At 71.2% G+C, this 56169-nt stretch carries 56 protein-coding genes (1 of these 56 running past the window's edge); 17 read left to right on the top strand and 39 right to left on the bottom strand.

Annotated elements, in window-relative coordinates:
* From pyk to ACIRSS_RS01660, 3 genes are all read right to left on the bottom strand, one after another.
* Positions 1-1306: the 5' portion of a pyruvate kinase gene (gene pyk / locus ACIRSS_RS01670; RefSeq protein ID WP_400889445.1), read on the bottom strand. 119 nt of this gene lie to the left of the window's left edge; the window shows 1306 of its 1425 coding nt (coding positions 1-1306); it begins with the start codon at positions 1304-1306; its stop codon lies off the left edge, out of view.
* A gap of 263 nt (positions 1307-1569) precedes the next feature.
* Positions 1570-2235: a DUF2461 domain-containing protein gene (locus ACIRSS_RS01665; RefSeq protein ID WP_400889443.1), complete on the bottom strand. Its 666-nt coding sequence runs from the start codon at positions 2233-2235 to the stop codon at positions 1570-1572.
* Positions 2236-2291: 56 nt separating this feature from the next.
* Positions 2292-3515 (bottom strand): glycoside hydrolase family 18 protein, encoded by a 1224-nt coding sequence (locus ACIRSS_RS01660; RefSeq protein WP_400889441.1) that lies wholly within the window; start codon positions 3513-3515, stop codon positions 2292-2294.
* Between the two features lie 168 nt (positions 3516-3683).
* Here ACIRSS_RS01660 and ACIRSS_RS01655 point away from each other — a divergent pair, with 168 nt between their 5' ends.
* Positions 3684-3992, top strand: a complete 309-nt coding sequence (locus ACIRSS_RS01655; RefSeq protein ID WP_364385916.1) for a metalloregulator ArsR/SmtB family transcription factor — start codon at positions 3684-3686, stop codon at positions 3990-3992.
* Between the two features lie 10 nt (positions 3993-4002).
* Here the strand turns inward: ACIRSS_RS01655 and ACIRSS_RS01650 are convergent, their stop codons facing one another.
* Entirely contained in the window at positions 4003-4344 is a 342-nt protein-coding gene (locus tag ACIRSS_RS01650) for a winged helix-turn-helix transcriptional regulator (protein ID WP_400889439.1), read from the bottom strand.
* A 67-nt stretch (positions 4345-4411) separates the two neighbouring features.
* Here ACIRSS_RS01650 and ACIRSS_RS01645 point away from each other — a divergent pair, with 67 nt between their 5' ends.
* A complete protein-coding gene (locus tag ACIRSS_RS01645; protein ID WP_400889437.1) occupies positions 4412-4894 on the top strand; it encodes a group II truncated hemoglobin in 483 nt (160 codons plus the stop codon).
* Between the two features lie 35 nt (positions 4895-4929).
* A complete protein-coding gene (locus tag ACIRSS_RS01640; protein ID WP_400889435.1) occupies positions 4930-6366 on the top strand; it encodes an aromatic amino acid ammonia-lyase in 1437 nt (478 codons plus the stop codon).
* Positions 6367-6412: 46 nt separating this feature from the next.
* Here ACIRSS_RS01640 and ACIRSS_RS01635 read toward each other — a convergent pair whose 3' ends face one another.
* Positions 6413-7438 (bottom strand): 6-phosphofructokinase, encoded by a 1026-nt coding sequence (locus ACIRSS_RS01635; RefSeq protein ID WP_400889433.1) that lies wholly within the window; start codon positions 7436-7438, stop codon positions 6413-6415.
* 283 nt (positions 7439-7721) lie between these two features.
* On the opposite strand from ACIRSS_RS01635, the gene ACIRSS_RS01630 reads away from it, so the two are divergent.
* Entirely contained in the window at positions 7722-8804 is a 1083-nt protein-coding gene (locus tag ACIRSS_RS01630; RefSeq protein WP_400889431.1) for a 3-deoxy-7-phosphoheptulonate synthase, read from the top strand.
* An 84-nt stretch (positions 8805-8888) separates the two neighbouring features.
* Here ACIRSS_RS01630 and ACIRSS_RS01625 read toward each other — a convergent pair whose 3' ends face one another.
* Together ACIRSS_RS01625 and ACIRSS_RS01620 are read right to left on the bottom strand one after the other, a co-directional pair.
* Positions 8889-9377, bottom strand: coding sequence for a polyadenylate-specific 3'-exoribonuclease AS (locus ACIRSS_RS01625; protein WP_364276234.1), 489 nt, complete (start codon positions 9375-9377; stop codon positions 8889-8891).
* 17 nt (positions 9378-9394) lie between these two features.
* A complete protein-coding gene (locus ACIRSS_RS01620) occupies positions 9395-10156 on the bottom strand; it encodes a lysophospholipid acyltransferase family protein (RefSeq protein ID WP_400889429.1) in 762 nt (253 codons plus the stop codon).
* Between the two features lie 209 nt (positions 10157-10365).
* On the opposite strand from ACIRSS_RS01620, the gene ACIRSS_RS01615 reads away from it, so the two are divergent.
* Genes ACIRSS_RS01615 through ACIRSS_RS01605 form a run of 3 tightly spaced genes read left to right on the top strand, consistent with a single transcriptional unit; the run spans position 10366 to position 12785 of the window.
* Complete coding sequence (locus ACIRSS_RS01615) at positions 10366-11133, top strand: alpha/beta hydrolase (RefSeq protein WP_400889427.1); 768 nt, start codon at positions 10366-10368, stop codon at positions 11131-11133.
* Entirely contained in the window at positions 11130-11633 is a 504-nt protein-coding gene (locus ACIRSS_RS01610; RefSeq protein ID WP_400889425.1) for a hypothetical protein, read from the top strand. The genes ACIRSS_RS01615 and ACIRSS_RS01610 overlap by 4 nt, the downstream gene beginning before the upstream one ends.
* Positions 11634-11645: 12 nt before the next feature.
* Complete coding sequence (locus ACIRSS_RS01605; protein ID WP_400889423.1) at positions 11646-12785, top strand: glutamate--cysteine ligase; 1140 nt, start codon at positions 11646-11648, stop codon at positions 12783-12785.
* On the opposite strand, the gene ACIRSS_RS01600 is transcribed toward ACIRSS_RS01605, so the two are convergent.
* The gene (locus ACIRSS_RS01600; protein WP_400889421.1) at positions 12782-13624 is read right to left on the bottom strand and encodes an NUDIX domain-containing protein; all 843 of its coding nucleotides are present in this window, start codon (positions 13622-13624) and stop codon (positions 12782-12784) included. The two genes, ACIRSS_RS01605 and ACIRSS_RS01600, sit on opposite strands and share 4 nt — an antisense overlap.
* A gap of 26 nt (positions 13625-13650) precedes the next feature.
* Between ACIRSS_RS01600 and ACIRSS_RS01595 the strand changes: the two genes are divergently transcribed.
* Complete coding sequence (locus ACIRSS_RS01595; RefSeq protein WP_400889419.1) at positions 13651-14127, top strand: SMI1/KNR4 family protein; 477 nt, start codon at positions 13651-13653, stop codon at positions 14125-14127.
* Between the two features lie 303 nt (positions 14128-14430).
* Here ACIRSS_RS01595 and ACIRSS_RS01590 read toward each other — a convergent pair whose 3' ends face one another.
* The 6 genes from ACIRSS_RS01590 to ACIRSS_RS01565 are packed head-to-tail and all read right to left on the bottom strand — an operon-like array spanning position 14431 to position 18595.
* Positions 14431-15369, bottom strand: coding sequence for an ROK family protein (locus ACIRSS_RS01590; protein ID WP_400893338.1), 939 nt, complete (start codon positions 15367-15369; stop codon positions 14431-14433).
* Between the two features lie 15 nt (positions 15370-15384).
* The gene (locus ACIRSS_RS01585) at positions 15385-15726 is read right to left on the bottom strand and encodes a hypothetical protein (protein WP_400893336.1); all 342 of its coding nucleotides are present in this window, start codon (positions 15724-15726) and stop codon (positions 15385-15387) included.
* Between the two features lie 59 nt (positions 15727-15785).
* Entirely contained in the window at positions 15786-16913 is a 1128-nt protein-coding gene (locus ACIRSS_RS01580; protein ID WP_400889417.1) for an ArsA family ATPase, read from the bottom strand.
* Positions 16914-16917: 4 nt separating this feature from the next.
* A complete protein-coding gene (locus ACIRSS_RS01575; protein ID WP_395924406.1) occupies positions 16918-17352 on the bottom strand; it encodes an SRPBCC family protein in 435 nt (144 codons plus the stop codon).
* Positions 17353-17379: 27 nt separating this feature from the next.
* Complete coding sequence (locus ACIRSS_RS01570) at positions 17380-18174, bottom strand: metallophosphoesterase (RefSeq protein ID WP_400889415.1); 795 nt, start codon at positions 18172-18174, stop codon at positions 17380-17382.
* Positions 18175-18184: 10 nt separating this feature from the next.
* Positions 18185-18595 carry a polyketide cyclase / dehydrase and lipid transport gene (locus ACIRSS_RS01565; RefSeq protein ID WP_400889413.1) on the bottom strand — a complete coding sequence of 137 codons (411 nt, stop codon included), beginning with the start codon at positions 18593-18595 and terminating at the stop codon, positions 18185-18187.
* A gap of 127 nt (positions 18596-18722) precedes the next feature.
* On the opposite strand from ACIRSS_RS01565, the gene ACIRSS_RS01560 reads away from it, so the two are divergent.
* Positions 18723-20519: an AMP-dependent synthetase/ligase gene (locus ACIRSS_RS01560; RefSeq protein ID WP_400889411.1), complete on the top strand. Its 1797-nt coding sequence runs from the start codon at positions 18723-18725 to the stop codon at positions 20517-20519.
* A 358-nt stretch (positions 20520-20877) separates the two neighbouring features.
* Here the strand turns inward: ACIRSS_RS01560 and ACIRSS_RS01555 are convergent, their stop codons facing one another.
* From ACIRSS_RS01555 to ACIRSS_RS01540, 4 genes are read right to left on the bottom strand one after another with little or no spacing between them, the layout of a single operon-like run.
* Positions 20878-22239: a GH1 family beta-glucosidase gene (locus tag ACIRSS_RS01555; protein WP_400889409.1), complete on the bottom strand. Its 1362-nt coding sequence runs from the start codon at positions 22237-22239 to the stop codon at positions 20878-20880.
* Between the two features lie 16 nt (positions 22240-22255).
* Positions 22256-23140: a carbohydrate ABC transporter permease gene (locus tag ACIRSS_RS01550; protein WP_400889407.1), complete on the bottom strand. Its 885-nt coding sequence runs from the start codon at positions 23138-23140 to the stop codon at positions 22256-22258.
* A gap of 9 nt (positions 23141-23149) precedes the next feature.
* On the bottom strand, positions 23150-24070 hold the full coding sequence (locus ACIRSS_RS01545; RefSeq protein WP_400889405.1) for a carbohydrate ABC transporter permease: 921 nt from the start codon (positions 24068-24070) through the stop codon (positions 23150-23152).
* Positions 24070-25353 carry an extracellular solute-binding protein gene (locus tag ACIRSS_RS01540; protein ID WP_400889403.1) on the bottom strand — a complete coding sequence of 428 codons (1284 nt, stop codon included), beginning with the start codon at positions 25351-25353 and terminating at the stop codon, positions 24070-24072. The genes ACIRSS_RS01545 and ACIRSS_RS01540 overlap by 1 nt, the downstream gene beginning before the upstream one ends.
* Before the next feature lie 160 nt (positions 25354-25513).
* On the opposite strand from ACIRSS_RS01540, the gene ACIRSS_RS01535 reads away from it, so the two are divergent.
* The gene (locus ACIRSS_RS01535; RefSeq protein ID WP_400889401.1) at positions 25514-26551 is read left to right on the top strand and encodes a LacI family DNA-binding transcriptional regulator; all 1038 of its coding nucleotides are present in this window, start codon (positions 25514-25516) and stop codon (positions 26549-26551) included.
* A 1-nt stretch (position 26552) separates the two neighbouring features.
* Here ACIRSS_RS01535 and ACIRSS_RS01530 read toward each other — a convergent pair whose 3' ends face one another.
* The 4 genes from ACIRSS_RS01530 to ACIRSS_RS01515 form a co-directional block, all read right to left on the bottom strand.
* Positions 26553-27440 carry an aminoglycoside phosphotransferase family protein gene (locus ACIRSS_RS01530; RefSeq protein WP_400889399.1) on the bottom strand — a complete coding sequence of 296 codons (888 nt, stop codon included), beginning with the start codon at positions 27438-27440 and terminating at the stop codon, positions 26553-26555.
* Positions 27437-28540 (bottom strand): FAD-dependent oxidoreductase, encoded by a 1104-nt coding sequence (locus ACIRSS_RS01525; RefSeq protein WP_400889397.1) that lies wholly within the window; start codon positions 28538-28540, stop codon positions 27437-27439. Before ACIRSS_RS01525 ends, ACIRSS_RS01530 begins: the two co-directional genes overlap by 4 nt.
* Positions 28541-28607: 67 nt before the next feature.
* A complete protein-coding gene (locus ACIRSS_RS01520) occupies positions 28608-29579 on the bottom strand; it encodes a ferritin-like domain-containing protein (protein WP_400889395.1) in 972 nt (323 codons plus the stop codon).
* Between the two features lie 116 nt (positions 29580-29695).
* Positions 29696-30937 carry an aminotransferase class I/II-fold pyridoxal phosphate-dependent enzyme gene (locus ACIRSS_RS01515; RefSeq protein WP_400889393.1) on the bottom strand — a complete coding sequence of 414 codons (1242 nt, stop codon included), beginning with the start codon at positions 30935-30937 and terminating at the stop codon, positions 29696-29698.
* 63 nt (positions 30938-31000) lie between these two features.
* Here ACIRSS_RS01515 and ACIRSS_RS01510 point away from each other — a divergent pair, with 63 nt between their 5' ends.
* Positions 31001-31480 carry a hypothetical protein gene (locus ACIRSS_RS01510; RefSeq protein ID WP_400889391.1) on the top strand — a complete coding sequence of 160 codons (480 nt, stop codon included), beginning with the start codon at positions 31001-31003 and terminating at the stop codon, positions 31478-31480.
* A 194-nt stretch (positions 31481-31674) separates the two neighbouring features.
* Here the strand turns inward: ACIRSS_RS01510 and ACIRSS_RS01505 are convergent, their stop codons facing one another.
* The 13 genes from ACIRSS_RS01505 to ACIRSS_RS01445 form a co-directional block, all read right to left on the bottom strand.
* Positions 31675-32157: a hypothetical protein gene (locus ACIRSS_RS01505; protein ID WP_400889389.1), complete on the bottom strand. Its 483-nt coding sequence runs from the start codon at positions 32155-32157 to the stop codon at positions 31675-31677.
* Positions 32154-32624, bottom strand: a complete 471-nt coding sequence (locus ACIRSS_RS01500; RefSeq protein ID WP_400893334.1) for a hypothetical protein — start codon at positions 32622-32624, stop codon at positions 32154-32156. Before ACIRSS_RS01500 ends, ACIRSS_RS01505 begins: the two co-directional genes overlap by 4 nt.
* An 8-nt stretch (positions 32625-32632) precedes the next feature.
* A complete protein-coding gene (locus tag ACIRSS_RS01495; protein ID WP_400889388.1) occupies positions 32633-33868 on the bottom strand; it encodes an MCE family protein in 1236 nt (411 codons plus the stop codon).
* Positions 33865-35010, bottom strand: coding sequence for an MCE family protein (locus ACIRSS_RS01490; protein WP_400889386.1), 1146 nt, complete (start codon positions 35008-35010; stop codon positions 33865-33867). The genes ACIRSS_RS01495 and ACIRSS_RS01490 overlap by 4 nt, the downstream gene beginning before the upstream one ends.
* Entirely contained in the window at positions 35007-36200 is a 1194-nt protein-coding gene (locus tag ACIRSS_RS01485) for an MCE family protein (protein WP_400889384.1), read from the bottom strand. Before ACIRSS_RS01485 ends, ACIRSS_RS01490 begins: the two co-directional genes overlap by 4 nt.
* On the bottom strand, positions 36197-37228 hold the full coding sequence (locus tag ACIRSS_RS01480) for an MlaD family protein (RefSeq protein ID WP_400889382.1): 1032 nt from the start codon (positions 37226-37228) through the stop codon (positions 36197-36199). The genes ACIRSS_RS01485 and ACIRSS_RS01480 overlap by 4 nt, the downstream gene beginning before the upstream one ends.
* Complete coding sequence (locus tag ACIRSS_RS01475; protein ID WP_400889380.1) at positions 37225-38262, bottom strand: MCE family protein; 1038 nt, start codon at positions 38260-38262, stop codon at positions 37225-37227. The genes ACIRSS_RS01480 and ACIRSS_RS01475 overlap by 4 nt, the downstream gene beginning before the upstream one ends.
* Positions 38259-39581 (bottom strand): MCE family protein, encoded by a 1323-nt coding sequence (locus ACIRSS_RS01470; protein WP_400889378.1) that lies wholly within the window; start codon positions 39579-39581, stop codon positions 38259-38261. Before ACIRSS_RS01470 ends, ACIRSS_RS01475 begins: the two co-directional genes overlap by 4 nt.
* On the bottom strand, positions 39578-40429 hold the full coding sequence (locus ACIRSS_RS01465) for an MlaE family ABC transporter permease (protein ID WP_400889376.1): 852 nt from the start codon (positions 40427-40429) through the stop codon (positions 39578-39580). The genes ACIRSS_RS01470 and ACIRSS_RS01465 overlap by 4 nt, the downstream gene beginning before the upstream one ends.
* On the bottom strand, positions 40429-41217 hold the full coding sequence (locus ACIRSS_RS01460; RefSeq protein ID WP_400880932.1) for an MlaE family ABC transporter permease: 789 nt from the start codon (positions 41215-41217) through the stop codon (positions 40429-40431). Before ACIRSS_RS01460 ends, ACIRSS_RS01465 begins: the two co-directional genes overlap by 1 nt.
* A gap of 85 nt (positions 41218-41302) precedes the next feature.
* Positions 41303-42067: a glucose 1-dehydrogenase gene (locus ACIRSS_RS01455; RefSeq protein WP_400889374.1), complete on the bottom strand. Its 765-nt coding sequence runs from the start codon at positions 42065-42067 to the stop codon at positions 41303-41305.
* Positions 42064-42921, bottom strand: coding sequence for a 3-oxoacyl-ACP reductase (locus ACIRSS_RS01450; protein ID WP_400889372.1), 858 nt, complete (start codon positions 42919-42921; stop codon positions 42064-42066). Before ACIRSS_RS01450 ends, ACIRSS_RS01455 begins: the two co-directional genes overlap by 4 nt.
* Positions 42922-43003: 82 nt before the next feature.
* Positions 43004-43195 (bottom strand): ferredoxin, encoded by a 192-nt coding sequence (locus tag ACIRSS_RS01445; RefSeq protein WP_400889370.1) that lies wholly within the window; start codon positions 43193-43195, stop codon positions 43004-43006.
* Positions 43196-43265: 70 nt separating this feature from the next.
* On the opposite strand from ACIRSS_RS01445, the gene ACIRSS_RS01440 reads away from it, so the two are divergent.
* The 3 genes from ACIRSS_RS01440 (at position 43266) to ACIRSS_RS01430 (ending at position 46570) form a co-directional block, all read left to right on the top strand.
* Complete coding sequence (locus ACIRSS_RS01440; protein ID WP_400889368.1) at positions 43266-44429, top strand: acyl-CoA dehydrogenase family protein; 1164 nt, start codon at positions 43266-43268, stop codon at positions 44427-44429.
* A gap of 9 nt (positions 44430-44438) precedes the next feature.
* Positions 44439-45455: an acyl-CoA dehydrogenase family protein gene (locus ACIRSS_RS01435; protein WP_400889366.1), complete on the top strand. Its 1017-nt coding sequence runs from the start codon at positions 44439-44441 to the stop codon at positions 45453-45455.
* Positions 45456-45520: 65 nt separating this feature from the next.
* The gene (locus tag ACIRSS_RS01430) at positions 45521-46570 is read left to right on the top strand and encodes an LLM class F420-dependent oxidoreductase (RefSeq protein ID WP_400889364.1); all 1050 of its coding nucleotides are present in this window, start codon (positions 45521-45523) and stop codon (positions 46568-46570) included.
* 94 nt (positions 46571-46664) lie between these two features.
* Here the strand turns inward: ACIRSS_RS01430 and ACIRSS_RS01425 are convergent, their stop codons facing one another.
* The 4 genes from ACIRSS_RS01425 to ACIRSS_RS01410 form a co-directional block, all read right to left on the bottom strand.
* Positions 46665-47801, bottom strand: a complete 1137-nt coding sequence (locus ACIRSS_RS01425; RefSeq protein ID WP_400889362.1) for a serine hydrolase domain-containing protein — start codon at positions 47799-47801, stop codon at positions 46665-46667.
* A gap of 2 nt (positions 47802-47803) precedes the next feature.
* On the bottom strand, positions 47804-50485 hold the full coding sequence (locus ACIRSS_RS01420; protein WP_400889360.1) for a GNAT family N-acetyltransferase: 2682 nt from the start codon (positions 50483-50485) through the stop codon (positions 47804-47806).
* Between the two features lie 2 nt (positions 50486-50487).
* Positions 50488-51657, bottom strand: a complete 1170-nt coding sequence (locus tag ACIRSS_RS01415; RefSeq protein ID WP_400889358.1) for an acetoin utilization protein AcuC — start codon at positions 51655-51657, stop codon at positions 50488-50490.
* 513 nt (positions 51658-52170) lie between these two features.
* Positions 52171-53016 carry a sulfurtransferase gene (locus ACIRSS_RS01410; protein ID WP_400889356.1) on the bottom strand — a complete coding sequence of 282 codons (846 nt, stop codon included), beginning with the start codon at positions 53014-53016 and terminating at the stop codon, positions 52171-52173.
* 113 nt (positions 53017-53129) lie between these two features.
* On the opposite strand from ACIRSS_RS01410, the gene ACIRSS_RS01405 reads away from it, so the two are divergent.
* The 3 genes from ACIRSS_RS01405 (at position 53130) to galE (ending at position 56095) form a co-directional block, all read left to right on the top strand.
* Complete coding sequence (locus ACIRSS_RS01405; protein WP_400889354.1) at positions 53130-53846, top strand: metal-dependent transcriptional regulator; 717 nt, start codon at positions 53130-53132, stop codon at positions 53844-53846.
* A complete protein-coding gene (gene galK, locus ACIRSS_RS01400) occupies positions 53843-55027 on the top strand; it encodes a galactokinase (RefSeq protein WP_400889352.1) in 1185 nt (394 codons plus the stop codon). The genes ACIRSS_RS01405 and galK overlap by 4 nt, the downstream gene beginning before the upstream one ends.
* Positions 55028-55105: 78 nt before the next feature.
* Entirely contained in the window at positions 55106-56095 is a 990-nt protein-coding gene (galE, locus tag ACIRSS_RS01395; RefSeq protein ID WP_400889351.1) for a UDP-glucose 4-epimerase GalE, read from the top strand.
* Positions 56096-56169: the final 74 nt, after the last annotated feature.

Here is a 56169-nt window from a genome sequence, read left to right as displayed (position 1 = left end):
CGAGCATGGCGTGGTCGACCTGCTGGATCATCTGGTCGGTGGACTCCACGCGCGGCACGATGTGGGTGTTGGTGCCCCAGGTCATCGACAGCTGGCTGCGCACGCAGTCCTCCGGCGTGAAAGCCAGCAGCGGCAGCCGCGTGTGCAGCCGCGCGAGGCGGCGCACGGTGTCGCCGGACTGCGTGAAGGCGACCAGCGCCTTGGCGTTGAGGCGCTCGCCGATGTCGCGGGCGGCGTAGGAGATCACGCCGCGCTTCGTGCGCGGGACGTGCGTCAGCGGCGGCACGATCGGCGAGTCGGTCTCGACCGCTTCGACGATCCGGGCCATGGTCTGCACGGTCTCGATCGGGTACCGGCCGACGCTGGTCTCGCCGGACAGCATCACCGCGTCGGTGCCGTCGAGCACCGCGTTCGCGACGTCGGAGGCCTCGGCGCGGGTCGGCCGGGAGTTGTTGATCATCGACTCGAGCATCTGCGTCGCGACGATGACCGGCTTCGCGTTCTCGCGGCAGATCTGGATGGCGCGCTTCTGCACCAGCGGGACCTGCTCCAGCGGCAGCTCGACGCCGAGGTCGCCGCGGGCGACCATCACCGCGTCGAAGGCCAGCACGATGGCCTCGAGGTTGTAGACGGCCTCGGGCTTCTCGATCTTGGCGACGACCGGCAGCCGGCCCTTGCCGACCCGGTCCATCACCTGGTGGACGAGGTCGATGTCGGCGGGCGAGCGGACGAACGAGAGGGCGATGAAGTCGACGCCCAGCTCGAGCGCGAACTCGAGGTCCTCGATGTCCTTCTCGGACAGTGCCGGCACGGAGACGTCCATGCCGGGCAGCGAAACGCCCTTGTTGTTGCTGACCGGGCCGCCTTCGGTGACCTCGCAGACCACGTCGGGGCCCTCGACGCCCTTGACCACCAGGCCGACCTTGCCGTCGTCGACGAGCAGGCGGTCACCGGGCTTGGCGTCCTTCGCCAGGCCCTTGTAGGTGGTCGAGACGCGGTCGTGGGTGCCGGCGACGTCCTCGACGGTGATCCGGACGACATCGCCGTTGTGCCACTCGACCGGCCCGCCGGCGAACGTGCCCAGGCGGATCTTCGGGCCCTGCAGGTCGGCGAGGATGCCGACCGCCCGGCCGCTCTCGGCGGCGGCGGCCCGGATGAGGTCGTAGACCTCCTTGTGGTCGCCGTGGCTGCCGTGGCTGAAGTTCATCCTGGCCACGTCCATGCCAGCGTCGACGAGGGCCCGCATCTTCTCCGGCGTAGCGGTGGCGGGGCCCATGGTACAAACGATCTTCGCGCGTCGGCTCACGTTCGCACAGCGTAGTCCCTCTTCGCGCGTTCGTCTGTACCGATCCCGAAAAGTTCAGAGAAACTGTTCAGAAACCGGTCCCGTCCAGGGGGCATCTCCTGCATTGCGCATTCGGGGTCGACAGCTGGCTGTATTGGTCAGCCGGGTGACCGGCGGCTTGCCGCCGGTGGAGCTGTGGGGTCGACGCAGGTCAGGGTGGGGACATGGAGGCCTCCGGCGGGTGAAGCGGTTCCCAGACAGCTCCACTTCCCTGGACATCACGGCTAGCGGCGCGGCAGCTCGCTGGGGCCGACCCGGTCGCGGGCCCATTCGTTGAATTCGCGGACCTGCCGCCACGCCTTCTTCACCCGCTCGAGGGCGCCCCGCTCGTGCAGGACGTCGTCCGGCTCCCAGACGCGGACGGCGTAGACCGAGCGGTAGCGCAGCAGGTCGAGGCGGGGGTGGTCGGCGTCGAACCCGCGAGGCTTCGACTTCAGCCGGTCGCCGCGGATCTCCCAGCCGGCCTTCTCGAGCTTCTTCAGGATCTTCTCGAGCGCCTCGCCGTGCAGCTCGGTGTCGACGGCCTTACGGAACCGTGCGATCTGGTCGGACGCGAGGTGGAAGCAGCCACCGCCGACGCGCAGGCCCTCGGGCCCGACCTCGACGTAGTAGGCGCCGCCGCCACGGCCCTGTTCGATCACCGCGCCGCAGTGGGTCTTGTAGGGCGTCTTGTCCTTGGCGAACCGGACGTCCCGGTAGGGGCGGAACACCTTGGGCTCGCCGAAGCCGTCGGAGAACTCCGGGGCCAGCTCGGCGAGCAGCGCCTCCATCGGGGCCCGGACGTCGGACTTGTAGGTCTCGACGTGGTCGTCCCAGTAGGGCTTCGAGTTGTCCTCCACGAGGCCGTCGTAGAAGTCGACGGCGTACTCGCCGAATCCGCTGAACTTCACGGGGAGGAACGATAATCGGGGGCACCGACGGTTCCCGCGCCGGTGCCCCCGGGGTCCTACTTGGCGACCGCCGTGATCAGCTCGCCGTTCGTGGTGTCGCCGGACAGCTCCCAGAACATCGCGCCGCCGAGGCCCTGCGTCTTCGCGTAGGAGATCTTGCCCGCGATCGTCGACGGGGTGTCGTAGCTCCACCAGTTGCTGCCGCACTTGGCGTACGCCGTGCCGGCGACCGTGCCGGTCGACGGGCACGAGGTCTTGAGCACCTTGTAGTCCTCGATGCCCTGCTCGTACTTGCCCGGCGCCGGGCCGGTCGCCGTGCCGCCCGGGGCGCTCTGCGTGACGCCCGTCCAGCCGCGGCCGTAGAACCCGATGCCCAGCAACAGCTTGCCGGCCGGGACGCCCTTGCCCTTCAGCTTCTGGATCGCCGCGTCGGAGTAGAAGCCGGCGGTCGGGATGCCGGAGTACGACGTCAGCGGCGAGTGCGGGGCCGTCGGGCCCTGCGCCGCCCAGGCGCCGAAGTAGTCGTACGTCATCACGTTGTACCAGTCGACGTACTGGGCCGCGCCGCCGTAGTCGGCCGCGTCGATCTTGCCGCCGCTCGTGCCGTCCGCGGTGATCGCCGAGGTGACGAGCTTCGAACCGAACTTGGCGCGCAGCGCGGCCATCAGGTTCTTGTACGCCGCCGCGCCGCTGGTGTCGCACGACAGGCCGCAGGAGTTGGGGTACTCCCAGTCGATGTCGATGCCGTCGAAGACGCCGGCCCAGCGCGGGTCGTTGACGAGGTTGTAGCAGGAGTTCGCGAACGCCGTCGGGTTCTGCGCGGCCTGTCCGAAGCCACCGGACCAGGTCCAGCCGCCGAACGACCACAGGACCTTAAGGCCGGGGTGCTTGGCCTTGAGCTTCTTGAGCTGGTTGAAGCTGCCGGCGAGGGGCTGGTCCCAGGTGTCGGCGACGCCGTCGACGCTGCCCGCGGCGTCGTAGGTCTTCTGGTAGTCGGCGTAGGCGTCGCCGATCGCGCAGCCGCCGTTCGTCACGTTGCCGAACGCGTAGTTGATGTGGGTCAGCTTGCTCGCCGAACCCGACGTCTCGATGTTCTTGACGTGGTAGTTGCGGTCGTAGACACCCCACTCGGTGAAGTAGCCGACCACCTTGCCGACGGACGCCTCGGTCGCCGCGGTGGCGGCCGTGGCCTCCGGGACGGTCGCGGCGCCCGCGACCAGGCCCGCGGCGGCCGCCACGGTCAGCAGCGCCGAATAGCTCTTCCTGCGGAAACGGGACATGCGTTCTCCCTCCGGAGAATTACTCACGGCGACGGTGCCGGAGTGGTGGGGACCACACCACCGTAAGTGGACTAGACCACTAGGTCAATGGTTCAGACCAAGCAGCCCGGTGGTCGGCCCGTGCATTCCTTGACAGGAATATGCCCGGCGGAGCACATTTCGGGGGTGATGCAGACGTTCGAGGTGCTGGCCGAGCCCCGCCGCCGCACGATCCTGGACCTGCTCCGCGACGGCGAGCGGTCGGTCGGCGAGCTGGTCGACGAGCTTTCCCTCAGCCAGCCGGCGGTGTCCAAGCACCTGCGGGTGCTGCGCGAAGCCGGGCTCGTGACGGTGCGAGTGGCGGCCCAGCGAAGGTGCTACGCGCTGCGCCCGGAGCCCCTGGCCGAGGTCGACGCGTGGCTGGCGCCCTACCGCGCGTTCTGGTCGGACCGGCTCGACGCCCTGGAACGCCGGCTGGACGAGACCGATCCCCGCTGACCGGGACGGGCTAGGCCTCCGGAGCCGGGTCGAAGGCGATCCCGCGGTCCGCCGCCCGGCGCTCGCCCCACTCGTACAGCGCCGTCAGCGCCGGGCGGAGCTCCTCCCCCACCTCCGTCAGGTGGTACTCCACGCGCGGCACTCGGCCGTCGAACTCCACCCGGCGGACGATCCCGTCCGCCGCCAGCTCGCGCAGCTGCTGGGTCAGCATCTTCTCGCTCACCCCCGGCATCAGCCGGCGCAGTTCGCCGTACCGGTGCGCGCCCTCCTTCAGGTGCGCGAGGATCACCGGCTTCCACTTGCCGCCGATCAGGTCGACCGCCAGCTCCACCGCGCAGTGGTACCGCTTCATCCGCTCTCCCCTACGCACCGGAAAGTACGTGGTTGCCCGGCCGGGCCGCCCCTGGTTGCCTGACCGGGTGATCGTGCCAGAAACCCCGCCGACCCCCACTCTCTACGACTGGGCGGGCGGCCACGAGGCCCTCGTCAAGCTGCTGACGATCTTCTACGGCCACGTCCTGGAAGACCCGCTGCTCGAGCCCGTCTTCCGCGGCATGGACCCGGACCACCCCAAGCACGTCGCGGTGTGGCTCGGCGAGGTCTTCGGCGGACCGGCCGAGTACTCCGCGAGCCGCGGCGGCCACGCCCACATGGTCGGGCGCCACCTCGGGCGCGGCATCACCGAAGAGCAGCGCCGCCGGTGGGTGAACCTGCTGCTCGACGCCGCCGACGAGGCCGGCCTGCCCGCCGACCCCGAGTTCCGCGCCGCCTTCGCCGGCTACCTGGAGTGGGGCAGCCGCCTGGCGGTCATCTTCTCGGCGCCGGGTGCCGAACCGAACCCGCACGAACCCGTCCCGCACTGGGAGTGGCCGATGCCTCCCTGGCAGCCACCCGCGTCCTAGCCGCATAGTGAGGGCAGCCGGAAAGGAGGCTGCCCTTGATCCGGGTGGACGGCCGGACCCTCAGGTGCGCCGACGTCGTGACCGCGGCGCGCACCGACGGGCCGCTGGGTATCGACGTCTCGATCGCCGCGCTGCGCGCCGCCGAGCACGCGTGGAAGCTCGCCGAGGACCTGAGCACGCGGCGGGTGGTCTACGGCCGCACGACCGGTGTCGGGGCCAACAAGGACGACACCGTCGAAAGCTCGCGCGAGCACGGCCTGCGCCTGCTGCGCAGCCACGCGGGCGGCAGCGGCGACGAGATGCCGCCCGGCCAGGTGCGCGCGATGATGCTGATCCGCCTCAACCAGCTCCTCACCGGGCGCTCGGGGATCAGTCCCGAGCTGATCGGCGCGCTGGCCGACGCCGTCCGCACCGGCGCCCTGCCGCTGGTGCACCGGCTGGGCGCGATCGGCACCGGCGACCTCGCGCCGCTGGCCGAGACCGCGCTGGCGCTCACCGGGGAACGCGGCTGGGTCGACGGGCACGTCCCGCCGGTGCCGGTGCACGCGGGCGACGCGCTGGCGTTCATGAGCAGCAACGCCTCGACCCTCGCCGAAGCGACCCTCGCCGCGATGCGGCTGGACACGCTGACGCGCGCGAGCCACGCCATCGCGGCGCTGACGTACGTCGCGCTCGACGGCAACCCCGAGGCGTACGCGACACCGGTGCACGAAGCGCGGCCGCACGCCGGGCAGGTCGCGTGCGCCGCGGAGATGCGGCGGCTGCTGGGCATGCACCAGACGCCGAAACCGGGACGGCGGATCCAGGACCCGTTCGGGCTGCGGGCGTTCCCGCAGGTGCAGGGCCCGGCACTGGACGCGATCCACTACCTGCGGGACGTCCTCGCCGTGGAAATCAACGCCAGCACCGAAAACCCGATGATCTCGACCGTCCACGGCGACGCCTACCACCACGCGCACTTCCACACGGCGTACGTGTCGACGGCCCTGGACCAGGCGCGCGCGACCGTGCACCAGGTGGCGGAGCTGTCGGTGGCGCGGCTCGGCGACCTCGTCGAGCCGGAGTTCACCGGGCTGCGGCCGTTCCTCGCGGCCGGGCCGCCGGGCAGCTCCGGCGTGATGATCCTGGAGTACGTGGCGCACGACGCGCTCACGGAGCTGCGGCAGGCGGCGCTCCCGGCGACGCTCGGCACGGCGGTGGTTTCGCGCGGGATCGAGGACCACGCGAGCTTCTCGACGCAGGCGGCCCGCGCGGCGACGGCGGCTTGCGGGGCCTACCAGCAGGTGCTTGCGTGCGAGCTGGTGGCGGCGGTCCGCGCGCTGCGGATGCGCGACGCCGACCTGGTGGACTTGCCGGTGCGGGACGCGTTCGAAGCGGCGTCGGCGGTGTTGGACGAGAGCGTCGACGACCGGCCGCTGACCGACGACATCGCCGCCGCGGTCGGCGTCCTGGAGACCCTCGCCCGGATCTAGCGAAGGGCCGCCCCGGAACCCCGGAGCGGCCCTTCGCGGCAGAACCTCAGCCGAAGAAGACTTCGGCTTCCTGGTAGCGCTCGGCCGGGACCGTCTTCAGCTCGGCCGTCGCCTCGGACAGCTTCACGCGGACGATGTCCGTGCCCTTCAGCGCCACCATCACGCCGAAGTCGCCGTCGGCCACCGCGTCGACCGCGTTCAGGCCGAAGCGGGTCGCCAGGACGCGGTCGTACGCCGTCGGGGTGCCGCCGCGCTGGACGTGGCCCAGGACCACCGCGCGGGACTCCTTGCCGGTGCGGTGGGCGATCTCGTCGGCCAGCCAGGTGCCGATGCCGCCGAGGCGGACGTGCCCGAAGGCGTCCTTCTCGCCGGTCAGCAGCTTCTCCTCGCCGCCCTCGGGCAGCGCGCCCTCGGCGACGACGATGATCGGCGCGAACTCCTTCTCGAACCGGCGCTCGACCCACGAGACGACCTGGTCGACGTTGAAGTGCCGCTCCGGCACCAGGATCACGCTGGCGCCGCCGGCGAGGCCGGAGTGCAGCGCGATCCAGCCGGCGTGCCGGCCCATGACCTCGACGACCAGCGCGCGGTGGTGCGACTCGGCCGTGGTGTGCAGCCGGTCGATCGCCTCGGTCGCGATGGAGACCGCGGTGTCGAAGCCGAAGGTGTAGTCGGTGGCGCCGAGGTCGTTGTCGATCGTCTTGGGGACGCCCACGACGCCGATGCCGTCGTCGGTGAGCCGCTTCGCGACGCCGAGGGTGTCCTCGCCGCCGATCGCGATCAGCGCGTCGACGCCCTGGTCGGCCAGGACCTGCTTGATCTTGTCGACACCGCCGTCGACCTTGTACGGGTTGGTGCGCGACGAGCGCAGGATGGTCCCGCCGCGGGTCAGGATGTCCTCGACGTCGTTGAGGCCGAGCGGACGGCTGTCCCCGGTGAGCGGGCCGTTCCAGCCGTTGCGGAAGCCCACGAAGTCCCAGCCGTGCACCTCGATGCCCTTACGCACCACCGCGCGGATCACCGCGTTGAGCCCCGGGCAGTCGCCGCCGCCGGTCAGCACACCGACACGCATGAGAAGCCTCCGTCTGTTCTCTGGAGATGACAGTCACATTTCGTCGAGAGCCAGCGTAGCGGCAAACGTCTTGATCGGTGCAGCCCGGACCACCTGGAGAATCGGTCCGGCTCCGCTGTGTGCTACGTTGGCCACGTGCAGCGCTATTTCTGGTTTACGAAGCCGGCCCCGGGTGGGCACGGCGGCGTGAACCTGCGCTGACTCCCCACCCCGAGCCGGATCTCCGAACCGGCTCGGCGAATCCTCCGCGGGTCGGTGTCCACCAGGAAGGAACACCCCCGCGATGACGCTCTCCGCCGGACCCGCCGCCATCGGCGACCTCGACGCCGCGCGCACCACGTCGATCAGTCCGCTCATTTCGCCCGCGCTGCTGCGTGAGGACCATCCCGTCGGCGCCGCCGTCGCCAAAGTCGTGCGGCAGGGCCGCGCCGAGACGGTCGACATCCTCGACGGCCGGGACGACCGGCTCCTCGTGGTCGTCGGCCCGTGCTCGGTGCACGACCCGGAAGCCGCGCTCGACTACGCCCGCCGGCTGGCCGCCAAGGCCGACGAACTCCGCGACGACCTGCACATCGTGATGCGCGTGTACTTCGAGAAGCCGCGCACCACGCTGGGCTGGAAGGGCCTGATCAACGACCCGGACCTCGACGGCACGTTCGCCGTCAACAAGGGCCTGCGGCTGGCGCGCAAGCTGCTGCTCGACGTCTCCGAGCTGGGCCTGCCGGTCGGGTGCGAGTTCCTCGACCCGATCACGCCGCAGTTCATCGCCGACATCGTGACGTGGGGCTCGATCGGCGCGCGGACGGCGGCGAGCCAGGTGCACCGCCAGCTGTGCAGCGCGCTGTCGATGCCGGTGGGCATCAAGAACTCGACCGAGGGCGACGTCCAGGTGGCGGTCGACGCGACCCGCGCGGCGGCGGCGAGCCACGTGTTCCCGGGCATCAACACCGACGGCCTCGCGGCGCTGCTGACGACGGCGGGCAACCCGGACTGCCACGTGATCCTGCGCGGCCACAACGGCGGCCCGAACTACGACGCCGCGACGGTGGCGGACACGCTGGCCCGGCTGGCGAAGTCGGGCCTGCCGGAGCGGGTGATCATCGACGCTTCGCACGGAAACAGCGGCAAGGACCACGTGCGGCAGGCCGCCGTGGTGCGCGAGCTGGCCGAGCGGATCTCGTCGGGTGAGCGCGGGATCTCGGGGCTGATGATGGAGAGCTTCCTGGCGGCGGGTCGGCAGGACCTTTCGCTGGGGCACGCGGACGAGCTGACGTACGGGCAGTCGATCACGGACGCGTGCCTGGCGTGGGACGACACGGCCCCGCTGCTGGACGAGCTGGCCACGGCGGTCCGGGCGCGCCGCTGAGCGGTCCCCGGCCTGGGGGGTCCCCCGGTTTTCACGTTACCGGGGACCCCCGACAGTTCCGGGCCCTGCGGCAATGGACCACCGTCAGCGGCGGTGGAAGTACTCCTCGATGACTTCCCACCGCGCCAAGTTGTGCTTCGCGTCCGCCAGGGCGTCGTGCTGGTCGGTGGGGGCCGCCGGGAGCTTCGGCTTCCCCGCGTCCTCCCACCGCTGGCGCAGGTCCCTCGTGAACCTCGGCAGCTGGCGGGGCAGCGCCGGCATCGGGCCCCACAGCTGGGCCAGCGCCACGTGGTCGTAAGCGGCGAACCACGCCCACAGCTCGATGCCGCCCGGGGGCTTGCCGAAGAACTCCAGCAGGTCGGTGCGGATCTTCTCGCGGCTGCGCCACGCCCGGTCCGCCGGGGACGGCAGCTTGTCCAGGACGTTGTCGCGGACCCACTGGCCGGCCTTCGCCGGGTCGAACTCCGTCGACACCGCGTAGAACTCGCGGCCCCGCTCGTCGACGACACCGATGGAGACCAGGTCGATCGTCACGCCGTCTTCGATGAACTCGGTGTCGTAGAAAAAACGCACTGGTGAACAGTAGTGGGTCAGCCGACCTTGGACTCGGGCACCCGGGCCGCGTCCCGCGAGGACGGCTGGGCGGGCACCGAAGGCTTCACCCCGGCCGCCTCGGCGGCCAGCAGTTCCTTGGCCTTCGCCGCGTAGATGTCGACGTACTCCTGGCCGGACAGCTCCATCAGCGCGTACATGATCTCGTCGGTGATCGACCGCTCGATGAAGCGGTCGCCCGCGAGGCCCTCGTACCGCGAGAAGTCCAGGGGCTTGCCGAAGCGGACCTCGAGACGGCGCGGCCACCACATCTTGGAGCCGATGGGGTTGACCTTGTCCGTGCCGATCATCGCCACCGGGACGACGACGCCGCCGGACTCCAGGGCGATCCGGGCGACGCCGGTCTTGCCCTTGTACAGGCGGCCGTCCGGGGAGCGGGTGCCCTCGGGGTAGATGCCGAGCAGGTGCCCGTCCTTGACCAGCCGGGTCGCGGTGTCGAGCGCGGCCTGCGCCGCGTTGCCGCCGGAGCGGTCGATCGGGAACTGGCCGACGCCGGTGAAGAACCACTTCTTGAGCAGGCCCTTGAAGCCGGGCTCGGTGAAGTACTCGGACTTGGCCGGGAAGGTCACCTTGCGCTTGACGCGCAGCGGCATGAAGAACGAGTCCGCGACCGCCAGGTGGTTGCCCGCCAGGATCGCACCCCCGGTCTCGGGGATGTTCTCCGCGCCGACGACCTTGGTCGGCCACAGCGTCTTGAGCAGCGGTCCGATGAATACCCACTTCATGAGCCAGTACAGCACCGGTACCTCAGTCCTCCATCACAGCCCGACCCCTGTCACCCGCGCCGAACAGCCTACGAAGCCCGGTGGCCGCCGCACAACGGAGACCACCCGGTTACCACCGGGCAGCGATCGATCTCACAGGGAATTCCGGGCCCGGGCGGAGCCCCACAACGCCCGCGAGCCGTGAGAGCATGGACGAATCCACCGCTCACACGGAAGGCGATCGCATGGGCGTGCTCGCCGGCGCGGAACCGTTCGGCCACACCGGTTCGGCCGAGACCGGGTTCCTGCTCTGCCACGGGTTCACCGGTACTCCGGCGAGCATGCGGGCCTGGGGTGACCACCTGGCCGGGGCCGGGTTCACGGTGCGCTGCCCGCTGCTGCCGGGGCACGGCACCCGCTGGCCGGACCTCAACCGCACGACGTGGGAAGACTGGTACGGCGCCGTCCGCGAGGCGCTGCTCGCGCTGCTGTCGACGTGCAAGACGGTGTTCGTCGGCGGCCTGTCGATGGGCGGCACGCTGACCCTGCGCCTGGCCGAGGAGTTCGGCGACCGGATCGCCGGGATCGTCCTGGTCAACCCGTCGGTGACGCGGCTGAAGTGGGACACGAAGCTGCTGCCGGTGCTGGGCCGGATCGTGCCGTCGGTGCCGGCGATCGCGAACGACATCAAGAAGCCGGGCGAGACGGAGCTGGCCTACCCGCGCACGCCGGTGCGGGCCGCGGCGAGCCTGGCGAAGCTGTGGGCGGTCGTGCGCGCCGACCTGGGCAAGGTCACGCAGCCGGTGCTGCTGCTGCACTCGTCGGTGGACCACGTCGTCGAGCCGGTGAACTCGCAGCTGGTGCTGCAGGGGGTGTCGAGCACCGACGTCACCGAGGTGGTGCTGGAGAACAGCTACCACGTCGCGACGCAGGACAACGACGCCGAGGTCATCTTCACGCGTAGCGTCGAGTTCGCGAAGGCGCACGCCGCACAACCCGAGGAGACCGCATGAGCCGGGGGAAGGACGGGCCGGAGGACGTCGACGCGACGTTCGCCGAGATCGTCGCCGACCTGCGGGCCGATGGGTTCGGGCTTCCCGAAGAGGACGACACCGCCGACACCGCGGTGAGCACGGAGCCCGAGCAGCGCAAGACGCCGGAGCGGCCGGTGGAGCCGCCCGCCGCGGACACCCCGCCGGAGCCCGGCTGGCGGTCCGGGGGCACGACGTGGGACACCACGATGTTCTCCGACGACCCGGCCGGCGACGACGAGCACTACGTCCCGCCGGAGCCGCCGCCCCTGCCGCGGCCGAAGATGGGCGCGTTCCTCATCCTGCTGCTCTTCCTGGCCGGGTTGTTCCTGCTGATCCTGCCCGGCGCGATCGGGGTGGGCCCGACGGTGGCGACGCCGCTGGGCATCCTCGCGCTCGCGACGTCGATCGCGTTGCTGCTGCTGCGCGTCCGGCAGGGCCCGCCGCCCGGTGCCGACCCCAGCAACGGCGCCCAGGTCTGACCCGCCGAAACGATGCACATCGAGTTCAGCCCTTCGCGGCGATCGACGGTCGGCGCGGAATGGGAGCTCGGCCTGGTGGACCGGCGCAGCGGTGAGCTGTCCTCGGTCGCCGAGCAGATCCTCGAGGCCGTCCGGCCCGACGGGCGGGCCGAGCACCCGAAGATCAAGCAGGAGCTGCTGCTCAACACCATCGAGGTCATCACCGGCGTCTGCGACACGATCGCCGAGGCCAAGGCCGACCTCGCCGGGTCGCTGGACGTGCTGCACGGCGTCGCCGACCCGCTCGGCGTCGAGATGTTCTCGGCCGGGACGCACCCGTTCTCGAACTGGTACCAGCAGAAGGTCACCGACAAGGAGCGGTACGCGAAGCTGATCGACCGGACCCAGTGGTGGGGCCGGCAGATGCTGATCTACGGCGTCCACATCCACGTCGGGGTCGACCACCGCGACAAGGTGCTGCCGATCCTGGACGCGCTGCTGAACTACGCGCCGCACCTGCAGGCGCTCTCGGCGTCGTCGCCGTACTGGGGCGCCGAGGACACCGGGTACGCGTCGAACCGGGCGCTGATGTTCCAGCAGCTGCCGACGGCCGGGCTGCCGTTCCAGTTCCGGAAGTGGGCGGAGCTGGAGAGCTACGTCGAGGACATGTTCACCACCGGCGTGATCGACCACTTCTCGGAGATTCGCTGGGACATCCGGCCGGCGCCGCACCTGGGCACGATCGAGATGCGCGTCTGCGACGGGCTGCCGACGCTGGAGGAGGTCGGCGCGATCGCGGCGCTGACGCAGTGCCTGGTCGACGACTTCAGCGAGCGCCTTGACGACGGCGAAATCCTGCCCGCGCTGCCGCCGTGGCACGTCCAGGAGAACAAGTGGCGCGCGGCCCGCTACGGCACCGACGCGATCATCATCCTCGACGCGGCCGGGCGCGAGCGGCTGGTCACCGACGACGTCGCCGACCTGCTGGACCGGCTGGAGCCGGTGGCGCGGCGGCTCGACTGCGTGGCCGAGCTGCGGGACGTCGAGACGATCTTGAAGTACGGGCCGAGCTACCGGCGGCAGCGGGCGGTCGCCGAGGCGCACAAGGGCAGCCTCAAGGCCGTGATGGCGTCACTGGTCGCCGAGATGCGCGACGGCATCCCGAAGGACTAGAGCTTGTCGAGCTGACTGCGGAGCGTGCCGGGGCCGAGGATCGACGCGCCGAGGGCTTCGACGCGTCCCTTCAGCTCCCGGTCGGCCGTCGCGACGAGGGTCTTGCCCTTCTGCTGCGCGACGACCTCCACGATCTTCGAGTCGCCGTCGGTGTCCGCGGCGACGACTTCGACACCCGGTGTGCTGGTGACGTGCTTGGCCTTGCCCTCGACGACCAGGATGATCCGCGGCCACCAGGACACGGTGGCGTCGGCGGGGTCGGGCACGCCGGCTTCGGCGAGTTTCGCGAGCTGGTCGCGCAGGCGCTCGGCGGCGCCGTGGCGGTCGCGCCACCAGCCGTCCGGCCGCGAGCCGACGACGTTGGCGCCGTCGACGACGAGGACGAGCTCCTGCCCGACGCGATCGCGCAGGGCCGGCCAGGCGGCGGCGAAGTCGCGGTGCAGCCGGTAGCCGGCCACGTCGTCGGGGTCCACCCAGCGCACCTCCGCACTTTCGGTGTTGGCGACCCGCGCCTCGGCGCCGTCGGCGAGCGCGAGCACGGTGGTGTAGCTCCAGTCCCCATGGTCCACCACGGAGGCCGACACCGCTCGGAAGGCGTCGGCGGGAACGGAGGCTTCTTCGAAGGCTTCGCGGGCGGCGGCGGTCACGGCGGTCTCGCCGGCTTCGATGGCGCCGCCGGGCAGCGCCCAGGTGCGGCCGTGGTGCACCCACCAGGCCCGGCGCTGCAGGAGGACGCCCCGCGCGGGGTCGGCGAGCAGCAGGCCGGCGGCCCCGTAGCGGCCCCAGTGCAGGTGCCCGCAGGAACACTTGACGAAGACGCTCGCGGACGGGGCACTCACCGGTCCAGCCTGTCACACTCTCCGGCGTGACCCGGTTCGATCAGCTCAAGCCCACCTTCTGGGACGGGGGCCCCGGCGAGCCGCTGAGCGCCCGCGAATTCGCCCACGCCGGCCGCGAGCTGGGCGTCCGGCTGCCCATCGAGCTGGGCGAACTGCTGGGTCTGCGCAACGGCGGCACGGTCGCTGCTGCTTTCGACGCCTTCCCGACGACCGCGCCGACGTCGTGGAGCGAGACGCACGTCCCCTTCGACCGGCTGCTCGGCGTCGGGGGCCGGTTGTCGATCTTGGATTCGCCGTACCTCAGCACCGAATGGGACCTGCCTCGCCAGGTCGTGGCGCTGTCCGGCGACGGGCACACGTGGGTCGCGCTGGACTACCGCCGATCTTCGGAGCCGTCGGTGACGTGGTTCGACGTGGAGCTGGAGGCCGAGCTGGCCCTGGCGCCGACGTTCCGGGCGTTCCTCGAAGGCCTGGTGCCGTCGGCGAGCTTCCCGGAGGAGTGACGCCGCCGGCCGCCGATGATCGCGGCGCCCGAGATGCCCGCCACCAGGACGCCGATCAGCACGTAGCCGAGCCACTCACCGTGGATGAAGGGCGCGATCAGGAACTGCACCGTCAGCATCGAGCCCAGCCCGACCATCAGGATCGCGGCAGCCTGGTGCCAGCCATTGCGCGGCTTCCACGCCAGCAAGCCACTGAGCACCAGCAGAACCACGCCGGCCACTCCGATCCCCAGGTCCAGCAGCATGTCCGCTCCTCCCCCTCAATGACCGTGGGGTACCCGGAGGGCGAAGGTCTCTACCGCGTCAGACCGGGGTCTTGGCCGCTTCCAGCGCCAGGGCCGCCGCGCCCACGATCGCCGTGTCGTCGCCCAGGTGGGCCGTGCGGATCCGGGCCAACGGCCGGTGCCTCGCCCCCGTGATCGCGCCTGCGTAGTGCTCGCGGGCCTCGTCCAGGAACAGCGGGGCCGACTCCGACACTCCCCCGCCGATCACGATGATCTCCGGGTCGAACACGTCCGCCACCAGGGCCAGGCCCTCGCCCAGCCACTTGGCCAGCTCCGCCATCGCCAGCTGGGCGATCGGGTCGCCGTCGCGGGCCGCGCCGGCCACTCGCCGGCCCGTCACCGAGCCCGGGTCGCCCGCCACCTGCGGGGCCAGCACCGTCGAGCGGCCCGGGTGGCGGGCCAGGAGCTCCACCGCCGTCGCCGCCAGGGCCGTTCCGCTGCAGTAGCGCTCCCAGCAGCCGTACTTGCCGCACGGGCACGGCCGGCCGCCGCGGACCACCGTCAGGTGGCCCAGCTCGGGCGCCACGCCGTACGCGCCGCGGAACAGCTTGCCGTCCAGGAGCAGGCCCGCGCCGATGCCCGTGCCCAGGGCCACCAGCGCCGCCACGTGGGCGCCGCGGGCCGCGCCGAAGCGGTGCTCGCCCACCATCGCCGCGTTGACGTCGTGCTCCAGCAGCACCGGCAGGCCGACGCGCTTCTCGATCCGGTCCGCGACCGGCGCGCCGCGCCAGGCCAGGTGCGGCGCGAACATCACCGAGCGGCGGTCGCGCGCCACGAACCCGGCCACGGCCAGGCCGACGCCAGCCACCTCGTGCCGGTTGCGCAGGTCTTCGACCACGCCCGCGATGGCGTCCTCGAGCGCGCCTTCCTCACTCGGCGTCGCGACGCGCGCCGTGTCCAGCAGGGAGCCGCGCTCGTCCACCACCCCGGCCCGGACGCTCGTCCCGCCGACGTCCACCCCTATCGTCCGCACTCAGCTCTCCCACTCGTCGCGCCTGCGGACGGTGATGTGCTGCACCCGCACCGAGGCCGCGGCGTCCGCCGGGGGCCGCGGCGCCGGCCGGAACCCGGGCATGTGCACGCCCTCGTCCGGCTCCCAGCGGTCCGCGAGCACCGCCCGGAGCAACGCCACCAGCTGGGCCAGCTGTTCCAGCAAGCGAGCCGCGAACTCCGGACGCTCACCCCGCACCACGGCGACGATCGCACACAGCGGGCACCAGCCGCACGCCGAGCCGTCCGGTTTCGCCTGGTCAGGGTCCCCGTGCCCGGCGGCGACGACGCCCTCCAGCCACGGCGCCGCCTTCTCCACGACCATCTCGACGAGCAGGCGGATCTCCTCGGCCAGCTTCGGCCCGTCGGCCGCCGTCTCTTCGCTCACCCGCGTCCCCGGTTCCCGGCCAGGTGCACGACCAGGCCGTCGGCGTCGGATTCCGCGCCGGTGATCCGGCACGGCCGCAGCGACTCCGGCAGGGCGATGAGCCTGCGGAAGCCGTCCACGGTGATCGCCAGGTCGTCGTCGACGCGGGCGAGGTCGACCTCGGCGTCCCGCCGGAGCGGGATCGCGATGCGCAGCGAGTACCCGTCCGGCGCCGGCCGCACGCGCAGCAGCGGAGTGACGGGGGTGCCGTCGCCGGCCAGGGGGTCGCCGCCGCGGTAGAGCTCGGCGGCGATCTCCAGCAGCGCGGGCAGCCCGACCGGTTCGACGGCCCGGTGCTCGACGCGCGACACCGTCTCGAACCCGGCTTCGGAAAGCTCGGCCAGCACGGCGTCCTGCTGCGTCCGGCGCGTGCGCAGCCACGACGCGGCGCCACCGCGCCAGAACCCGGGCGCGGGCATGAGCCGGTTGGCGATCAGCCCGTCGACGGCGATGCCGCGCAGGGCCAGGGAGCTGAGCGTCCGGCGTGCCTCGGCGACGACCACCCGCTCCGGCGTCAGCACCAGCCGGACCGTCGTCACCGACGGCTCGGTCAGCAGCGCGCGCAAGCCGTCGAGGTGGGCGCCGAGCCGGCGCACGGAGTCCGTGACGCGGCGGCCGAACACGCGGGTCAGGTAACCCGAGACGGCTTCGGGCAGGGAGAGCAGCCGCAGCGTCTCCGCCGTCGGCCCGCAGTCGACGACGATGGTCTCCCACGGCCCTTCTTCGGCGAGCCGGCGGACCTCGGTGAGGGCGAGCAGCTCGTCGACGCCGGGCAGCACGGTGAGCTCTTCGGCGTCCAGGGTGTCCAGGCCCGCGCCGGACAACGCCGACTGCAGCTCGGCGCGCAGCCGGTGCCAGGTCGTGTCCACCAGCGTCCGCGAGTCGATCTGCACGGCCGAGAGGAGGGCGTCCACTTCGGACGGTTCGGCACCGAGGGTGTGGCCGAACGCGTCGCCGAGCGAGTGCGCCGGGTCGGTGGACACGACGAGGGTCTTCCTGCCGCGGGCGGCGAGCGCGGCGCCGGTGGCCGCGGCCAGCGTGGTCTTCCCGACACCCCCCTTGCCGGTGAACAGCAGGATCCGCACGCGGCTACCCCTCGGCCCGCTTCTTCAGCTCCTTGAGCGCGGTGTCCATGACCATCTTCTCGGCCTTGCGGCGCAGCAGCCCGATCATCGGCAGCGCCAGCTCGACCGACAGCGTGTACGTCACGCGCGTGCGGCCGCCGAGGTCCTCCAGCGCGTACCGGCCGTTCTGCGCCTTCTGCATCTGGCCCTTGACCAGGTGCCAGCTGACGCCGAGGCCGTCACCGTCCCAGTCGTACTCGAGGGTGTAGACGTCCTTGATCGGGCCCGCGTCGAGCGTGAGCTTGACCTGCTTGGCGCGCCCCTCACCGTCGGTGTCGAGGACCTCGGTCTGCCGGACGGCCTTGGCCCATTCCGGGTACGCGGGGAAGTCGGCGATCACGGCCATCACCCGGCTGGGCTCGGCGTCGACCTCGATGGACTGTGTGGACTGCTCGGCCATGGGACGAAGCGTAGCCGCCGCGGCCCGTCACCAACGCAGCACGTAGGGCTGCCCGGTCTCCTTGAAGTGACCCACGTTGCGGCACTCGGTCAGGCCGACCCGGGCGCGCGGCGCCAGGGGCTGGTGGACGTGGCCGAACACCGACCAGCGCGGCCGCTGGGTGCGGATCAGCTCCAGCAGCGCCGTCGAGCCGATCTCGCTGCGGCGCGCGACGACGTCGTAGGTCAGCTCGGGCAGGGCCGGCGGGCCGTGGGTGCAGAGCACGTCGACGTCGGTGAGCGCCGCCACACTCGCGTCGTAGTCCTCGCGATCCCGCAGGTAGGGACGCCAGGCGGCGCCCTTGCGGCGGCGCGGGACGACGCCGTCGGGCAGCAGCGCGCCGCCGACGAACCCGAACCGCAGGCCGCCGAGCTCGGCCACCTCGCCGTCGAGGACGCGGATGCCCTCACCGGCGAACTCGGGCCACAGCGCCGGGGTGTCGACGTTGCCGGGGGTGGCGTAGGTGGGCGCGGTCATCGCCGCGAAGAGAGCCGCGTACTGGGTGCGGATGGCCTCGTCGACGGCGCTCGCCGGGTCGTCGAGGCTCGCCCAGAGCGTCCGGGAGAAGGCAACGGTTTCGTCACGGGTGCCCTCGCGGCGCAGGCGGGCGAACTCGCCGACCTTCTCCGCGCCGAACAGGGCACCCATGATGCCCTTCTCGTGGTCGCGGTAGTCGACGAAGTCGATCAGGTCGCCGAGCACGACCAGGGCGTCGGCCCCGTCCCCGGCCCGCTTCAACGCGTCCGCGTTGCCGTGCACGTCCGAGACGACGTGTACCCGCACCCCTGGCCCCCTAGCTGTCCGTTCGCGGAGGAACGCCGGGCTCGCGCCCGTCCTCCAGGATCTCCTTGAGCCCGAGTGCGATCCCCTTCGCCGCGCGGGCCCGCCGGTCGAACTCCCGGCGCAGGTCGCGCGGCGCCAGTGCCCGGGGCGTCCCGGCCGCGTCGGCGGGGGTCGCCCGCAGGAAGTAGTGCAGCAGGGTGCCGTCGAGCACCGGCTCGAGCCAGACCTCCATCGTACCGACGAGCGCGCCGCGCACGGTCCAGCGCAGGCCCTTGTCCCCCCGGTCGGTGTAGACCTCCAGGACCAGGTCGGGCCAGTAGCGCGTCCACGACTTGGGATCGGCGAAAACGGCGGCGACGGTGGACGGCGGGACCGCGAGGAACGTCTCGTCGACGACGTCGATGGCGGGCGGTGCGTTCACGTGCGAAGAATGTCACGCCCTCGCTGTGCGGGGTCGATCAGCATGGTCTTAAGGTGCTCACCACGCTAAGTTGACTGGCGGGTAACAGCGGTGTCGCCCACCGCACGCGTTGAACACGGAGGTCCACGTGCGCGAATACAGCGCTCCCGCCGGGAAGCCGGTGGCCGACGACGAGAACATGTCCGATGTCGTCTGGGCGAACGCCGAGCGGTTCTCGGACGTGGTGAGCTTCCGCCGCCAGGTCGACGGGACCTGGCTGGACGTCACGGCCAAGGAGTTCGCCGGCCAGGTGCTGGCCGTGGCCAAGGGCATGGCGCAGGCCGGGATCGGCCGCGGCGACCGCGTCGCGATCATGTCGAAGACCCGGTACGAGTGGACGCTGATCGACTTCGCGATCTGGGCGGCGGGCGCGGTGACGGTGCCGATCTACGACACGTCGTCCCCCGAGCAGGTGTACTGGATCCTCTCCGACTCGGCCGCCAAAGGGATCTTCGTCGAGACGAACGCTCACCGCGGCGCTGTCGAGGAGATCCGCGACCGGCTCACCGAGCTGGACAACACGTGGCAGATCGAGGGCGACTCCCCCGCCGTCGAAGAGCTGGCCGCGCTGGGAGCGTCGCTCTCCGACGACGAGCTGCACGAGCGCCGCCGCGAGGTCGGCGCCGACGAGCTCGCCACCATCGTCTACACCTCGGGCACCACCGGCCGCCCCAAGGGCGTCGAGCTGACCCACCGCAACCTGCTGGCGGAGATCCGCGCCGACATCGAGGCGTTCCCGCAGCTGATGGAGCAGGGCAACTCGCTGCTGTGCTTCCTGCCGCTGGCGCACGTGCTGGCCCGCGCGATCGCCGTGACCGCGCTCACCGCCCGCGTCACCCTCGGGCACACCCCGGACGTCAAGAACCTGGTCGCCGACCTGGGCACGTTCCGCCCGACGTTCGTCGTCGCGGTGCCGCGCGTGTTCGAGAAGGTCTACAACTCGGCGAAGCAGAAGGCCCACGGCGACGGCAAGGGCAAGATCTTCGACGCCGCCGAGGCGGTCGCGGTCGAGTACAGCCGGGCGCAGGACAACGGCGGCGCCGGCTTCGCGCTGAAGCTCAAGCACCTGGCGTTCGACAAGCTCGTCTACGGCAAGCTGCGCGCGGCCCTCGGCGGCCGCTGCGTCGCAGCGGTCTCGGGCGGCGCGCCTTTGGGTGCGCGGCTGGCGCACTTCTTCCGCGGCATCGGCGTCCCGGTGTTCGAGGGCTACGGCCTCACCGAGACGTCCGCGGCGGCGAACGTCAACACCCAGACGGCGTTCCGCGTCGGTACGGTCGGCAAGCCGGTCAACGGCACGTCGGTCCGCATCGCCGACGACGGTGAAGTGCTGCTCAAGGGCGACGTCGTGTTCCGGGCGTACTACAACAACCCGCAGGCGACTTCCGAGGCGTTGACCGACGGCTGGTTCCACACGGGCGACCTGGGCGAGCTGGACTCCGAGGGGTTCCTGAAGATCACCGGCCGCAAGAAGGAGATCATCGTCACGGCGGGCGGCAAGAACGTCGCCCCGTCCGGCCTCGAGGACACGATCAAGGCGGCCCCGCTGGTCAGCCAGGCGATGGTGGTCGGCGACCAGCGCCCGTTCATCGCGGCGCTGGTGACGGTGGACGAGGAGTACTTCCCGTCGTGGAAGTCCCAGCACGGCAAGCCCGCTTCGGCGACGGTGGCAGACCTCGCCGCCGACCCGGACCTCCTCGCGGAGATCCAGGCCGCGGTCGACGAGGCGAACAAGTCGGTGTCCAAGGCCGAGGCGATCAAGAAGTTCACGGTGCTGGCCAACGACTTCACCGAGGCGGGTGGCGAGATCACGCCGAGCTTGAAGCTGAAGCGCAACGTGGTCACGAAGAACTACGCGAACGACATCGAAGGCCTGTACAAGAAGTAAGCGTCACTCGCGCCGCTGGGCCGCGACGAAGTCGCGGTACCAGCGGAAACGCGGCGTGCGTCTGCGTAGGGCGAAAGGTCTCAAGATCGCAAGGCCTCTGACATAGTGTCACGATGGATTGGGATACTCGGTCCAAGATCTTGGTCGCAGCACTCGGCACTATCGCTGCCGGCCTCAAAATATGGGAGATTTACCGGGCAAGGTCGGCTCGTCTGAGCGAACTGAAGTCCTTGGTGGTGGTTCTTGGCGGCCCCCGTGCTGATTCTGGGAGGCGTTGGATTCACTCAAGACGTGTCACGCCGGGAGCGGGATGCACGTGGTCGTCCCCTCAAGGCGAAACGCTCCCCAAAATCTTGATTCACGGGGTGCGTTGGGCTGCGACGAAGTCGCGGTACCAGCGGAAACTCGCTCGCGGCGTGCGGGCCTGCGTCGCGTAGTCCACGTGCACCAAGCCGAACCGGTGCTTGTACCCGTGGGCCCACTCGAAGTTGTCCAGCAAGGACCAGCAGAAGTACCCCCGCAGGTCGACCCCCGCCGACGCGGCGGTGCGGGCCGCCTCGATGTGCTCGTTCAGGAACGTTATCCGCTCGTAGTCGGCGAAATCACTTCGGTCCGCGTACACACAGCCGTTCTCCGTCACGTACATCGGTGGCAGCTCCGGGTAGCGGTTGTGCAAGCCCACCAACGCTTCCGTCAGCCCCTCCGGCTCCACCGGCCAGCCCATGCCCGTGCGCGGGACGTCCGGCACCTGCGTCGTGTCCACGCCGATGTCGGCCACCGTGCGCAGCGCCGGGTCGGGCTCGCGGTGCGGCGCGTCCGCCACGTGCAGCCGGTAGTAGTAGTTGACGCCCAGGTAGTCCAGCGGCGCGCCGATCGTCTCCAGGTCGCCATCGAGGCGGAACGAGAAGTCCGACACGCCGCTGAACATCGCCGCCAGGCCCGGGGCGTACCGGCCGCCGAACAGCGGGTCGGTGAACTGGCGGCGCAGCAGCGTGTCCTGACGCGCGGCCGCCGCGGCGTCGGCGGCCGAGTCCGTCACCGGGACGACCGGCGACTGGTTGAGCACGATCCCGAACTGGTGCTGCGGCGTCGCCTGCCCCCGCATCGCCTGCACGGCCAGGCCGTGCCCGAGCAGCAGGTGGTGCGCGGCGGCGAGCGCGCCGTGCCCCTCGCGCGCGCCCGGCGCGTGACGCCCCTCGCCGTAGCCCGCGACCGCGCACGGGTACGGCTCGTTCAGCGTCGTCCAGTGGTCGACGACGTCGCCCAGCTCCTCGTGCACCAGCGACGCGTACTCGGCGAACCGGTGCGCCGTGTCGCGGGACCGCCAGCCCCCTTCATCCTCCAGCGCCTGCGGCAGGTCCCAGTGGTACAGCGTCAGGAACGGCTCGACCCCCTGCTCCCGCAACGCCTCCGCGAGCCGCCGGTAGAAGCCGAGGCCGCGGCGCTCGAAGCGGCGCCCGTCCGGTTGCACCCGCGGCCAGGACACCGAAAACCGGTAGGAGTCGACGCCCAGTTCGCGGAGCAGGGCGAGGTCGTCGCGCCAGCGGTGGTAGTGGTCCGCCGCCGGCTCGCCGGTGTCGCCGCCGGCCACCGCGCCGGGCACCGCGGCGAAGGTGTCCCAGATGGACGGTCCGCGGCCGTCCGCGGTGGTGGCGCCTTCGATCTGGAACGCCGAGGTCGCGACGCCCCAGCGGAAGCCGGGCGGGAAGCTGGAAGTCACAGTGAGCTCCGGGAGGTCAGCCCTTGAGCGCGCCCTGCATGATGCCGCCGACGATCTGGCGGCCGAACAGCAGGAACACGAGCAGGACGGGGACGGTGCCGATGGTCGCGGCGGTGAGCACGAGCGTGTAGTCGGTGGTGTAGCCACTGGCCAGAGTGGACAGTGCCGTTTGGACGGTCGGGTTCTCCGGCACCAGCACCACCAGCGGCCAGAAGAAGTCGTTCCACGCCTGCATGAACGTGAACAGCCCGAGCACGGCCGCGGCCGGGCGGGCGGCCGGCAGCGCCACGTGCCAGAACAGCCGCAGCGAGCCGCAGCCGTCCATCCGCCCGGCTTCGAGCAGCTCCAGCGGCAACGCGCGTTCGAAGTACTGGCGCATGAAGAACACGCCGAACGCGGTGACCAGGCCGGGCACTATGACCGCCTGCAGCTGCCCGGCCCAGCCGAAGTCGGCCATCATCATGTACAGCGGCACGACACCCAGCTCGGTCGGGATCGCCTGGGTGGCGACCACGATGAGCAGCAGCACGGTCCGGCCGCGGAACTTCAGCTTGGCGAAGGCGAACCCGGCGAGTGTCGAGAACAGCACCACCGACACGGTGATCGTGCCCGCGACGATCAGCGAGTTCCCCAGCGCCAGCGCGAAGTCCGTCTCGTCGAAGACGCGGGCGATGTTCTCGAACAGGTGTCCGCCGGGGACGAGCACCGGCGGCACGCTGCCGACGGCCTCCGTCGTCTGCGAAGACACGACGAACGACCAGTACACGGGGAACGCCGAGCCGGCCAGGATCGCGATCAGCGCGGCGTAGGTCCACGGGCTCGCGACCCGGCGCACGAGCCGCCGGGTCCGCCCGGGGGCCGCCGGCGGCGCGGGGGCCGCCGGGGTCAGCACGGTGGTCATGTCCGCTCCTCAGTCCGTTTGGATGCGCCGGGTCACCAGGTACGACAGGCCCGCGACGAGCATCGTGGCGACGGCCAGGATCAGCGCGATCGCCGAGCTGTAGCCGAAGTCGTACTTGGTGAAGCCCTGCTCGTAGAGGTAGAGCGCGGCGGTCTGGAACTGCCGGTCCGACCCGCCGGTGGCGGCCGCCGTGCCGGGGTTGAACAGCAGCGGCTCGGCCAGCAGCCGCATGTTCCCGGTCGTCGCGATCACCGTGGAGAAGATGATCTGCGGCCGCAGCAGCGGGACGGTGATCCGCCAGAACTGCTGCCACCCGCGGGCGCCGTCGAGCGTCGCGGCTTCGTACATGCTCGACGGGATCGCCTGCATCGACGCGAGGAAGATCAGCGCGTGGTAGCCGGTCCAGCGCCACACCACCATCGACGCGATGGCGGTGTGCGAGCTCGCGGTGCCGGCCTGCCAGTCGACGTGCCCGCCACCGAACCAGCTCAGCACCCAGTTGACCAGGCCGAAGTCCCGGCCGAACAGCTGCGCGAAGATGATCGTCACCGCCGCCACCGAGGTGATGTTCGGCAGGATCATGCCCATCCGGAACAGCGTCCGCCCACGCAGCCTGCGGTTGAGCAGGTGCGCGATGCCGAGCGCGAACAGGATCTGCGGGATCGTGGTCAGCAGCCACAGGCTGACCGTGTTCCCCATCGCGTTCCAGAAGTACGGGTCGTGGAACAGCAGCTGCTCGTAGTTGCCGAGCCCGATGAACTTCGCGCCCTCGGCGTCGAGCAGGTTCCGGTCCTGCAGCGACACGAAAGCCGTGTACAGCAGCGGGAACAGCCCGAAGACGCCGAAGATGAGGAAGTACGGGCTGATGAAGCCGAACGGCGACAGCTTGACGTCCCACTTGTGCCGTCGGTCGGCCCAGGTCAGCGCCATTACTTGATCTTCTTCACGTCACCGACCAGCTGCTGCCACGCCGCCGCGCCGTCCTGCTTGCCCTGCTCGACGCGCTGCATCGCGTTGCCGAACTCCGTCTGCACGTCGCCGGCCTTGGGGCCCTGGTACTGCGGGTTGAGCTTCTTCGCCGCGTCGGTGAAGAGCTTGCCCACGGGGGCGTTGTTGAAGAACGGGTTGGTGTAGCCGGTGATCTTCGGGTCGTCGTACAGCGACGGCGTCGAGGGCAGCAGGCCCTGGCTGGTGAACACCTTCGCCTGCTGCTCGGGCGCGGTCAGCCAGGCGGCGAGCTCGGCGGCTTCCTTGGTGTGCTTGCCCTGCTTCGGCACGGTCAGGTACGAACCGCCCCAGTTGCCGCCCCCGCCGGGCACGGTCGCGACGTCCCACTTGCCGGAGGTGTCCGGCGCCTGGTCCTTGATCTTGGTCATCATCCAGGCCGGGCAGGTGACGGTGGCGAACTGGCCCTGCGTGAACCCGGTGTTCCAGGTCGGCGTGCTGTAGAGCAGGCCGGCGGAGAGGTTCGCCTTGACGGCGTCGACGACCTGGTCCCAGCCGGTCCGCAGGGCCGGGTTGCTGTCGACGACGAGCTGGTCGTTCCGGTCGTAGTAGCCGACCGGCGCCTGGCCGAAGATCGCGTTGAGCACGGTCGGGCCGCCGTCCATGAACTTGACGCCGTTCGGCGCCTTGGCCTGGAAGCGCTTGCCGGTTTCGAAGAACGCCTGCCAGGTCGGCCAGAGCGCGGAGACGGCGTCGCGGTCGGCGGGCAGCTGGGCCTTCTCGAACAGGTCGCGGCGGTAGCAGATCGCCAGGCCGCCGACGTCGGTGCCGTAGCCGATCTGCTGGCCGCCCTTGGCGAGCGAGGCCGACCACTTCCAGCCCAGCCAGCGGTCCTTGAGCTTGTCGCCGCCGACGGTGTTGAGGTCGACGAACTTGTCCGGCGTCGCCTTGAACTGGGCGACGTACCCGGTGTCGATCGCCTCGATGTCCGCGGCGCCGCCGCCGGTCGCCAGGTGCGCGGCGAGGTTCTTGTGGTGGTCGGAGTAGGACGCGGTCCGCTCGGTGATCTCGATGTCCGGGTGCGCGGCCTGGTACTCCTTGATCAGGTCGGTGTAGCCGAAGTTGCCGAAGAGGCCGAGGCTGAGCTTGACCTTCCCGCCGCCGCCGGCGTCGCTGCTCCCGCAGGCGCTCAACGCGGTGACCGCGGCCAGGACAGCACCCGCCACGGCGATCAGGCGGGGTCGTCGGGGTGTCGTTTTCGGGCGCATGAGATCTCCGTTGTTCTGCGGGCCGGTCGGAAAACGCGGGACCCATGAGAGCGCTCCCAGCGGTCATCCGTCAAGTAACGAAATGATAACTCGACTCGGCATTTACCCAGCCAGAGATCATGTGCTACGAATGTAACCGGTTACAGCACAGGAGGTCAGGATGGTCACCGCCCGCGAGATCGCCCAGCTCTGCGGGGTTTCGGTCGCGACCGTGTCGCGGGTGTTCAACCGCCCCGCCACGGTGAGCGCGACGACGCGCGAGCACGTCGAACGCGTCGCCCGGGAGCTCGACTTCTCGCCGAACGAGTCGGCGCGGGCGCTGTCGCGGCAGCGCTCGGCGATGGTCGGGCTGGTCTGGGACACCGACCACCGGCGGCCCGGCTGGCGGCACCCGTTCCTGCAGGACCTGTTGCTGGGCCTCAAATCCGCGCTCAGCTCGCACGGCTACCACCTGCTGCTGCTCGCCACGAGCGACGACGCCCGCGACCGCAACCCCGGCGTGTCGCTCGCCGACCCGATCGCGTACGTGAGCATGACCCGCCGGCACCACCTGGCCGGGCTGGTGCTGATCGACAGCGGGACGGACGCCGACGCGTTCGGCACGTTCGCCCAGTCCGGGCTGCCGTGCGTCGCGGTGGACGTGGCGCTGTCCGGGCCGCGGGCGACCTACGTGACGTCCGACAACGCCGCGGGCGCGGCCGAGGCCGTCCGGCACCTGGCCGCGCTCGGGCACCAGCGGATCGCGACGATCACCGGCCCGCGCGGCAACGCGCCGGCCGCGGCCCGCACCGACGGCTACCTGCGCGGACTGACCGAGGCCGGGCTGCCCGCGCGCGAGGACTACGTGGTCACCGGGGACTTCTACCGCGAGAGCGGGTTCGTCGGGATGCGCCGGCTGCTGGCGCGCAAGGACCCGCCGACGGCGGTGTTCGCGGCGAGCGACGAGATGGCGGTGGGCGCCCTGCTGGCGGCCCGCGCGGCGGGATTGCGGGTGCCGGACGACCTGGCCGTGGTGGGGTTCGACGACATCGAGGTGGCGTCCCTGGTGGACCCCGCGCTGACGACGGTGGCCCAGGACAAACCGGGCTTCGGCACGGCGGCGGCGGGCGCGCTGCTGGCGATGATCGACACGGGCGTCGCCCCGGACCCGGTGCGGCTGCCGACGAAACTGGTGGTCCGCGACTCCTGCGGGGCGTGAGTCAGCTCTCGAGGTACTCCGCGCGGATTTCGTCGAGGACGCGCCGGGCTTCAGTGGCCTCGCGGTCGTCGCGGCCCCGGGTCCGCGCGCACGTGACCAGGGTCTTCCAGAACGCCCAGCCGCGGCCGCGGGCCCAGGTCGCGTCGTCGACCGACAGTCGTTCGCGGAACGCCCGTCGGCCGTCGCCGGTCAGCAGCGTCCACGCGATCGCCAGGTCGCAGGCCGGATCGCCCACTCCGCACGTCCCGAAGTCGATGACCGCCGTCAGTTCCCCGTCGGCGAGCAGGAGGTTGCTCTCGGCGACGTCGCCGTGGAACCAGCGCTCGACGCCGTCCCAGGGAGTCTCGAGCGCGGTTCGCCAGATCTCGGCGTCCACGTCGTGGCCGTCGAGTGAGCGCTGGACCAGGTCGTCGAAAGTGCGCAGCGTGCCGCCGCGGAACCAGTTGTGCTTGCCCGGCCGAGGTGCGCCGGTGCAGTCGATGCTTTGCAGTGCCGCCAGGAACCCGGCCAGGTCGGCCGCGAACCCGACGGGGTCGGCGATGCGTTCACGCCGCGCGGGTTCGCCATCGAGCCACGGGTAGATCGACCACGCGAAGGGGTACTCCGCGCCGGGGCGGCCTTCCGCCAGCGGGACGGGGATCGGCAACGGCAGCCGGGGCGCGAGCACGGGCAGCCAGCGCTGCTCCTTTTCGACCGCCAAGGCGTATTCGGCCGCGCTGGGCAGCCGCACGGTCATCGCGTCGCCGAGGTGGAAGGTCCGGTTGTCCCAGCCCCCGTTCGCGACCGGCCGCACCGGGAGGTCCGCCCACCGCGGGAACTGCCCGGCGACGAGCCGGCGCACCTGGTCCGCGTCAACGGAGATCCGCTGAGGCGGTGGCCCGAGGCTCACTGGATCTTCCCGCTCCAGTCGATGTGGTGCTCGTAGACCCAGCCCGGCTTTTCGCCGACGTCCTGGCCCGAGCTCGACGCGACCAGCTTCTCGACGCGCTCGCGGCGAAGTCCTTCGTACGCCGCGAACGCCGAGGCCGGGTCCGGCAGGTCGCGCAGGCACTGCGCGAGGACCACGCTGTCCTCGATCGCCATCGACGCGCCCTGCGCGTCGGCCGGGGCCGCGGCGTGGGCGGCGTCGCCGACGAGCACCATCTCGGGCGTCGACCAGATCCGCGTCCGCGGAACGTCGTAGGAGTGGTCACCGAACACCTCGTCGCCCGTCGCGGCGATGATGTCCGCGCAGGGCAACGGTTCCCCGGCGAACGCCGCGTGCGCGAACTCGCGCCAGCCCGCCGGGGTGACGGCCGCGATCTCGTCGCGGGAGCGCTCGGCGTCGGGGATGCGGGCGAACCAGAACGTGGCGCCGTCCGGGTCGGTCGTGAAGCCGAAGGCCGCCTTGCTGCCGCGGACCATCCGGTAGATCCCGGGTGCTTCCGGCAAGCCGGGCGCACGCGTGTAGCCGTAGACGATGGTCTGCCCGGTGTAGCGCGGCTCGTCCGCGGCCGGGTCGATCAGCCGCCGGACGACCGAGCGCAACCCGTCCGCGCCGACCACCACGTCACCCGTTTCGGTGGTGCCGTCGGCGAACTCCGCCGTGACGCCGTCCGGGCCCGGTTTCGCGCTCACCAGGCGCTTGCCGCGCTCGAGCGGCACGCCCCGGCGCGCGGCTTCCTCTTGCAGGACGCGGTAGAGCGTCGCGCGGGTGAGCGTGCGCGGCTCGTCGAGGCCTTCGGTGCCGAACTCGCGGCGGCCGACCGTCTCCCCGTTCGGGGCGACCAGCTCGACGCCGTGCGCGGCGAACGAACTGTCGATCACCGGCTGGTCGGCACCGATCGCGCGCAGGGCGTCCATGCCGTTGTGCATGATCGTGAGGAACGCGCCGACGTCGTCCCCGCCGGTCGGGTAGGCCTCGAAGACGACCGGGTCGTGCCCGGCCAGTTTCAGCGCCATCGCCGTGGCCGTGCCGGAAATCCCGCCACCCGCGACCAGTACCCGCACTCCGCGCCCCCCTGTGAACTCCGCGTGCCGCCGTTCGCGACCCTACCGCGACGGCGGCACGCGGCGCTCACTTCTCCTTGGCGCCACTGGCCGCGATGTCGCCGTTGAGGCCGCGCGGGTAGAAGCCGCCCGAGGAGACCTTGTCCGGGTTGAGGTAGGCGATGTTGAGCACGCGGTCGGCGGAGCGGCCGAACGCGATGCCGTTCGCGTCCGCGGGGACGAGGTTCGCCTTGCCGTCCTTGAGCACGCCTTCGTCGTCGTCGGCCTTGCCGTCGAGGCTGTCGCGGGCGTCGGAGATCTTGTTCGTGATGTCGCCGAGGCCGCGTTCGAAGAGCTGTCCGCGCACGATGCCCGCGTGGTAGGCCTCGACCGCGAGGATGCCCGCCGCCGCGTCGAGGAACGTCTTGTTGTTGACCAGCGGCGCCGCGCCCTTGTAGGCGGACACGCCGACGTCTTCGAAGAGGAACGCGGCGAGCAGGAAGTTGTTCTCGCTCGCGAACGGGTCGAAGGTCTGGCCTTCCTTGATCACGCCCGCGGCCTGCATGGCGGCGGTGAAGCTGTTCTGGAAGTCGATCTCGGGCTGCGCGACGGCGGCTTTGTCGAGCGCCTTGCGCAGGAAGGTGACGTGGGCGACCTCGTCGCCGGCGATCTCCTGGACGATCTGCTTGGTGTGCTCGCTCTTGAACTTCACGGCGTGCCCGCCGGAGACCTTGCCCAGGTTGCCGACGCCGTTGACGTACTTCTCGTTCAGCCCGTAGCCGTAGACGGCGAACGAGTACAGGTTCGCCTCGAGGTACTCCAGGTTGAGCGCGAAGTTCAGCACCGCGGCGTCGCTGGCGGCGGCGTCCTTCGCGTTCTGCTGCGGGTACTGCGAAGTCGCGCCCGCCGAGCCGAGGCCCAGCGACAGCGCGGTACCGAGCGCACCGGCGCCCGCGACGCCGAGTCCCGCCGCTCCCGCAGCCTTGAGGAAGCGGCGGCGGTCGGTCGCGTTCTCCGCGCTGCGCTCGATCAGCTGCTCTGTGTAGCGTTTTCCGAACACCGGGGGACGTCCTCTCGTGACGAGTTCGTCCACCTCACCCAACGGTGATACGTACCTGGACGGCCCCCGGCTCGGTCAAATCGGGAAAAAGTTCTTCCCGATTCCGTCCTCGCAGGTCAGGCGCGTTCCGCGGCGGCGAGCCGGACGCACACGGCGAGCGCGCGGACGGCCTCCTCGACGTCGGCGAGCTTCGGGAACGTCGGCGCGATCCGGATCACGGCGTCGGCCGGGTCGTTCCCGTGCGGGTGGGTCGCCCCGGCGGGGGTCAGCGCGACACCGGCCTCCTTCGCCAGCCGCACGACCTCCTTCGCGGTGCCCTCCGGCACGGTCAGCGACACGAAGTAGCCACCGGTCGGCTTGGTCCAGGACGCGAGGTCCGACAGCTCCTCGGTGAGGATGCGGTCGACGGCCTCGAACTTCGGGCCGATGATCTCGGCGTGCTTGCGCATGTGGGCGCGGACGCCGGCCTCGTCCTCGAGGAAGAGGGCGTGGCGCAGCTGGTTGACCTTGTCCGGGCCGATGGTGCGCTTGCCGATGTTGCCGACCCACCAGGCGAGGTTGGCCTCGGAAGCGCCGAAGAAGCCGACGCCGGCACCGGCGTGGGTGATCTTCGAGGTGGAGCCGAAGACGAAGACGCGGTCGGCGTTCCCGGCCTCGGTGGCCAGGGCGAGGATGTCCGCCAGCTCCGGCTCGTCGTCGGTCAGGTGGTGCACGGCGTAGGCGTTGTCCCAGAAGATCCGGAAGTCGGGCGCCGCGGTGGTCATGGTGGCGAGTCGCCGGACGACGTCGTCACTGAACGTGACCCCGGTGGGGTTGCTGTACTTGGGGACGCACCAGATGCCCTTCACGGCGGGGTCCTCGGCGACCAGCGTCTCGACGGCGTCCATGTCCGGCCCCTGGGCGGTCATGGCGACGGGGACCAGCTCGATGCCGAAGCGCTCGGTGAGCGCGAAGTGGCGGTCGTAGCCCGGGACGGGCGCGAGGAACTTCAGGGTGGGCTCGTCGGCCCAGCGGCGCTCGGCCCCGGGCAGCTTCGACAGCAGCGCCTGGACGACGGCGTCGTGCATCAGCTCGAGGCTGGAGTTGCCCGCGGCGAGCAGCTGGTCGGCCGGGACCTGCAGCGCGCCGGCGAAGATGCGGCGCAGCTCGGGCAGGCCCTTGAGGCCGCCGTAGTTGCGCACGTCGGTGCCGTCCTCGGCCTTGAAGGAGCCCTCACCGGGGAGAGTCAGCAGGCCGTTCGCGAGATCGAGCTGCTCCGGGGAGGGCTTGCCGCGGGTGATGTCGAGGGAGAGGCCGCGGTCGACCAGGGCCGCGTAGTCGCGGCGGGCCGTGTCGACGTCGACGGAAGCAGTGGTCATGCCGTCAACGCTAAACCCGGCGTCGATACCATTTCGGGGCGGGTCCTGGCTAGGGTGATCGGTGTGCATTTGGTAGTCCACGCCGACCAGCGCCAGTTCTCGGTGCGCGACTCGGGTTCCCACCTGGACGGCAGCGGCTGGACGGCGGTCGCGGTCGAATCTCACCGGATCGGGGCAGAGCCGGGCGGCATCGCGATCGCGACGGCGCGGTCGGACCTGGTGGAGTCGTCGGTGACGCTGCTGCCCTCGCCGCCTGGGTTGTCGCCTTCGGCCGAGCACGTCGTGGAAGCAGATCTTCCGGTTCCGAGCGGCCGGTTGGTGATTTCCGGGCCTGCGGACTATCCGTCGCAGGAGAAGTTCTTTTCGGTGTTGCCGGGGTTGTACCGGGCGCGGGTGTCGTATGTGCCGGCCGGACCGCCGCCGGTGGACTGGAACGACCACGAGTACGGGGAGCATTACCGGTACGTGGTGGAGATGTGGCCGGCGTCGTCCGAGTCGGGGGTCGAGGTGCTCAGGCAGGGCGCAGCGGTCTGGGACGGTTAGGGGTGCGCGGTTGGACGCGGCCGGGCGGGGCTGGTCGAGGCGGGCAGGGCGCTGAGGCCGGGTGCATCGACGGCTAGCACGCGAGCGCAGGTGATTGCGCCGGGCGCGCGCCAAGCGGACATCGCGAAAATCGAGGTCGGGCGCATCCGCCTGGACAGCCAGGGCCTGGGCGCATTAGAGCCGAGTAACAACGCCTACAGCGCAGTCAAAGAAGCAAGTTTCCAATGCCCATCAACCCGCCGGGCAGTGACAGCCAACTGAGCAACGGTAGACGAAGGCGCTCCCCCGCCCTGAGCAACAGTCTGCTGATCCAAGAACAACAAGAGCGAAGCATCATCGCCCACCAACGACCGAACCCCCACAGCCCGAACCGTAGTGGTCCGAACCAGCTTCTCCGCAGCAGCACGAGTCCGAGCGGAAGCGAACTGGTCCTGATACTGACGAACGGCATCGCCCGTCAAAACCTGGGAAGCCGCTCGCTCGGTCCGAGCAAGATTCGCGTAGTCATAAGAAAAAACCGACTTCACGGCATCACTGACCTCAGCCGAAACGGAAGCAGTTCCAGCGGAATCAACCAAAGCCTGATTGTCCCCAGGAGAAAGCGAAGCCGTCTCGACGCCGAACCACACGGTGCAGCCCAGAGCCACCACCACGATCGCCAGCAGAAGCCGCCTCATGACCCAGCCGCCTGAACGCCCGCGATCTTCCAGCCGTCAACGGAACGAGAAACGTCGACAGTCAACCGGTTCAAGCGCGGCGACGCAGCACCACCGCCGGAAGAAACCCGGACATCCAGCACCGCCAAAAGCCGCGCGGTCCCACGAGAGACGTCGATTTCCGTCACCGCCGCCTGAACCAGCGACGCCGAAGACACCGTACGCGCAGTGGAAGCCCGGTCGATCTGCAACTGCCGGTCGCCTGAAAGGTCCTTTCCGTATTGGCCTGTGGTAGCCGCGATCCAGCGGTCCACGTCCGCGCCGGCCGAGCGGTAGTCGATCGTGTTCAGCGTCACCAGCTCCGGGCCCGCCGCCGCCAGGACCGCGTCACGCTCCCGGCCGCGGGCGAAGGAATCGTCCGCGGCCGCCCGCCACCAGGACCAGCCCGAAAACGCGGCGGCCAAAACCGAAAGCACCGCGGCCACGATCAGAACCTTCACGGTGCGCCCAACAGCCGGCCAAGGCCACCGGAAGAAGGACCGGTAAGCAGGCTTAGCATCCCCGGTAGCTGAGCCTGCGAAGGCGCCGACGCAGTCTGCGAAGGAGCAGCCGGAATCGCGGGCGGTTTCCCGGCGTAAGGCGCGTTCTGGGCCCCGCGCACCCCGGTCGGGCTGCCCGGCGGCTCGGCGCAGTACGCGTTCATGTTCACCGGCGCCTCGGTCTCGTCGTTCGCCGGACGCTGCTTCGTCCCCTCGTACCCCTTCGTGCACGAGGCCGGGTCGAAGAAGTTGAACACCACGCCCAAGTGCCCTGTGCCGTCCGGGGACGTCGACGGCGAGAACGCCCCGATGATCGGGTACGCCACCAGCAGTTCCTCGAGGGAGTCGCGACGGGACGACGTGATTTGCGCGGTGGTCAGCAAGTTCGCGAACAGCACGCCCAGGTCGGTGCCGGACGCGGCGAGCACGTCGCTGATCTGCCGGCTCAGCCGCGGGGCTTCCGCGATCACCCGCCGCAGGTCCGGGTCGGACTTCTTGAGCTGGCCGGCGATCGTGCGCAACCCGGACGCGAAGTCGGTGATGTTCGCCGCTTGCCGTTGCTGCGTGTCCAGCACCACCCGCGAGTTCGACAGCAACCCCTGCGTCTGCGGGACGTACTGCGCGGCGACGGCGGTCAGCGAACCCGTGCTGTCCAGCAGCTGCTGCAGTTCCGGCCCCGCGCCGGCGAACGCGTTGTACGTCTCGTCGACGACCGTCCGCAGCGACTCCGGGTGCACGCTCGCGACGAGATCGTCCAGATGCGTGAGCACCGTGTCCGGCGACGGCGGCAGCGACGTCTTGTCCGCCGTGATCACCGAGCCGTCCTTCAGGAACGGCCCGCCGTTGTGCAGGGGAAGGAGGTCGACGAACTGCTCCCCCACCGCCGACCGGTTCGCCACCTGCGCGTGCGCGTCGGCCGGGATGTCCGGGGCGCCCGCGTCGATGTCGAGCGCGACGTCGACGCCGTGCTCGGTCAGCGTCATCCCGGTCACCCGCCCGACCGTCACGCCGCGGTAGGCGACCTCGGAGTTGACGAAGATGCCGCCGGAGTCGCTCAGCTGCGCGGTGACGACGTAGCCGCGGTTGCCGAAGAGCCGGTCCAGCCCGGCGTAGTGGCCACCGGCGTAGACGACCGACACCACCGCGATCACGACGAACGCGAACAGCTGGATCCGGATCTTGCGGGTGGTCACTTGCCGCCCCCGATCAGGCCGAGCAGGCCGCCCAGCAGGTTCGGCCCCGCGGACTGCGGAACCGAACCGAGGTCGGGCAGCGGCAGCGGTGGTGCGACGGCGGACGGCTGGCCGGACGGCAGCGCGATCGGCGGCTGCGACGAGTTCGTGAAGTTCGAGATCAGCGTGTCCAGGTCGAGGTTCACGTTGGCCTCGACGTTCGCGTAGTCGCCCTTGATCACGTTGCCCGCGTAGTCCGGGAACGGGTAGGTCAGCAGGATCTGCAACGCGTTCGGCAGGTTGGAACCCGCCTCGCCGAGCTTCGTCAGCGTCGGCTGCAACGCCTTGAGGTTCGCGACCAGCTCGTCGCGGCTCTTCGTCACGGTGTCGACGGCGACGCCGGACAGCGTGTTGAGCGCGTTCAGCATCCCGACCAGCTGGTCGCGCTGGTCGGTGACGATCTTCAGGCCCGGCGCGAGGTTGTCGAGCGCGTTCGACAGGTTCTGCGTCTGACCGGCCAAGGTGTGGGACAGCTTCCCGAGCCCGTCTATCGCGCGGAGGATCTCGGTGCGGTGCCCGTCGAGCTGGGTCGCCAGTTCGTCCACTCGCGACAGCAGCGCGCGGATCTCCGGCTCGTTGCCGGACAGCGCGTCGTTCAGCTCGTGGCTGATCTTCTGGATCTGCTCGACGCCGCCGCCGTTGAGCAGCAGGGAAAGCGCGCCGAGCACCTCCTCGACCTCGGGGTTGCGGTTGGTGCGCCCGAGCGGGATCTGCGCGCCGTCGCCGAGGTGACCGGTGGCCGGCTCGGCCGTCGGCACGCTCAGCTCGACGAACTTCTCGCCCAGCAGGGAAGACTGCTTCAGCTCGGCCCGCGCGTTCGCGGGCAGCGCGATGTCGCCGTTGACGGTCATCGCGACCAGCGCGGACCGCGTGTCCGGCGTCAGCGTGACCTTGTCGACCCGCCCGACGGCGACGTCGTTGACCTTGACGCTGGACTGCGGCACCAGGTCGAGCACGTCGGTGAACAGCGCGGTCACGTGGTACGGGTGGTCGCCGACGTCGGCGCCGCCCGGCAGCGGCGTGCCGTAGAGGCCGTTGAACCCGCCGTCGCTGCAGCCGGCCAGCACGAGCAGCCCGGCGAGCACACCTGCGAACCGCTTCACTTCGCACCGCCCGAAAGCTGTTCCATGACGTCGACCAGCGGAAGTGGCAGCGGCGGAAGCGTCCCGTTCTGCAAGGAGTTGAGCACCTGCGGGATGGTCGGCAGCTTCAACGCCCCGTCGAGGACCGGCGCCAGCTGCTTGCAGATGTTCCCCAGCGTGTCCGGGACCTGCTTCGGCGTGAACGAGCTGATCAGCCGGCAGACGGTCAGGATCGGCGGGTTGGTCAGCTCGTTCAGGTTGTCGCGGACGGCGATGGTGCCGGACGCCGCGTCGTAGGAGTTGATGAAGTTGGTCGCGCCGGTCGGTGCGATGTCGAGCACCTCGGCGAGCGAGGCCCGCTGGTCGACCAAGACCTTCGACAACGACGCAAGCTTGTCCACATTGGACTCCAGCGCGCCCTTGTTGTCGTTGACGAACTGCTGCACGTCGCCGAGCGCCCCGCCGAGGGACTGCAACGCCGCCCCGACGTCGTTGGAGTCCGCCGCCAGGAACTGGCTGACGTCGGCGACGCGTCCGTAGAACTCGTTGAGCTGCTGGTCGCTCTGGGCCAAGGCGCCGGTGAACGAGTTGAGGTTCTGGACGGTCGAGAACAGGTCGTCCTTCGAGCCGTCGAGGGTCTTGGCCAGCCCGGCGAGCTGCCCGACCGTCGAGTTCAGCGAAGCACCGTTGCCCTTCAACGTGTTCGCCGCGGTGTCCAGGACGCCGGACAGCGCGCCGTCCTTGTTGGCGCCGTTGGGTCCCAGCGCCGTCGACAGCTTGTCGAGGCTCGAGTACAGGTCGTCCAGTTCCACCGGCGTCGCCGTGCGGTCGCGCGGCAGGACCGTTCCCGTCGCCAGGGTCGGCCCGCTGTCGTACGCCGGGGTCAGCTGGACGTACCGGTCGCTGACCAGGCTCGGCGCGACGACGACCGCCCCGACGTCGGCGGGCAGGGACACGTCGTCGACGCGCATGTCCACGCGCACCGCGTCGCCCTCCGGCGTGACGTCGGTGACCTGCCCGACCGGCACGCCGAGCACCCGCACCGACGAACCCGCGTAGAGCCCGACGGTCTTGCCGAAGTACGCCGACAGCGTGGTGCCCGTCGAAGCACGGAACACCAGCCACAGCCCGGCGGTGACCACCAGCGCCAGGACGCAGGCGAACGCCAGCCACGTCACCAGGCTGCGGCCGCGGTAGGTGCGGATGGTCATCGGCGGCCCACCCCCTGGTTCGGCGCCGCGATCGGCGGCGTGCAGCCTTCGGGGTTGATGGTGACGACGCCGGCGTTGATCGTCGGCGGCAGCAGGCCGCACAGGTAACCCTCGAACCAGCGGCCGTTGCCGGTCGCGTTCGCGCCGACGCGGGCGAACGGCGCCATCAGCTGCAGGCTCTTGTCGAGGTTGCCCTGGTTGCGCTGCAGGATGTCGGTCACCTTCCCGAGCTTGTCCAGCGTGGGTTTCAGCTGCGCGCGGTTGTCCTGGACGAGCCCGGTGAGCTGCTGCGAGAGCTGCTGGGTGCCGGTGAGCAGCGCGTTGATCGCCTTCTTGCGGTTCTGCAGCTCGGTGAGCAGCAGGTTGCCGTCGCTGATCACGCGCTGGAGCTGGGCGTTGCGGTCGGACAGCGTCTTCGACACCTGGCTCGTGTTGGCCAGCAAGGTGTGCAAGTCGGCGTCGCGGGAAGAGACGGTGCGAGCCAGCGACGACAGGCCGGTCAGCGTGTCCTTCAGGTACTGCGGGCTGTCCTTGAGGCTGTCGGACAACGCGTTGAAGCTGTCCGCGAGCTGCTTCGTGTCGATGTCGCCGACCGTCGTCGACAGCTGCTCGAACGCGTCCTGCAGCTGGAACGGCGTGCGCGTGCGGGCCTGCGGGATCGTCGAGTCCGGCTGCTGCGTGCCGTCACCCTTCGGGTCGAGCGCGAGGTACTTCTCCCCCAGCAGCGTCTTGATCTCGATGGACGCCGTCGTGGCGTCGCCGACCCGGACGTCCTTGACGCGGAAGCGGACCAGCACCTGCTTGCCGGCCAGCTTCACCGACGACACCGTGCCGACCTTGACCCCGGCGACCTCGACCTCGTTGTCCGGCGCCAGCCCGGCGGACTCGCCGAAGTACGCCGAGTACGTCGTGCCGTTGCCGAAGAACGGGAGCTGGTCGGAGAAGTACGTCGTGGCGGTGACGAGCACGATCAGCACGAGCGCGACCGCGCCGACGCCTGCCTGGTTGCGATCCTTCAGCGGTTTCACGGACCACACCTCTCCGCGCGCTGGGTGCCGGGGATGGGGACGATCGGCAGGGTGATGTCGAGCGAGGAAATGCCGATGGTGCCGGTGATCCCGCACAGGTAGTAGTTGAACCAGCTGCCGTAGCTCAGCGTCCGGGTGAACTTCTGCAGGTTGCCCGGCAGCACCTCGAGGAGGTGGTTGAGCAGCTCGCCGGAGTCGCCGAGGTTCTGCGACAGGACCCCGAGCTGAGCGACGTCGTCCTTGAGCGCCGGGCGCGCGTCGGCGAGCAGGCCGGTCGTGGACACGGCGAGGTCGCCGAGCGCGCTGACCGCGTCGCCGATCGGCTTGCGCTGCTCGGCCAGGCCGCTGACCAGCTTCTGCGTCTGCTCGATGAGGTCGCCGAGCTGCGGGCCATGGGCGTTGACCGTGCCGAGCACGGTGTTGAGGTTCGCGATGACCTGCCCGATCACCTGGTCCTTGCTCGCGATCGCCGTCGTCAGGGACGCGGTGTGCTGCAGCAGGCTGGTGATCGTGCCGCCCTCGCCCTGGAAGACGCTGATGATCTCGGCCGAGAGCTGGTTGACGTCCTTGGGGCTCAACGCCTTGAACAGCGGCTTGAAGCCGTTGAACAGCACGGTCAGGTTCAACGCGGGTTTGGTGCGCTCCGGCGGGATCGTGCCGCCGTCCGGCAACGCGCGATCGCCCGGGACGTCGGTGCCGAGCGCGAGGTAGCGCTGGCCGACGAGGTTGCGGTACTTGATGGTCGCGGTCACCGTCTCCGGCAACCGGTAGGCGTGCTCGACGTCGAAGCGCACCTGCGCCAGGTTCCGCTCGCCCTCCACGACCTCGATCGCGTCGACCTGGCCGACCTTGACCCCGGCGATGCGGACGTCGTCACCTTCCTTGAGCCCGGACGCGTCGGTGAACTTCGCCAGGTAACCGGACGTCTCGCCGAAGTTCGTGTTCGCGATGGTGGCCGCCAGGATCCCGGTGAGCAGCACGGTGACGACGGCGAACACCGTGAGCTTGACGAGGGACGGGACGAAGCTCCTCACTTCAGCTCCACCTCCGCCCCGCGGTAGAGCGGCCCGACGATCAGGCCGGCCCAGCCCGGCACGTCACCCGGCGAGGTGCCGAGCGCGGGCGAGGCGAGCAGGTCGATCAGGTCGTTTTCGTAGGCCGAGCCGACGATCGTGCCGCTCCCGCCGATCGCGCCGCCGCCGGCCGGCAGCGTCTCGGGCGGGTACTTCGGCGGCGGGGGCTTGGTGGAACCGTCCTTGATGGCACCGTCCGGCGGGTACTGCGGCCACACCCCGGGGTGCGGGACGCTCGGGTAGCACCGCGGCCCGCGCTTGTCCTCGTACTTCGGCTCGTCGACGCCGGGGAGGTACTTGCCGCGGCTGGCGGCGAACTCGATGGTGACCCGGCTGACCTCGGGGTGCGCGGTGCCCTTGCCGAACGCCAGCTCCGCGCGCGGCACGGACTCGGCGAGCTGCCGCATCAGGCACGGGTACTCGGGCGCGTACTTCGCGAGGACGTCCAGCGTCGGCTGGATCGCCGTGGTGAGCCGGATCAGGTTGTCCTTGTTGACCTGCAGGAAGCTCGTGAGGTCCACCGAAGCCGCGGTGACGGTGGCGTAGAGGTCGGTCAGCTGCGCGCGCTGGTCGACGATCGTCCGGCTCGTCGTCGTCAGGTCCGACAGCGCCTGCAGGAGGTCCGGCGCGGCCTTGTCGTAGGTGTTCGCGACGTTCGCGAGGCCGGTGATGTCGGCCTTGACGTCCGGCAGCGACGGGTTGAGCTTGCCGAGGTAGTCGCTGAGCTGCACGAGCGTCTGGCCGAGCTGCTTGCCGCGGCCCTCGAGCGCGGTCGACACCGCCGTCAGCGTGCTCGCCAGCTTCTCCGGCTGGACGGCCTGCAGCAGCGGCATGACGTCGTCGAGGACCTTCTGCAGTTCGATCGCCGCGCTGCTGCGGTCCTGCGGGATGACGTCGCCGGCCTTGATCGGGCCTTGCGAAGTGTCGGGGAGCTGCAGGGCCACGTACCGCTCGCCGAAGAGCGTCTTCGGCAGCAGCCGCGCGGAGACGTTCTTCGGGATGACGTGCGTCTTGTCCGGGTCCAGGGCCAGCTCCAGCTCGGCGTGGTCGCCCTTCGCCAGCACCGAGCGGACCTCGCCGACGAGCATGCCGCGGACCTTGACGTCCCCGCCGGTGCGCAGCTGGCTGCCGACGCGGTCGGTCTCCAGCTTCACGAGCGTCACCGGCGTGAACGCCTTGTTGTAGACGGCGAGGGTGAACGCGATGAACAACGCGGCCACGAGCAGGAAGGCGAGCCCCAGCACCTGGTACCGGAGCCGCTGCCGGAGCTCGCGCCTCATCCGGAGATCCTCACCGTCGTGTTCGCGCCCCAGATCGCGAGGGACAAGAAGAAGTCCAGCACCGAGATCAGCACGATCGACGTCCGCACCGCGCGGCCCACCGCGACGCCGACGCCGGCCGGGCCGCCGCTGGCGTTGAAGCCGTAGTAGCAATGGGACAGGATCACCAGTGCGCTGAACACGATCACCTTCCCGAACGACCAGAGGACGTCGCCGGGTGGCAGGAACAGCGTGAAGTAGTGGTCGTAGGTGCCGGCGGACTGGCCGTAGAGCCAGATGGTGATCTGCCGCGACGCGAGGTAGCTCGAAAGCAGGCCGACCGCGTACAGCGGGATCACCGCGGCGACGCCGGCGAGCACCCGCGTCGTCACCAGGTACGGCATGCTCGGCACGCCCATGACTTCGAGCGCGTCGATCTCCTCGGAGATCCGCATCGCCCCGAGCTGGGCGGTGAAGCCGCAGCCGACGGTCGCGCTCAACGCGAGCCCGGCCGAGAGCGGCGCGACCTCGCGGGTGTTGAAGTAGGCGGAGATGAACCCGGTGAGCGCGGCCGTGCCGAGCTGGTTGAGCGCGGAATAGCCCTGGAGGCCGACGATGAGACCGGTGAACAGCGTCATCCCGATCATCACGCCGAGCGTGCCGCCGATGACGGCGAGGCCGCCGGTGCCGAAGCAGACTTCGGTGAGCAGCCGCAGGGTTTCCCGGCCGTAGCGGCGGATCGTGCGCGGCGACCAGGCGAGCGCTTTCGCGGCGAACGCGAGCTGCTTGCCGAGTCCTTCCAGGCTCTGGCCCGGACGCGCGATGTACTCGAGCGTCCGGTCGGTGGTGTCGAGGGGTTCGGCCGTCATCACATGGCCTTCGGCGGGACGATCCGCAGGTAGATCGCGGTGAGCACGACGTTGATGAGGAACAGCAGCAGGAACGTGATGACGACGGCCTGGTTGACGGCGTCGCCGACGCCCTTCGGCCCGGGCGGCGGGTTCAGCCCGCGGAACGCCGCGACGACCCCGGCGACGAAGCCGTACAGCAGCGCCTTGATCTCGCTGACCCAGAGGTCGGGCACCTGGGCCAGCGCGTTGAAGCTGGCCAAGTACGCGCCGGGCGTGCCGCCCTGCAGGACGACGTTGAAGAAGTAGCCGCCGAGGACGCCGACCACGCTGACCAAGCCGTTGAGCAATACCGAAACGACCATCGCGGCGAGCACCCGCGGCACGATCAGGCGCTGGATCGGGTTGACGCCGAGGACCTCCATGGCGTCGATCTCTTCGCGGATCTTGCGCGCGCCGATGTCCGCGCAGACCGCGCTGCCGCCGGCGCCCGCGACGAGCAGCGCGGTGATCAGCGGGCTGGCCTGCTGCACGATCGCCAGCGCGCTGGCCGCGCCGGTGAACGACTGCGCGCCGATCTGCGCGGTCAGCGAACCGAGCTGCAACGCGATCACCGCGCCGAACGGGATGGCGACCAGCGCGGTCGGCAGGATCGTGACGCTGGCGAAGAACCAGCACTGCTGGATCCACTCGCGGAACTGGAAGGGGCGTTTGAAGATCGCCCGCAGGACCTCCCAGGAGAGCGTCGCGAGGCGGCCGACCTGGGTCAGGGCCGCGGTTCCCGGGAGCGTGCCCGTGCTCTCGCTCACCACACCTCCCAGTAGGTCGTCGCTGACCTCCGAGTGTTCTCCATACCCGGTGCCCGATTTTCGTTAGCGGTGTTAACTGATCACGTCAGAAACTCAGGTTGAGCGCGTGCGACGCCGTGGCCCCGCCGTCCGCGACGAACTCCGCCCCCGTGCAGTACGCGCTTTCGTCGCTGGCCAGGAAGAGGACGAGCTTCGCGATGTCCTCCGGCTGCCCGACGCGGCCGAGCGCGACCTTCTTCCCCACGTACGACATGTCGACTTTCTGCCCGCCCGCCGCGGTCTCGACCATCTGCGTGTCGATCGCGCCGGGGTGGACCGAGTTGACGCGGATGTGCTTCTTGCCGAGCTCCATCGCGGCGACCTTGGTCATCCCGCGGATCGCGAACTTGCTCGCCGTGTAGGCGATCAGGAAGGGCATCCCGGCCAGTCCCTCCACAGAGGACACGTTGACGATGGAGCCACCGCCGGCGGCGGTCATCGGTTCAACGACCGAGCGCATCCCGAGAAACGCCCCGATCTGGTTCACCCGGATGACGCGTTCGTAGTCGGCCAGCTTCGTCTTGCCGAGTTCCGAGAAGTGGAGGATCCCCGCGTTGTTGACCAGCACGTTCGGCGCGCCGAACTCGGTCGCGGCCCGCTCGACCGCGGCCGTCCAGTCGTCCTCGCTGCCGACGTCGAGGTGCTGGTAGACGGCCTGCTCGCCGAGCTCGGCGGCGAGCTGCTTGCCCTCGTCGTCGAGGATGTCGGCGATCACCACCTTCGCGCCCTCGGCGACGAACGCGCGTGCGGCCGCGGCGCCCTGGCCGCGCGCGGCGCCGGTGATCAGGGCGATCTTCCCGTCCAGCCTCATGACTCTCCCAGGATCTCGGTGGCGGCGAACATCCGGCCGGGGTCGCGGTCGGCGAAGAAGGCGCTGACCGACGTCTCGAGTTCGCCGAGGGACCAGCGGTGCTCGATCCGCGGCGGCTCGACCAGGGCGACCGTGCCGCCGTGGACGACGAACACCTGGCCGTTGACGTGCTCGGCCGCGGGCGAGGCGAGGTAGGCGACGAAGGGGGCGACGTGCTCGACCGAGAGCGGGTCGGCGCCCTCGGCGGGAGCCGCGCCGAACACGCCCTCGGTCATAGCCGTCCGCGCCCGCGGGCAGATCGCGTTGGCGCGGACGCCGTACTTGGCCAGGCCGCGGGCGGCCGACATGGTGAGCGCGGTGATGCCCGCCTTCGCCGCGGCGTAGTTGGGCTGGCCGGGCGAGCCGATGAGGAACGCTTCGGACGCGGTGTTGACCAGGCGCCCGTACACCGGCTGTCCGTCCGCTTTGGACTTGTCGCGCCAGTACTTCGTGGCGTTGCGGGACAACAGGAAGTGCCCGCGCAGGTGGACGCGCAGGACGGTGTCCCACTCGTCGTCGGACATCGAGAAGAGCATCTTGTCGCGCAGCACGCCCGCGTTGTTGACCACGATGTCGAGCCCGCCGAGGTCGAGCGCGGCGGCCACGAGCGCGTCCGCGGTGGCCCGGTCGCCGACGTCGCCGGCCACCGCGACGGCCTTGCCGCCGGCGCCTTCGATCTCTTCGACGACGTCCTTGGCCTCGGTGATGTCGTTGACGACGACGGTGGCCCCGCGCGCGGCGAGGGCGAGGGCTTCGGCCCGTCCCAATCCCGCGGCGGCGCCGGTTACGATCGCAGTCTTGCCGGTCAGGCTCACGCGAGGCCTCCTCATCGAGTCCTGTGACCGCGCCTACACTAGAATCTGTTCTTGCTCTCCGCAAGGGGTTCAGTGAACAGTGCTAACCGGCGATGAACAGGGCGTTCTTTGGGCAACCTTTGACGGCATCTGTAACTTGTTCTATCTGATCGGCCGGCACCGGGCCCGGCTGGATGACGAGTTCTTCGTCGTCGTCCAGGTCGAAGACGTCCGGCGCGAACCCGACACACACCGCGTTCGCCTCGCAGAGCGAACGATCGACGCCGATCTCCATGCTTCCTCCGCCGCGTGAGTCCTGGTACAACTAGAACAGGTTCTACTATAACGCCGGATCGAGGTGACGGGTGCGGATCGACTACACACCGGAGCAGCGCGCGCTGGCCGCGGAGCTTCGGGAGTACTTCGCCGAGCTGATGACGCCGGAGCGGCGGGAGAGCCTGCGCGCGGGCGGCGGCGAGTACGGCGACGGCTTGGCGTACAAGGAGATCGTCCGGCAGCTGGGCAAGGACGGCTGGCTCGCGCTCGGCTGGCCGAAGGAGTACGGCGGGCAGGGCCGGCCGATGCTCGACCAGCTCATCTTCACCGACGAAGCGGCGATCGCCGGGGTGCCGGTCCCCTTCCTCACGGTCAACACCGTCGGGCCGACCATCATGCGCTACGGCACCGACGAGCAGAAGGCGTTCTACCTGCCGAAGATCGCCGCGGGCGAACTGCACTTCTCGATCGGCTACTCCGAGCCGGAGGCCGGCACGGACCTCGCGTCGCTGCGGACCCGCGCGGTGCGCGACGGCGACGAGTACGTCGTCACCGGGCAGAAGATGTGGACGAGCCTGATCGAGTACGCCGACTACGTGTGGCTCGCCGTCCGGACCGATCCGGACGCGAAGAAGCACCGCGGGCTGTCGATCCTGATCGTGCCGACGTCGTCTTCGGGGTTTTCGTGGACGAAGGTGCACACGGTCGCGGGGGCGGGCACGAGCGCGACGTACTACGACGAAGTGCGCGTGCCGGTGTCGGCGCGCGTCGCCGAGGAGAACGCGGGCTGGCCGCTGATCACCAACCAGCTCAACCACGAGCGCGTCGCGCTGACGTCGTCGGCGCCCGTCCGCAAGGCGCTCGCCGACGTCCTCGAGTGGGCGAAGGAAACCGGCGCCATCGAGCAGGAATGGGTGCGGGTGCACCTCGCGCGGGTGCACGCCGGCGCGGAGTACCTGAAGCTGCGGAACTGGCGGATCGCGTGGGCGGCCGCGGCGAGCGACCTCGGGCCGGCCGAGGCGTCGGCGACGAAGGTGTACGGCACGGAGTTCGCGATCGAGGCCTACCGGCTGCTGATGGAGGTGCTGGGCGCGGCCGCCGTCGTCCGCGACGGCTCGCCGGGCGCGGTGCTGGCCGGGCGGATCGAGCGGCTGCACCGGTCGGCGCTGATCCTCACCTTCGGCGGCGGCACCAACGAGATCCAGCGGGACATGATCGCCGCGACCGCCCTCGGCCTGCCCGTCACGCGCTAGGAGCGTTCCATGGACTTCACCCCTTCGGAGGCGTCGGCCGACCTGGCCGCGCTGACCCGGCGGATCATCGCCGGCAAGGCCACCCACGACCCGCACGGCACCGGCGGCTTCGACGCTCCACTGTGGACGGCGCTGGGCCACGCGGGCGTGCTCGACGCGGCCCTGCCGTCGTCGCTGGGCGGCGGCGGGTTCGGCCTGCTGGAGCAGTGCGCGGTGCTCACCGAGATCGGCCGCGCGGTGGCGGGCGTCCCCTACCTGCCGTCGATCACGATGGCGGCGTCGGCGCTGGCCGAGTTCGGCACGCCGGAGCTGGTGGACCGCTGGGTGCTGCCGGTACTGCGAGGAGAACGTGTTCTAGCGGTGGCGCTGTCCGGGTTCACCGCGTCCGGCGGCCGGTTGTCCGGTTCGCGGTCCGCGGTCGCGTTCGGCGCGTTCGCCCACGGGTTCCTGGTCGCCGCCGGGGACGAGGTCTTCCTGGTCGACGCGGCCGCGCCCGGGGTCTCGGTGCGGCCGCAGCGGACGACCGACCACGCGGACGCGTGCCTGCTGGAGCTTTCCGACGTGCCCGGGACGTCGCTGGGCGACATCGGCGAGTGGCTGCGCCTGCGCGGGACGGCCGGCGTGTGCGCGCAGCAGCTCGGCGTTGTCGAGCGAGCCCTGGAGCTGACGGCGGCGTACGCGGCCGAGCGCAAGCAGTTCGACCACGTCATCGGCGGTTTCCAGGCGGTCCGCCAGCGCCTCGCGGACGCCTACGTCGACGTCGAGGCGGTCCGGCTGACGTCGCTGCAGGCCGCCTGGCAGCTGGCGTCGGACCTGCCCGCGGCGGAAGCGGTGGCGACGGCCAAGTTCTGGGCCGCGGAAGCCGGACACCGCGTGGCCCACACGACGGTGCACGTCCACGGCGGCGTCGGCATCGACGTCGACCACGAGGTGCACCGCTACTTCACGGCCGCGAAACGCCTCGAGTTCGAGCTGGGCCCGGCGACGCCGCAGCTGCTGGTGCTCGGGAACCTGCTGGCCGGGTGATCGGCACCCCTGTCCCACCCCTGAAGACCGGTAGTTCGTTGATCACCAACGGTAACTTCGGGTGAGTGAAAATCGGACTGAACATCGGGTACTGGGGTGCCGGGAACGACTGGGCGAATCTCGAACTGGCCAGAGAGGCCGACCGGCTCGGGTTCTCCGTGGCGTGGGTGGCCGAGGCCTACGGTTCGGACGCCGCGACCGTGCTGGCGTGGCTGGCCGCGCGGACCGAGCGGATCGACCTCGGCAGCGGGATCCTGCAGATCCCGGCGCGCCGGCCGACGATGACCGCGATGACGGCGGCAACCCTGGACAACCTGTCCGGCGGCCGGTTCCGGCTCGGGCTCGGCGTGTCCGGCCCGCAGGTCGCCGAAGGCTGGTACGGCGTCCCGTTCGCGAAGCCCCTCGAACGCACCCGGGAGTACGTCGAGATCGTCCGCAAGGCCCTGCGGTACGAGCGGGTCCGCCACGACGGCGCGCACTTCCGGCTGCCGCTGCCGGGCGGCCCCGGCAAGGCGCTGCCGCTCGCGGTGCCGCCGGTGCGCGAACACATCCCGCTCTACCTGGCGTCGCTGGGCCCGAAGAACCTGGAGCTCACGGGCGAGATCGCGGACGGCTGGCTCGGCTTGTTCTTCTCGGCGGAGCACGGCGGCGAGGCGCTCGCCCGGATCCGCGCGGGCCGCGCGAAGATCGGCGAAACCCTGGCCGGGTTCGACGTCGTGGCGACGGTCCCCCTGGCGGTCGGCCCCGACTGGCGAAGGGCGGCGGACCACGCCCGGCCGTACGTGGCGGGGTTCGTCGGCGGCGCGGGCAGCCGGGAGCGGAACTTCTACCGCGACCTGGTGGCCCGGACGGGCTACGAAGCCGCGGCCGACGAGGTGCGCGAGCGGTACCTGACGATGGACTACGCCGGCGCGATGGCGGCGATCCCGCTGGAGTTCCTGGACGCGACATCGCTGCTCGGCCCGAAGGAACGCATCGCCGACGGGATGCGCGCGCTCGCGGAGGCCGGGGTGACGACGTTGGCGGTATCGCCGACGCATCCGGACGCGGAGGCGAACCGGGCGGCACTGCGGTGCGCGGCGGAGGCTTTGGAGCTGGCCGGAGTGGGCGACTGACGCGACTCAGCGGGCCGGGCTTCGCCTCGACCGTGGCCGGCGGCCGGCGCGGCCCGGCTTTCCCACCGCGCAGGCGAGCTTGCCGCCCCGGCCGTCAGCGCTCGGCCGCGTACTGCCAGAACTCCTGCATCAGCGGTGTCGGCTCCGGGCTCGTCATCTCCACCTGCGTCAGCAACACCGTCACCGTGCCCGTCGCCGGGTGGAGGTGCCAGGCCGTGCCCGCGCCGCCGACCCAGCCGTAGCGGCCCGGGACCTCCCACGGCCGCGTCGCCCGGACGTCGACCGATCCGCCGTAGCCCCATCCCTGGCCGTGCAGGAACAGCCGCCCGGCCTCGCGCTGGGCCGGGGTCAGGTGGTCGGTCGTCATCCCGTGCACCGACTGCGCCGTCAGCAGCCGGTGGCCGTCGACCGTGCCTTCGTCCAGCAGGAACCGGGCGAACTTGAGCAGGTCGTCGGCCGTCGACACCAGGCCCGCCGCGCCCGACGGGAACGCCGGCGCGCTGCTCCAGCGCCCCTCCGGCGAGTCGATCAGCCGCAGCCCGCTCTCCCCGGGCCGGTACGCGCTGGTGAACCGGCCCAGCGCGGCCGTCGGCACCGCGAACCCCGTGTCGGCCATGCCCAGCGGCTCGAACACCCGCTCCGCCAGGAACTCCGGCAGCGACCGGCCCGCCACCCGCGCGATCAGCGCGCCCTGGATGTCGGACCCGGTGTCGTACAGCCACGCCTCCCCCGGCTGGTGCAGCAGCGGCACCTGCGCCAGCGCGGCCAGCCACTCGTCCGGCGCCAGCGCCCGCGGGGCCGCCGCCGGGTGGCCCAGCACCTGCAGCAGCAGGTCGACCGCGGGCAGCGTCATGTCCGCCGCGAGGCCGTACCCGCAGCGGAACGTCAGCAGGTCGGCCACCGTGATCGGGCGGACGGCGGGCACGACGTCGTCGACCGGCCCGGCCGGCGTCCGCACGACCACCGGCGACGCCAGCTCCGGCAGCCAGCGCGCGATCGGGTCGTCCAGCGCGAGCTCGCCGTCGTCGACGAGCAGCAGGACCGCCGCGGCGACGATCGGCTTGGTCAGCGACGCGATCCGGAACAGCGAGTCGCGCGCCATCGGCACGGTGCCCTCGGTGTCGGCCGAACCCACGGCCGCCACTTCGAGCTGTCCGCCGTGCGCGACGAGCGCCACCGCGCCCGGGACGTCCTCGATGTGCTTGCTGAGCACCTCGGTCAAGGTCGGCATGGTCAGTCCAAGGGGTTGATGGCGCGCAGGCGCCGCGGGCCGGTGTCGGGCCGCGACGGAGGCGGCCCCAGCACGAGTCGGGCGTTGGCGACGAAGGCGCCGTCCGGCGACGCCAGGATCGGGTCGAGCACCAGCGAACGCACCTCCGGGTTGTCCTCGGCCAGCGCGGCGACGCGCAGCACCATGTCCTGCAGGGCGGCGAGGTCGGCGGGCTCGTCGCCGCGGTAGCCGGTGAGCAGCGGCGCCGTCCGCGGCTCGCGCAGCAGCGTGGCCGCGTCGACGTCGGTGAGCGGCACCGCCCGGTACGCGCGGTCGCCCAGCAGCGTGCTGACCAGCCCCGACAGCCCGAACGACACGAGCGTGCCGAACGACGGGTCGTCCTGCAGCCCGATCACGCACGACAGGCCCTTCGGGGCCATCCGCTGGACGTACACGTCGTCGTCGCCGGAGATCTCGCGCAGCGTTTCGTAGGCGGTGCGCACCGAGTCGGCCGACGCCAGGTCGAGCCGGACCCCCGCCAGGTCGGGCCGGCCGCGCAGCCGCTCGTCGACGGCCTTGAGCGTCACCGGGTAACCCAGCTCGGCCGCCGCCGCGACGGCTTCGTCCACTGTGGACGCCACGCGGAACGGGACGACGTCGATGCCGTAGCAGCCCAACAGCCGCACTACGTCGGTGTCGGACAGCAGCGTCGTCTTGCCGCTCTCGGCGTCGAGCAGTTCCCGCACGAGCCCTTGCGCCTGTTCGGTGTGGATCCCGGCCGGCCGCACCAGCGTGCCCTGCGGGCGCTGCCGCCAGGCCGCGTACCGGACGACCCGGGCGAGCGAGTTGACGGCGCGTTCCGGGCTCGGGTACGACGGGATCGAACCGCGCGTCGGGACGCCGTCGCCGGTCGAGACGGCCAGTTCGTCGGGCACGCCTTCGGCGGCGAGGAATGTCGAGACGATCGGCTTGCGCTGCCCCAGTTCGACCACGGTTTCGCGCAGGGCGCGCGCGTACGCCGTGCCGGGAATCGCCACCGGTGGCGCGAACACGACGACCAGTGCGTCGGTGTCCGGCGACGTGAGCGCCTCGCCGACCGCCTTCGCGAAGTCGTCCGGGCCGGCCTGCGGGCCGACGTCGACCGGGTCGAACGCCAGCCGCAGCCCCTGCATCCGCGCGGTGTCGGCGGCCAGCAGCCCGATCGCGCTGGAGTTGCCGACGATGCCGATCCGCGGCCCGGCGGGCAGCGGCTGGTGGGCGAACACGAGCGCGGTGTCGAACAGCTGCGCCAGCGACTCCACCCGCACGACGCCGGCCTGCTCGAACAGGGCCTGCACGCTGGCCTCGTCGATCTCGGTGGACGTCGCGGCCAGCTGCGGGCGGACTGCGTGCCGACCGGACTTCACCGCGACGATCGGCTTCGTCCGGGCCAGGCGGCGGGCCAGCCGCGCGAACTTGCGCGGGTTGCCGAACGACTCGAGGTACAGCAGGACGAGGTCGGTGTCCGGGTCGGTTTCCCAGTACTGCAGCAGGTCGTTGCCCGAGACGTCGGCGCGGTTGCCGGCCGAGACGAACGTCGACAGGCCGAGCCCGCGCGACTCGGCGTCGGCGAGGATCGCGGTGCCCAGCGCGCCGGACTGGCAGAAGAACCCGGTGCGCCCGCGCACGGGCAGCCGCGGCGCGAGGGTGGCGTTGAGGCGGACGCCGGGCGCGGTGTTGAGCACGCCGAGGGCGTTCGGGCCGACGACGCGCATGCCGTGCGCCCGCGCCTCGCCGACCAGCCGCAGCTCGGCGTGCAGGCCGTGCGGGCCGGCTTCGGCGAAGCCGCTGGAGAGGATCAGCAGCGTCTTGACGCCCTTCGCGAGACAAGCGTCCAAAACGGACTCGACGGACTCGGCGGGCACCGCCACGACGGCCAGGTCGACCGGGTCCGGGATGTCCAGCACCGACGGGTACGCGCGGACGCCCCGGACCGAGCGGTGCTCCGGGTTGACCGGGTAGACGGTGCCGGTGAACGCGGCGGCCAAGAGGTTTGCGAAGGCGACGTGCCCGACCTTGCCCGGCTCGGCGGACGCGCCGATCACCGCGACCGACGTCGGGTGCAGCAGGTTGTGCACGCTGCGCGCCTCGGCGGCCTGCTCCCGGGAGCGCGCGACCGCGAGGGACTCCTCGGTCGGGTCGATGTCGAACTCCAGGTGCAGCACGCCTTCCTCGATCTCGCGGCTGACCTGGTAGCCCGCGTCGCGGAAGACCCGCACCATGGCGGCGTTCTCGGCGAGCACCTCGGCGACGAACCGGCGCAGCCCGCATTCGGAGGCGGCCGCGGCGAGGTGCTCCAGCAGGATCGAGCCGAGCCCGCGGCCCTGGTGCGCGTCGCTGACGACGAAGGCGACCTCCGCCGACGGGCCGTGGTCGAGCCGTTCGTACCGGCCGACCGCGACGATGTCGTCGCCCAGGAAGGCGGCGAACGCGACGCGGTCGTGGTGGTCGACCGTCGAGAAGCGCTTCAGGTCCTTCTCGGGAATGCGTGGGTAGGCGCCGAAGTAGCGGAAGTACCGCGTGCGCTCGGAAAGCTTGCCGTGGAAGGCGACCAAGCCGTCGGCATCGGTGGGGACGATCGGTCGCAGGTGGACGGTGCCGCCGTCGGAAAGCACGACGTCGGCCTCCCAGTCGCGGGGGTAGTCGAAAGGATCCCGGCCGGCCATCGTCAGTCCCTGGGGTCGTCCGGGTCGAGGCCGTGCAGGGGGAAGACGGCGCGGCGGGTGTCCCGGACGGCGACGTCCACCGGGTCGTCCTCGCCGTCGCCCCACGGCTTGAACTCGGTCTCGCGGGCGTCGGTCATCGCCTGCGGCAGCTCGGCGTTCGGCGCGGCCTTGGTGACGGTGGAGACCCAGCCGGGCGGCAGCGGCGTCGCCGGGGCGACGTCCCGGTCGAGGACGGTGGCGATCAGGTGCGTCCACGACCGCGGGACGACGCGGATCAGCTGGTAGCCGCCCCCGCCGACGGCGATCCACTTGCCGCCCGCGTACGTCTCGGCGAGATCGCGGAGAGTGGCGTAGATGGTGCGGTGGCCGTCGACGGACAGGGACAGGTCGGCCAGGGGGTCTTCCTCGTGCGAGTCGACGCCGCACTGGGTGAACAGCAGCTGCGGCTCGAAGTCGGCGAGGAGTGAGGGAACGACGGCGTTGAAGGCGCGCAGCCACCCCGGATCGCGTGTGCGTGGCGGTAGCGGGACGTTGACGGCCGTGCCGTCGGCCTTCCCGCGGCCGGTCTCGGCGGAGTAGCCGGTGCCCGGCCAGAGCGTGAAGGGGTGCTGGTGCATCGAGATGGTGAGGACGCGGGGGTCGTCGTAGAAGGCGGCCTGGACGCCGTCGCCGTGGTGGACGTCGGTGTCGATGTAGGCGATGCGCTCGAAGCCGTGGTCGAGCAGCCACGAGATGGCGACGGCGCAGTCGTTGTAGACGCAGAAGCCGGAAGCCTGGTCACGCATGGCGTGGTGCAGCCCGCCGGCGATGTTGACGGCCCGGGTGGCCTCGCCTTCGGCGATCTTCCGCGCGGCGAGCAGCGTCGAGCCGACGACGAGGGCGGAGGCGTCGTGCATGTCGGTGAAGACGGGGTTGTCGGCGGTCCCGAGCCCGTGCCCGACATCCCACCCGACGAGCGGCGCCTCCCGCACGGCGGCGATGTATTCGGGAGCGTGGACCCGGAGGAGCTCCTCGTCGCCGGCCCCGGTGGGGATGAGGAGCGGGACGTCGTCGAGCACGCCGAGTTCGGTGGCCAGCCGGACGGTGAGCTCCAGCCGGACGGGGTTGAACGGGTGGTCCCCACCCAGGTCATAACCGAGAAGGGCGGAGTCCCAAACGACGGCCGGCGACATGCGCTCGACTCTAGTGCCGATCGGGGGAACGCGTGGACCGGAAGTGCCGGGCGCGGGGTAGCCCGCCCGCCGCGCCGGTAGCTCACCGGCGGGCGGCGCCGGCCGCCGCGGGCGGCTCAGCCAGTCAGCTGCCCGCCGCTCCGCGACGGCTCTCCGGCGGCGGTGGCTGACTCGCGGCGGCGGTGGCTCACCGGCGGCGGCGGCGGTGGCCCGATGCGCTGGGCTGCCGCTCTGCTGGTCCGCGACGGCCAGGCAGCTCGCCACGGGCTCCGGCTGCACTCCGCTCGCCGGAGCGCAGCCCCGCCGCCCGCGGCGGCTGCCGCGGGCGGCTCAGCCAGTCAGGTAGCCCGCTGCCCTCGTCGCAGGCTCAGCTGCCCACCGCTCCGCGACGGCTCTCCGGCGAGTCACCCGCGACCCGGCTGCCCGCCGCTCGGCGGCTGCTCGCCGGCGCCACTCGCTCCCCGGCGTGCCGACCGCCGGCCGGTGATGGCCGCCCGGCCGGTTCGCGGCTGCTCAGCCCGGCAGGTCGCCCGTCGCCGCTGGGCGCTGCGGGTCGCGGGACCAGTGGGACCACGAGCCCGCGTACAACCCCGCGCCCGGGTGGCCCGCCAGCTCCAAGGCGAGGACCACCGAACTCGCCGTCACCCCCGAACCGCAGTACGCGCCGACCGGCTCGCCCGGGCGCAGGCCCAGGTCCGCGAACCGGGCGGCCAGCTCCTCCGGCGCGCGCCAGTGGCCGTCGTCGGTCGTGTGGCCCGCGAACGGGGCGTTCACCGCGCCCGGGATGTGGCCCGCCCGCGGGTCGACCGGCTCGGTCTCGCCCGTGTAGCGGGGGTTCGCGCGCGCGTCCAGGAGCAGGCCGTCGCGGGCCAGGGCCGCCGCCTCGTCCGCGTCGAGCACCGGCAGGCCGCCCGGCCGGACCGTGATGTCCCCCGGCTCGGGCCGCGGCTGCTCCTTGCTCACCGGGTGGCCGTCGGCCGTCCACGCAGCGTAACCGCCGTCGAGCACCGCCACCTCGTCATGGCCGGCCCAGCGCAGCAGCCACCACGCCCGCGCGGCCACCGAACCGTCGGCGTCGTCGTAGACCACCACCGGCGCGCCTGTCCGGACGCCGGCCGCGCGCAGGTCGCGCTGCAGGTCGGCCGGGTCGGGCAGCGGGTGCCGGCCACCCTCGCCCGGCTCGCCCGCGAGCACGTGGTCGAGGTCGGTGAAGACCGCGCCGGGCACGTGGCCCTCGCGGTGGGAATCGGCGCCGGGCGGCCCGGCGAGCCGCCAGCGGACGTCGAGGACGACGGGCCGGTCCCCGGCCGGGCCGGCCAGCGCGGCGGCGAGGTCGGTGGTGCTGATCAGCGGACGCATGCCTCCCATCTTCCAGCGGCCGCCCGCCCGGCCGCGCCGGGGTGCGGACATATCCGTCACCGGCGAGTTGTTATCCCCAAGGCCCGCCGCCGCTGTCGGGGTCAACGACTACGATGAGCAACGCGGACGAAGGGGACAGCGTGAACGATCTCATCGACACCACCGAGATGTACTTGCGTACTATCTACGAGCTCGAAGAAGAAGGTGTCGTTCCGCTGCGCGCCCGCATCGCCGAGCGCCTGCAGCAGAGCGGCCCGACCGTGAGCCAGACCGTCGCCCGGATGGAGCGCGACGGCCTCGTCGTGGTCGCCGACGACCGGCACCTCCAGCTGACCGACCACGGCCGCGAGCTGGCCATCGCCGTCATGCGCAAGCACCGCCTGGCCGAGCGCCTCCTCGTCGACGTCATCGGGCTCGAGTGGGAGCACGTGCACAACGAGGCGTGCCGGTGGGAGCACGTGATGAGCGAGGCCGTCGAGCGCAAGCTGGTCAAGCTGCTCGACCACCCGACCACCTCCCCCTACGGCAACCCGATCCCCGGCCTGGACAAGCTGGGCGACGGCGACCCGGCCCCGCCCGCGGAGGCCGACCTCGTCCGGCTCGACGAGTTCGCCCGCACCGGCGGTGGCCGCGTCGAGATCCGGCGCATCGCCGAGCACGTCCAGCTGGACGAGTCGCTGATGACCGAGCTCAAGTCCGTCGGCATCGTGCCGGGCGGCACGGTCACCATCGGCAAGGCCAACGGCGGCACCGTCGAGGTCACCGGCGGCGAGAACACCGCCCAGGTCGCCAGCTCCGCGCTGCACGCAGTCCTGGCGCAGGCCAGGTGAGCCCCGCTTCGGAGGCCGTGGCGGCGTTCCGCACGGTCCACGGAGTCGCGCCCGCCGGCGTGTGGTCCGCGCCCGGGCGCGTCAACCTGATCGGCGAGCACACCGACTACAACGACGGCTTCGTGCTGCCGTTCGCCCTGCCGCACCGCCTGGCCGCGGCGGCGTCGCCCCGCGAGGACGGCGTGCTGTCCGTGGCCACCCTGGGCGACGACGGCCAGCTCCAGCGCTCCGGCGAGCTCAAGATCGCCGACCTGGCGCCGGGCACGGTCGAGGGGTGGGCCGCGTACCCGGCGGGGGTCGCCTGGGTCATGCGCGACCAGGGCTTCACGGCCGGCGCCGACCTGGTCGTCGCCGGGGACGTGCCATCGGGAGCGGGGCTGTCCTCCTCTCACGCGCTCGAGTGCGCGGTGTCGCTGGCGTTGCTCGGCCTGGCCGGGCTGGAGCTCGGCGCGCCCGGCGAGCGCGTCCCGACGCGGCCCCAGGTGGCGCGGTGGGTCCAGCGCTCCGAAAACGACTTCGTCGGCGCGCCCACCGGCCTGCTCGACCAGACGGCGTCCCTCTGCTGCACCGAGTCCCACGTCCTGTTCCTCGACGTGCGCTCCGGCGAGCAGGAGCAGGTGCCCTTCGGCCTGGCCGACGCCGGGCTGCAGGTGCTGATCATGGACACCCGCACGAAGCACTCGCACGCCGAGGGCGGCTACGGCGAGCGTCGCCGCGGCACCGAGCGCGCTGCGGAGCTGCTCGAGGTGAAGGCGCTGCGCGACATCACCGTCGAGGGGCTTTCCGCGGCTCTCGACCGGCTGCCCGAAGACCTGGTGCCGCTCGTCCGGCACGTCGTCACCGAGAACCAGCGGGTGCTCGACACCGTGGAGCTGCTGCGGGCCGGCCGGCTGGCCGACATCGGCCCGTACCTGGACGCTTCGCACGTCAGCATGCGTGACGACTACCGGATCTCCACGGCCGAGCTGGACCTCGCGGTCGACTCGGCGCGCGAGGCCGGCGCCCTCGGCTCCCGGATGACCGGTGGCGGCTTCGGCGGTTCGGCGATCGCGCTGGTGCGTGACGCCGACCTGGACGGCGTCAAGGCGGCCGTCGAAGCGGCGTACGAAAAGGCCGGCTACCGGCGGCCGCGGATGTTCACCGCGGTGCCGTCGCGCGGCGCCGGTCGCGACGAGGTCTGAGGCCCCGGGCGGACCCGCACGCTGCCGAGGGGGAAGACTGGCGAGGACAGTCATCACCCTCGGCAGGAAGGCCTGGATGTGTCGGAGCAGAGCAACGCCCTGAAGCTGGTCGTGACGGGCGGAGCCGGGTACGTCGGCAGTGTCTGCGCGGCCCGGCTGATCGAGGCCGGGCACCAGGTCACGGTCGTCGACGACCTGTCCACCGGCCACGCCGACGCCGTCCACCCGGACGCGCGGTTCGTCGAGGGCGACGCCGCCGAGGTGGCGGGCAGCCTGCTGCGCGAGGGCTTCGACGGCGTGCTGCACTTCGCGGCCAAGTCGCTGGTCGGCGAGTCGATGACGGAGCCGGCGAAGTACTGGGAAGGCAACGTCGTCACGTCGCTGCGGCTGCTCGAGGCCATGCGCGAGCACGGCACGCCGCGCCTGGTGTTCTCCTCCACGGCGGCGACCTACGGCGAGCCGGAGCAGTCGCCGATCCCGGAGTCCGCGCCGGCCCGGCCGACCAACACCTACGGCGCCACGAAGCTCGCGATCGACCACGCGATCACCAGCTTCGCCGGCGCGCACGGCCTGGCCGCGGTGAGCCTGCGGTACTTCAACGTCGCGGGCGCGTACGGCGCGTTCGGGGAGCGCCACACCACGGAAACCCATCTCATCCCCCTCGTGCTCCAGGTCGCAACGGGCGACCGCGAAAAGATCCAGATCTTCGGCGACGACTACCCGACGCCGGACCACACGGCGGTCCGCGACTACATCCACGTGGTGGACCTCGCGGACGCGCACCTGCTGGCCCTGAAGAGCGCGACGGCGGGCACGCACCGCATCTACAACTTGGGCAATGGCACGGGGTTCTCCGTTCTGCAGGTGATCGAGGCTTGCCGTGAGGTCACGGGCCACCCGATCCCGGCGGCGGTGGCGCCGCGACGGGCCGGTGATCCGTCGGTGCTCGTGGCGGCCAGCGACCGGGCTCGTGAGGACTTGGGGTGGAAGCCGGAGCGGACCGAGCTGGCCGGGATCGTGCGGGACGCTTGGGAATTCACCCAGGCTCGGCAGGGTGCTCGGAGCTGAGGTCGCCGGGTCGTGGGGGGGGGGGGGGGCGGCCCCCCCCCCCCCCCCCCCCCCCCGCGGCTAGAACACACGCT

Origin of the sequence: Amycolatopsis sp. NPDC101161, from assembly GCF_044768185.1 — a bacterium.
Classification (GTDB): Bacteria; Actinomycetota; Actinomycetes; order Mycobacteriales; family Pseudonocardiaceae; genus Amycolatopsis.
Note: the sequence above shows the minus strand (reverse complement) of the source record. Positions and strands in the feature narration are given on the sequence as shown.

Coding starts and splice junctions, on each gene's coding strand:
- ACIRSS_RS01660 (WP_400889441.1), bottom strand. CDS start 3,515: ATGTCCCGTTTCCGCAGGAAGAGCTATTCGGCGCTGCTGACCGTGGCG.
- ACIRSS_RS01655 (WP_364385916.1), top strand. CDS start 3,684: ATGCAGACGTTCGAGGTGCTGGCCGAGCCCCGCCGCCGCACGATCCTG.
- ACIRSS_RS01650 (WP_400889439.1), bottom strand. CDS start 4,344: ATGAAGCGGTACCACTGCGCGGTGGAGCTGGCGGTCGACCTGATCGGC.
- ACIRSS_RS01635 (WP_400889433.1), bottom strand. CDS start 7,438: ATGCGTGTCGGTGTGCTGACCGGCGGCGGCGACTGCCCGGGGCTCAAC.
- ACIRSS_RS01630 (WP_400889431.1), top strand. CDS start 7,722: ATGACGCTCTCCGCCGGACCCGCCGCCATCGGCGACCTCGACGCCGCG.
- ACIRSS_RS01615 (WP_400889427.1), top strand. CDS start 10,366: ATGGGCGTGCTCGCCGGCGCGGAACCGTTCGGCCACACCGGTTCGGCC.
- ACIRSS_RS01610 (WP_400889425.1), top strand. CDS start 11,130: ATGAGCCGGGGGAAGGACGGGCCGGAGGACGTCGACGCGACGTTCGCC.
- ACIRSS_RS01605 (WP_400889423.1), top strand. CDS start 11,646: ATGCACATCGAGTTCAGCCCTTCGCGGCGATCGACGGTCGGCGCGGAA.
- ACIRSS_RS01585 (WP_400893336.1), bottom strand. CDS start 15,726: ATGGTCGTGGAGAAGGCGGCGCCGTGGCTGGAGGGCGTCGTCGCCGCC.
- ACIRSS_RS01575 (WP_395924406.1), bottom strand. CDS start 17,352: ATGGCCGAGCAGTCCACACAGTCCATCGAGGTCGACGCCGAGCCCAGC.
- ACIRSS_RS01550 (WP_400889407.1), bottom strand. CDS start 23,140: ATGACCACCGTGCTGACCCCGGCGGCCCCCGCGCCGCCGGCGGCCCCC.
- ACIRSS_RS01545 (WP_400889405.1), bottom strand. CDS start 24,070: ATGGCGCTGACCTGGGCCGACCGACGGCACAAGTGGGACGTCAAGCTG.
- ACIRSS_RS01540 (WP_400889403.1), bottom strand. CDS start 25,353: ATGCGCCCGAAAACGACACCCCGACGACCCCGCCTGATCGCCGTGGCG.
- ACIRSS_RS01535 (WP_400889401.1), top strand. CDS start 25,514: ATGGTCACCGCCCGCGAGATCGCCCAGCTCTGCGGGGTTTCGGTCGCG.
- ACIRSS_RS01515 (WP_400889393.1), bottom strand. CDS start 30,937: ATGACCACTGCTTCCGTCGACGTCGACACGGCCCGCCGCGACTACGCG.
- ACIRSS_RS01505 (WP_400889389.1), bottom strand. CDS start 32,157: ATGAGGCGGCTTCTGCTGGCGATCGTGGTGGTGGCTCTGGGCTGCACC.
- ACIRSS_RS01485 (WP_400889384.1), bottom strand. CDS start 36,200: ATGACCATCCGCACCTACCGCGGCCGCAGCCTGGTGACGTGGCTGGCG.
- ACIRSS_RS01470 (WP_400889378.1), bottom strand. CDS start 39,581: ATGAGGCGCGAGCTCCGGCAGCGGCTCCGGTACCAGGTGCTGGGGCTC.
- ACIRSS_RS01465 (WP_400889376.1), bottom strand. CDS start 40,429: ATGACGGCCGAACCCCTCGACACCACCGACCGGACGCTCGAGTACATC.
- ACIRSS_RS01455 (WP_400889374.1), bottom strand. CDS start 42,067: ATGAGGCTGGACGGGAAGATCGCCCTGATCACCGGCGCCGCGCGCGGC.
- ACIRSS_RS01445 (WP_400889370.1), bottom strand. CDS start 43,195: ATGGAGATCGGCGTCGATCGTTCGCTCTGCGAGGCGAACGCGGTGTGT.
- ACIRSS_RS01435 (WP_400889366.1), top strand. CDS start 44,439: ATGGACTTCACCCCTTCGGAGGCGTCGGCCGACCTGGCCGCGCTGACC.
- ACIRSS_RS01425 (WP_400889362.1), bottom strand. CDS start 47,801: ATGCCGACCTTGACCGAGGTGCTCAGCAAGCACATCGAGGACGTCCCG.
- ACIRSS_RS01420 (WP_400889360.1), bottom strand. CDS start 50,485: ATGGCCGGCCGGGATCCTTTCGACTACCCCCGCGACTGGGAGGCCGAC.
- ACIRSS_RS01415 (WP_400889358.1), bottom strand. CDS start 51,657: ATGTCGCCGGCCGTCGTTTGGGACTCCGCCCTTCTCGGTTATGACCTG.
- ACIRSS_RS01410 (WP_400889356.1), bottom strand. CDS start 53,016: ATGCGTCCGCTGATCAGCACCACCGACCTCGCCGCCGCGCTGGCCGGC.
- ACIRSS_RS01405 (WP_400889354.1), top strand. CDS start 53,130: ATGAGCAACGCGGACGAAGGGGACAGCGTGAACGATCTCATCGACACC.